The organism is Rhodococcus sp. NCIMB 12038 (assembly GCF_002165735.1).
Taxonomy (GTDB): domain Bacteria; phylum Actinomycetota; class Actinomycetes; order Mycobacteriales; family Mycobacteriaceae; genus Rhodococcus_F.
The window spans coordinates 396,394-454,064 of sequence record NZ_NHML01000003.1 but is presented as its reverse complement, the minus strand read 5'-3'; the positions used below and the strand labels follow the sequence as shown (position 1 = coordinate 454,064).

Here is a 57,671-nt window from a genome sequence, read left to right as displayed (position 1 = left end):
GTGTGGCCCTTCAACAATTCCCGGGTGCGCTCGGAGAGGATGGACCCGCCGCCGAGCGACACGATCCCCTCGTGGCTCTCGATGGCCTTCCGGACGATCTCTTCCTCGAGGGCCCGGAAGGCGGGTTCGCCCTCCTGGACGAAGATCTCGGCGATCGTCCGCCCCGCCTCTTCCTCGACGGCCACGTCGGTGTCGAACAACGACAGGTCGAGCGCCTGCGCGAGGCGCCGCCCGATCGTGGACTTACCTGCTCCCGGCGGACCGACGAGCACGGCTTTCGGTGCCATCACCCGTCACCGCCCCGGCGCGACGGCAGACGGGCTGGTCATCGCGCGAGCCGGGCTGCGACACCCGATGCGTAACGCTCGTAGTTGGCGGCCGTCTCGGCGACCGAGTCGCCACCGAACTTCTCGAGCGCGGCCTGGGCGACGACCAACGCCACCATCGCCTCGGCGACGACACCGGCAGCGGGCACCGCGCACACGTCGGACCGCTGGTGAATGGCCACGGCTTCCTCACCGGTCGACATGTCGACGGTGGCCAGGGCGCGCGGGACCGTGGAGATCGGCTTCATCGCCGCGCGCACGCGGAGCGCCTCGCCGTTGGTCATGCCGCCCTCGAGACCGCCGGCGCGGTTGGTCGAGCGCAGAATTCCGTCCGGGCCGGGCCGCATCTCGTCGTGCGCCTGGCTGCCGCGCCGGCGCGCGGTCTCGAAACCGTCGCCGACCTCGACGCCCTTGATGGCCTGGATTCCCATCAGGGCGGACGCCAGACGGGCGTCGAGGCGGTCCGCGCCGCTGATGAACGATCCGAGACCCACCGGGAGACCGTGGATGACGACTTCGACGACACCGCCGAGGGTGTCGCCGTCACGCTTGGCGGCCTCGATCTCGGCGATCATCGATTCCTCGGCGGCCTTGTCGAACGCGCGGACCGGGCTGGCGTCGATCGCCGCGAGGTCGGAGGCGGTGGGTTCGGGCCCGACGTACGGATCGGACGCGCCGATCGAGATCACGTGTGACAGCACCTCCACGCCGAACACCTGGCGCAGGAAACTCCGGGCGAACGTCGCGGCCGCGACCCGGGCCGCCGTCTCACGCGCACTCGCGCGTTCGAGAACGGGGCGGGCGTCGTCGAACCCGTACTTGAGCATGCCCGAGTAGTCGGCGTGACCGGGGCGCGGACGGGTGAGCGGCGCGTTCCGTGCCTGGTCGGCGAGCAGGTCGGCGTCCACCGGGTCCGCGGACATGATGGTTTCCCACTTGGGCCACTCCGTGTTGCCCACCTCGACGGCGATCGGGCCGCCGAGTGTCCGGCCGTGTCGGACACCACCGACGATGGTGACCTTGTCGGCCTCGAACTTCATCCGCGCACCGCGGCCGTAGCCGAGGCGGCGTCGCGCGAGTTGGGTCGAAATGTCCTCGGACGTCACTTCGACGCCCGCGACCATCCCCTCGAGCATCGCGACGAGGGCGGGACCATGGGATTCTCCGGCAGTTATCCAGCGCAGCACGCCAATATCTTTCCATGACGCCGCGTCCGGCAGTGACGGTGGTCCTCTCGGGGCGTGCGCAGGGTGCGGACTCGGTCAGGTGACGTGCCCGGCGAACAGCGCCACCAGCGTCGCGGCGCACATGGCGGGGCCGTGCGGGAGCGGCGGCGGCGAGCGCCGGACGGCGAGGACGACGCAGCCCGCGAGTGCGGTCAGTGCCGGTGCGAGCGCGGCAGCGAACACCCAGGCCTCTCCCCCGGCCAGCCCGGCGGCCGCGCCGACCCCGAGCGCGAGTTTCACGTCGCCCGCACCGATCGCTCCGGGTGCCCCGAGATACAGGGAGAGATAGGCCGCCGCCAGCAGGAGACCGCCGATCACGGCGGCGGACGCCGCGCCGGTCGCGACACCGAAGGCGACGATCACCAGGAACCCAGGCAGCGTCAGCAGGTTCGGCAGCCTCCGCGCACACAGGTCGGTCGCGGCGAGACTCGTACACCACCACCAGAACGCCAGCGCACCCGGCAGTATCCACACCGGGTTGCGGCCGGAGTCGGCCCAGACCGTGACGGCCACGCCGACTGCGCACACCGCCTCGCACCAGCCCGGCCACACCGGGCCCACATACCGGCCTGCGGTGACGCGCGCACACCGTCCCGCACCCGCACCGGCCACCACACTCGTCACGATCAGCCACCACATGCCGACCAGCGTGCGGGACCGGACACCCGGACCCCGCGCCGCGACCTGCGCGAACGATCGCCCTGTGGATGGCGGCCGGACCTGTGGACAACTAGCCCAGAGCGGCCGCCATCGCCTCGCGCGGCGCCGGGCGGCCGGTAAACTGCTCGACTTGCCCGAACGCCTGGTGCAGCAGCATCGACAGACCACCGACGACCGTTCCCCCGGCCGCCTCGACCGCGGCCGCCAGTGGGGTCGGCCACGGGTCGTAGATCGCGTCGAGCACGAACGGGGCCCGGCCGAGAATGTCCGCGTAGTCGGTGATCGCAGCGGACGGAACGGTGCTGACGAGTGCGGCGGCCGCGGCGCACCGGGCACCGAGTTCGGGGCTGTCGAAGCCCAGCAACCGGACGTCGAGCCCCACCGATTCCGCGCATCCCAGCGCACCCGCCGCGCGACCCGCGTCGCGGGCCACGACGGTCACGGATTTCACGCCCAGGTCGGCGAGGGCGACGAGCGCGGGCCTGGCCGTTCCCCCGGCGCCGACGACGACCGCCTCGGCGCCCGCGATGGCACCGATGCCGCCCGCGGTGAGCGCGCCGCTGACCCCGTCCACGTCGGTGCAGTCGGCACGCCACCCGCCCTCGATGCGGACCAGGGTGTTCGCGGAGCCGATCGCGACGGCCCGGTCGGTGCGCTCGGACGCGAATTCGAGCGCGGCGATCTTGCCCGGCATCGTGACGGACAGACCGACCCATTCCGGGCCGAGCCCGGACACCAGCCCGGGGAGTCGCTCCCCGTCGCACTCGATGCGGTCGTACGTCCACCCGGTGAGACCGAGCGCCCGGTACGCCGCGAGGTGCAGTTGCGGTGATCGCGAATGCGCGATCGGACTGCCCAGCACCGCGGCTTTCCGTGCAGTCACCAACTCATCGTCCACTGTTGAGAATCCCGTTGTTCAGAGCCTGGTCGATGTTGGCCAGGTGTTCGTCGTAGCTCTTCGTGAAGAGTGTGGTGCCCTTCGCATCGACCGTCACGAAGTAGATCCAGTCGCCGGGCGCCGGTTGTTCGACCGCCTGGAGCGCCCCGATGCTCGGCGACGAGATCGGCGTGGCAGGCAGGCCGGGGCTGGCGTACGTGTTCCAGGGTGTCACCTGCGCGCGGTCGGCGTCGGTGGTGGCCAGTTCGGTGGTGTCCAGCGCGTAGTTGACGGTGGAGTCGAACTGCAGCGCCTGGTTGACGGCGAGCCGGTTGAGGATGACGCGGGCGACCTTCGAGAAGTCGTCGGGCATCGCCTCACGTTCCACCAGCGACGCCGCGACCAGCATCTTGTACGGCGTGAGACCGACCTGGTTGCCCGCGGTGAGGATCCCGGTCTTCTCGTAGCTCGCGGAACTCTCGGACACCAGTCGCTGCAGAATGGCGGCCGGACCGGCGGTCGGATCGAAATCCCAACTGCCCGCAGCGATCAGGCCCTCGAGCTGGCGGTCCCGGTCCGGAACACCCGCGACCGAGTCCTTCGCCCAGTCGGGCACGCCGAGCGCGGTCAGGTCGCCCGCACCGGCGGCGTTGAGGTCGTCGTAGCTGATGCACTTCTGCTGACCGGCGTCACCCAGGCAGCTGGCCTCGGAGATCAGCGTGTAGATCCCCTTCTTCTTGGCGCCGGTCTGCACGTCGGTCGTGTCGTGGAGTTGCCTGCCCTCGGAGATGATCATCTGACCGACACGGGAGGCGGGGTCGACCAGTTCCTGCACGGCGTCGTCCGCCGGAATCTGGGTGGAAAGGCTGTAGAAACCGGGTTGCACCGAGTTCATGGCATTGCTCTGGACCGCGGCGTTGAAGAACGCCGATCCGCTGGCGACGACGTCGCGGTCCGCCAGGGTGGTGGCGATCTCCTCCGCGGTGTCGCCCGGATGGACCTGCACGACCACTTCGGGACCACCGGGTCCGGCGTAGTCCGCGGGAGCGTCGGACCCACCGAAGAACAACTTGCCGCCGACGAACACGACACCGACCAGCACGATCAGGACCGTCGCAGCGGCGAGGACGCCGAACACCTTGCCCCGGCGTGCGCGTCCCCTGGCCTGTTTGCGCCTGCGAGCCTGCGTGCGGGCAGCGGCGCGGGTGGGCGGGATCTCCTCGGGAATCGCCGAGGGCGGGATCTCCTCGGGAATCGCCGAGATGATCTGCGTCTCGGCCTCCGCGAACGCGACGTCCGCTTGCGGACGGTCGTAGCCGTCCTCGGGGTAGGCCTGGGCGTCGTCCGAATCGTCGACGTAGTCGTCCACATGCGGATGGTCGTCGGCCGCCGGCTCCCGGTACGCGCGGGCGTCGCCGTAGGAGCGGGGACCGTATCCGTCCTCGTACACGGACTCGGTGTCGTAGGGCTGCTCGTAGCGCGGTTCGTACCGCGGCTCCGCGTAATCGCGGTGCGGTTCGTGGCGCTGCGGTTCCTCGAGGTGCGGTTCCTCGTAGTGCGGTTCCTCGACGTGCCGTTCGTCGTAATCCCGCTCGTCGAAGTGCGGTTCGTCGTACACCACGGCGTGGCGGCCGGTGGTGACGAGGTCGTCGTCGGGGGTCGGCGTGTAGCCGACCTCGTCGTCGTCCTCTTCGAGGTAGCGGTGCCGTCGGGGTTCGCGGGGGATGTACTCGAAGTCGGGTCGCTCACCTGCGGGGCGGCGGCGGTGATTGCTCACTGGCCTGCCTCCGGTAGCTGCACGTCCCCACCTGAATCCCCTGCATTCACCGACCTGCTCCGCTCGTCCAACCATCCCTGCAAGATCGCCACCGCCGCAGCCTGGTCGATCACAGGACGCTGGCCCCTCGCACTGACACCGCTCTCGCGAAGCGCCCGTGCGGCAGTGACGGTCGTCAGACGTTCGTCCGCCATCCGCACCGGTATCGGGTCGACCTTCCTTCGCAATCGCTTCGCGAACACAGTAGCGATCGAGGCGGCTTTTCCCCGTTCACCCCGCAGGGTCTGCGGCAGACCGACGATAACCTCCACGGCCTCGTATTCCTCGACAATGTCGGCAATGCGCCGGATGTCCGGCGCGTCGGGCCCGCGTTCCTTGGACCGGGGCACCGTCTCCACGGGGGTGGCGAGGATCCCGTCGGGGTCGCTCGACGCGACACCGATGCGGACACTGCCGACATCGATGCCGATACGCCGACCACGCCCAGGGTCGTCGACTCCCGGTCGATCCGGACCCTGTTCCGCGTGATCCACCGCTACCGGCTCCCCACCTTGTCTGCGACTTGCGCCCGGACCGCGTCGAGGGCGGCCGCAATTCCGCTGGCGTCCGAGCCGGAACCCTGCGCCATGTCGGCCTTTCCGCCGCCGCGGCCGCCGATCTTCGGACCGAATTCCTTCACGAGGTCGCCGGCCGACAGGCCGAGTTCCTGGGCGGCCTTGCTCACGGCGACCACGAACGGCACCTTGCCGTCGACGTCACCGAGCAGTACGACCACGGCGGGCTGGGTGCCGAACCGGCCGCGGATGTCCGTGACGAGTCCGCGCAGGTCGTTTCCGCCGACACCGGCCGGGGCGGAATCCGCGACCAGCAGCACCGGCCCGACCCTCTGGGCCTTGTCGACGAAGGTGCCCGCCGACGCGAGAACCGCTTGCGCGCGGGACTGTTCGAGTTCCTTCTCCGCCACCCGAAGTCGCTCCACCAGCGCCTCGACGCGGGCGGGCACCTCTTCCGAGGGCACCTTCAGCGACGACGACAGCCCGGCGAGCAGCGCCCGTTCCTTGGCCAGGTAGCGGTACGAGTCGAGCCCGACGTAGGCCTCGACGCGGCGCACGCCGGAGCCGACGGACTGCTCACCGAGCAGGGTGACGTTGCCGATCTGCGAGGAGCTGCCCACGTGGGTTCCACCACACAGCTCCATCGAGAACGGTCCGCCGATCTCGACGACCCGCACCTCGTCGCCGTAGTTCTCGCCGAACAACGCCATCGCGCCCATCGACTTCGCCTTGTCGAGGTCGGTGACGAACGTGTTCACGGAGTAGTCGGCGGCCACCGCTTCGTTCGCGACGACCTCGATGTCCTCCTTCTGCGCTTCCGTCAGCGCGCCCTGCCAGGAGAAGTCGAAACGCAGGTAGCCCGGCTTGTTCAGCGAGCCCGCCTGAACGGCGTTGGGGCCGAGCACCTGTCGCAGCGCGGCGTGCACCATGTGCGTGCCGGAGTGCCCCTGGGTGGCGCCCTTGCGCCACGCGGCGTCGACCTGCGCGAGCACGACGTCGCCCTCGGTGATCTGCCCCTCCTGCACGGTGACCTTGTGGACCCACAGCTTCTTGGCGATCTTCTGGACGTCGTTGACCTTCACCCGCAGCCCCGGACCGGTGAGGGTGCCGAGGTCGGCGATCTGGCCACCCGCCTCCGCGTACAGGGGGCTGCGGTCGAGGATGACCTCGACATCCTGGCCCACCGTCGCGACGGGGACGCGCTGCCCCTGCGAGATCAGGGCGAGAACGTGTGCCTCGGAGACCAATTCGTGAAATCCGGTGAACTCGGTGGGTCCGCGGTCGAGGAGTTCCTTGTAGACGGTCAGGTCGGCGTGCGCGTGCTTGCGGGCCTGGGCGTCGTCCTTCGCGCGCTGCCGCTGTTCGGCCATCAGCGTGCGGAAGCCTTCCTCGTCGACGGTCAGACCGGCCTCGGCCGCCATCTCCAGGGTCAGGTCGATCGGGAAGCCGTACGTGTCGTGCAGCGCGAACGCCTGTTCGCCGCCGATCGTCGACTTCCCGGACGCCTTCACCGATTCGGCGGCGCCTTCGAACAGCTTGGAACCGGATGTGAGGGTCTTGAGGAACGCGGTCTCCTCCCCCACGGCGACCGTCTCGATGCGGCCGAAGTCGGTGGCGAGGACGGGGTAGGACGGCGCCATCGTGTCGCGGACGACGGTGATGAACTCCCGCATGCTGGGCTTGTCTGCGCCGAGCAGCTTCGCGGAGCGGACGATGCGCCGCAGCAGGCGGCGCAGAACGTAGCCGCGGCCGTCGTTGCCGGGGTTCACGCCGTCGGCGATGAGCATCGCGGCGGTGCGCGCGTGGTCGGCGATCACCCGGAACCGCACGTCGTCGTCGTGGTCGACGCCGTACTTGCGGCCCGACAGTTCCTCGGCCTTCGCGATGACCGGGCGCACGAGATCCGTCTCGTACACGTTGTCGACGCCCTGGAGCAGGAAGGCGACGCGCTCGACGCCCATGCCGGTGTCGATGTTCTGCTTCGGCAGCGGTCCGAGGATTTCGAAGTTGTCCTTGCTGACGCCGAGACCGCGCTCGTTCTGCATGAACACGAGATTCCAGATCTCGATGTAGCGGTCCTCGTCGGCCTCCGGGCCGCCTTCCCGACCGAATTCGGGGCCGCGGTCGAAGTAGATCTCCGAGCACGGGCCGCAGGGGCCGGGGATGCCCATGGACCAGTAGTTGTCGGCCATGCCGCGGCGCTGGATCCGCGTCTCGGGGACGCCGACCTCGTCGCGCCAGATGTCGCGCGCCTCGTCGTCGTCGAGGTAGACCGTCACCCAGATCCGCTCGGGATCGAACCCGTAGCCGCCGTCGTCGACACCGGAGGTCAGCAGCGACCACGCGTGCTTGATCGCGTCGCGCTTGAAGTAGTCGCCGAAGGAGAAGTTGCCGGCCATCTGGAAGAACGTGTTGTGCCGTGTGGTGATGCCCACATTCTCGATGTCGAGGGTGCGCACGCACTTCTGGACACTGGTCGCCCTCGGGTACGGCGGAGTCTGCTGGCCGAGGAAGAACGGCACGAACTGCACCATTCCGGCGTTGACGAACAGCAGGTTCGGATCGTCGAGAATCAGCGAGGCGCTGGGTACCTCGGTGTGGGCCGCCTTGACGAAATGGTCGAGGAAGCGCCGGCGAATCTCGTGGGTCTGCACGTCAGTGATCCTTATTGTCTGTCTCGAGGGCAACTACGGTCGCCGGGTGGCTGGGCACACCCGGCGGTTCGGCAACATTCAGCTTAACCGGCCACCCTGACGGTTCGTGCCGCGGACGATGGCGCGCAGTTTGTCCACTCGCCCCGCGATGTCACGCTCGCCGCCGTGGGTGGTGGGCTGGTAGTAGTCGACGCCGACGAGCTCGTCGGGCGGATACTGCTGCGCCAGTACCCCGTCCGGGTGGTCGTGGGGATATCGGTAGCCGACGGCGTTGCCGAGCTTCGCCGCCCCCGCGTAGTGGCCGTCGCGCAGGTGCGGGGGGACGAGCCCGGCGTTTCCCGCCGCGACGTCCGCCATCGCGGCGCCGAGCGCGGCGATGACGGCCCCCGACTTCGGGGCTGTCGCGAGGTGGATGGTGGCCTGGGCGAGGGCGAGGCGGGCCTCCGGCATCCCGATCAGCTGCACCGCCTGCGCGGCGGCCGTCGCGGTCTGCAGCGCGGTCGGGTCGGCCATCCCGATGTCCTCGCTGGCGTGGACGACCAGCCGCCGCGCGATGAAGCGGGGATCCTCGCCCGCGGTCAGCATCCGCGCCAGATAGTGCAGGGCGGCGTCGACGTCCGAACCGCGGATCGATTTGATGAAGGCACTGATCACGTCGTAGTGCTGGTCGCCGTCGCGGTCGTAGCGGACGGCGGCCTTGTCGACGCTCGCCTCCACCGTCGCGAGGTCCAGCAGCACGGGACGGTCCGCGTCACCGGCCTGGTCGAGCGCCGCGCCCGCCGCCGCCTCGAGCGCGGTGAGCGCGCGCCGGGCGTCGCCGGCCGCGAGGCGGACCAGGTGGTCCATCGCGTCGCCGGCGATCTCGATGTCCCCGCCGAGACCCCGTTCGTCGGTGCGCGCCCGCTCGAGGAGGTTCTCGATGTCGTCCGCCGTCAGCGACTGCAGTTGCAGGACCAGTGAGCGGGACAGCAGCGGGGACACCACGGAGAACGACGGATTCTCCGTGGTGGCGGCCACGAGCAGCACGATCCGGTTCTCCACCGCCGCCAGCAGTGCGTCCTGCTGGGTCTTGGAGAAGCGGTGCACCTCGTCGATGAACAGCACCGTCTGCTCGCCCGCGAGGAGTCGACGGCGGGCGAGTTCGATGACGCCACGCACTTCTTTCACGCCGGCGGACAGCGCGGACAGTGCCTCGAAGCGGCGGCCGGTGGCACCGGAGATCAGCGACGCCAGCGTGGTCTTGCCGGTGCCGGGCGGACCGTACAGCAGCACGGACGCCGCCCCCGACCCCTCCACGAGGCGCCGCAGCGGCGCACCGGGGCCGAGGAGATGCTGCTGCCCGACCACCTCGCCGAGTGTGCGGGGACGCATGCGCACGGCCAGCGGTGCGCGGTGGTCGACCGGCACCGGACCGGGAACCGGGCGCGGAGCCGCCGCCTCGTCGGGCTGCACCGCCTCGTCCGACTGCACCGTCTCGAACAGGCCCACCGACTCGTCCTCGCCGACATCCGAACCGAAAAGATCGCTCACAAGTTCGACGCTACTGGAACGCGCACCGTCCGACCCAGTCCGGCCGGACCACGGGTCAGCCGACGGACAGTCCCCGGATCTTGTCGGCGATGACGCGGGCGTCGTGGGCGACCACCGTGTTCCCCGCGTGATCCGCCGAACGGGCCAGCTTGTCCCAGCGCTGGGTCAGCGCCTCGGACCGCGGCACCGACAGGTGATGCTCGCGGACCGCGGCGATCCGCGTGTGGTTGTCGGGCAGGAACAGGTAGGTGCTGAGCCACACCCAGATCAGTTGCGCCTCGACCATGCGGGCGGCGAGCACGTTGTCGTCGGCGAGCGCGGGCCACATCCCCACGACCTCCGCACGCCAGGCCTCGATCATCGCCTGGGTGCGGTCCTCGGACAGTTCGATGCTGCACAGGCAGCCCGGGAACGAGACCAGCGCGTACGCGATGTCGAGCATCGCGTCGCGGAACCCGCCCCACTCGTAGTCGAGGAACCGGACGCCCTCGTCGTTGACGATGATGTTGTCCGGGCACAGGTCGGACGGGCTGAACGCCCGGAACCGGCCGCTCTCGAACAGCTTCGCGGCCCGCGCCACCTGCTCGGTCAGTTCCGGCGAGACGTCGACGCGGAGGATGTCGGACAGCAGGCCGGGCACGGCGGGCACCGCACGCTCCACCTGCTCGGCCACGGTGTCGTCGCAGTGCGCCACCTCGGCGCGGCGCAACAGTGCGGTGAAGTCTTCTTCGCGGCCCACGGTGGCCGCGTGCATGCGGCCGAGCGCCTGGGCCATGGCCATCAGGGTGTTGGTGACAGTGTCGGAGTCGGAGTGCTCGAGCAGCGCGCTGATCGGGGTGGCGTCCCCGAGGTCGCTGAGCACGAGGAGCCGGGCTTCGAGGTCGGATGCGAGGAGTTCGGCTCCGGGGCGGCTGTCCGTCGCCAGCGCCGTGGCGAACTGGTACGAGACGGCCTCGCGGAGGAAGGCGCTGCGGCTGTCGCCGGACAGGTCGTCGGGATCGACGGCCCGCGCGCCGGACACACCGGACTCCTCGCGGACCTGCTTGATCACCAACGTCCGGGGGAGGGAGAACGGATTCTCCGCCACCCGCACACGGAGCACGATGGTGCGGCCACTACCGCCGAGATCCACGGGATCCACCAGTGTCACGGGTGCCCCTGTGCGACGGGTGAGCAGCTTCTCGGCTGCGGCAACTACCTCTGAAACGGGGTCTGCCAGTATTGCAGTCATCGCGGACCAACTTACCTGCTAGTGACACGGATCATCGAGTCCTCCTCCGGAAGCCCCGATGAATTTCAGCATTTCGGCTGATCGGGTGCGAGTACTTCCATCGGCGCCACGTCAACCGACACCGCAATGGTGCTGTTTCGTGCCTCTGTGTATATGACACCGCGCAGCGGCGGCACGTCGGCGTAGTCCCGGCCCCACGCGACCACGGTGTATCGCTCGTCGACGAGCTGGTCGTTGGTGGGGTCGAAGGCCAGCCACCGGTCCCCCGGCATCCAGACCGCGGCCCAGGCGTGCGTCGCGTCGACGCCGATCATCCGTTCCTTGCCGGGCGGCGGCTGCGTCGCCAGGTACCCGGACACGTATCGGGCCGCGAGTCCGCGCGAGCGCAGGCAGGCGATGGCGAGCCGGGCGAAGTCCTGGCACACCCCCGACCGCTTCTCCAGCACCTCCGCGACCCGCGTCGACACCGACGTCGACCCCGACTTGTACTCGAAGTCGCGGTGGATGCGGGTCGTGAGATCGACCACCGCGTCCACGAGGGGCCGTTCCGGCGGAAAGCTCGGCGCCGCGTACTCGCGGACCGTGTCGCCGATCTCGGGGGGCTCGAGGTCGAGCACGAACTCCTGCGCCATCGCGCCCTCGGTGCCCACGGGCCGGGACAGCTCCCACGGCGCGTTCGCCGGTGCGGCGGCGAGCCTCGCCTTGTCCGGTCCGTAGACCTCGATCTCGGATTCGGCCGCCACCACCAGTTCCTCGTGCGGTGTGCTCACCTGGAAGTACAGGTCCCGGTTGCCGTATACGTCCGACCCGGTGGAGCGGTCTGCGGGCGGCGGCGTGATGTCGACGACGGAGCCGACGCAGCGCTGCTCGTCGGTATCGCGCGGCAGGAGGTAACCCCGGCCGTACGACGAGGTCACCGGCCCCGAGTAGGTGTACGTCGTGCGGTGGGTGATCCTGTATCGGCGCAGAACCCGCCGTTCCGCTGCCGGGCCTGCCTGGGGCGTCGCGTCCGTCATGCGGGAACTCCGCCCGGGGAGGTGCTCCACGAGGTGCCGCTGCCCCACAGCGGCTGGGTGCCGCCGGGCAGCGACAACTGACCCTTCAGCATCACGTCGGACAGTTCGCTCAGCAGTGCGCGCATCGTGGTCGTCAGCTCACCCAGCTCCTTCCGGGACCCGTTCGCATCGACCGATTCGAGTCGCACGGGGTCGACCCGCCGCACGGTGTTGACCATGTCCTCGGCGAGCCGCTCCGCGCGGGACGCACCCGAGGCGTCCGGCAGTGCGGCCAGATTCGTGCGCAACGCCTCCAGTTGGAACGCCAGCGACCGCGGGTTCTTCACGTCGAACAGCAACAACTCGGCCACGGCCGCCGGGCGGATACCGCGGTTGCGGCGGCGGTAGACCACGGAACTCTCGGTGGCGACGAGAAGCGATTCGATCACCGCCCGTTCGGTCGCGGCATCCGTCTTCCGCCCGAGGGTCGAGTCCACCAGTGCGATCAGGGTGGCTGCCCGTTCGATCCGTTTGCCGATGTCCATGACGTGCCAGCCGGTGTCGCGGACCAGCGACTCCGCGGCGACCCCGGACAGCGCGAGCATGCCGCCGAGCACCGCGGACTGCGCCTCGAACAGTGCGGACCCGTCGTCGACCGTGTCGGCGTTGACCTGTCCGAGCGCGCGTTCGACGGAGCTGAGCACGGCCCAGATGTCGTTCGACAGTTGCCCGCGCACGGCTCGCGCGGCCTGTTCGACGCCGCGCACCGCGTGGGCGAGCGAGCCGTCCCGGTCGGGGTCCGCCGTCAGCGAGCGGAACTCGGAACGCACCCGCCGCTGGTCGGTGACCGGATCGGAGTCCGAGTCGGCCCCGAGATCGAGCCCCTCCGGGTGGTGCCCGGCGTCGGCGACCCGCAGGACCGTGTTCAGCAGGATCGGGAGGCTTCCGCCGCCCGCCAGCCACGGTCGCAGCCGGTAGTCGCGGTACTTCTCCCCCACGGCGATCATCAGCCTGGCCGCACCCTCGGCGCGTTCGGCGAACCGGCCCATCCAGAACAGTTCGGTCAGTGCGCGCGGCGACGTCATCAGGTCGGACGTCGTCGCCGCATACGTGGGCAGGGTCTCCCCGTCCCGCTCGGCGCCGTCGCCCGGATCGGTGGACGCGGTGCGCTGCGCCAGCCGGATCCAGACGTCCTTCGCCCCGGCGTGGCGGCGGTCCCCGCGCTCGGCCCCGGGAACGAGGGACGTGCCGAGACCGCCGGCCATCGGGGTGAATCCCACCTGCTGCGCGACGCTGAACAACCGCATCCCGACCGGTGCGAGCACGACGTCCCCGGATCCGTCGGCGGCAGGCGCGTACGAGGGGTCCGGGACGATCTGCCCCACCCACCGCTCGGGTTCGGCCCGCACCCGGTCCAGCAGGGTGTCCCGGTCGGAGTCACCGAGGTCGGCGGGCACGATCGGCGAGCCTCCGTGCACCGCGCGCAGCACCATCGACGAGGCGTTCGCGAGGATGTGCGACAGCTCCGACCGGTCGCCGCCCCAGAAACTCGGAACCGACGGCAGCAGCAGCTCCTCGTCGAGCAGCCGTCGGCACAGGTCCGGAAGCAACCGGGTGAGGGCGGGGTTCTCGAGGATTCCGCTGCCGAGGGTGTTGACGACGGTCACCGCGCCCCGCCGCAGCACCTCGACGAGACCGACCACCCCGGATCGGGAGCCGGGGCGCAGGTCGAGGGGGTCGGCGAGGTCGGCGTCCACCCGCCGGACGATGACGTCGACGCGTTCCAGACTGCCGAGGGACCGCATCCACACATGGCCGTCGCGGACCACCAGGTCGGCACTCTCCACGAGCGGGAAGCCGAGGACCGTCGCGAGATACGCCTGATCGAATGCGGCCTCGGACCGGGTGCGGGGGCTGAGGACGACGACGAGCGGGTCCTCGGTGCCCGCGGGGGCGGCGTCGATCGCCGCGAGCCGCATCGACTGGGCGAACGAGGACAGCGGGCGCGGTCCGACCGTCTCGTAGATGCCGGGCATCGCCCGTGCGATGACGCGGCGGTCCGCCATCGCGTAGCCCGCGCCTGCCGGGGACTGCGTGTGGTCGCGCAGCGCGTGGAACGTGCCGTCCGCCCCGCGGCCGACGTCGAGTCCGTGCAGGAACAGCTGGTGGCGGCCCGGCACCGTGATGCCGTGCGCCGCACGGACGTAGCCCGGGTGCCCGAACACCGTGCGGGCGGGCACGGCGCCGCTCCGGACGAGCGTCATCGGCCCGTACAGGTCCGCGAGTACCGCGTCGAGGAGCCTGGAGCGCTGCACGAAGCCCGCCGCCAGCTGCTCCCATTCGTCGGCCGCGACGATCAGCGGGACCGCGTCGATCTCCCACCGCGGCGGTGCGGTCGGGGCGTCCGAACCGTCGAGGGGGTTGTAGGTGATCCCGTGGTTGTCGACGAGGAGCCGGATGCGGGACTGCAGGCGGCGGACGGAGTCGGGCCCGCCGTCCGTGAAGTCCTGGGCCAATTCCGCCCACGGTTCCCGGAGGCCGCCGTCGTCGCCGAACAGTTCGTCGTAGCCCGCGCCGTCGTGCGGCGAGACGCTCATCAGGCCCGCCGCCGCTGCGCCACGGAGCGGTCTCTCCGTGCCTGCTCGAGCAGCCGGCGGGGATCGCCGCCGCTGCGCAGTCGCAGTGCCAGGACGAGGACGCCGGCGACGACGATGCCCACCATGTTGACCCCGAGTTGCAGCGCCGCCAGGGCCGCGACGCGCCATTCGCCCACGGTGACGGCGACGACGGCGAATCCGGCAGCGGGAACGGTGGTGACCGAGATGAAGACGCCGACGAGTGCCGCCGACTTCGAGGACACGAGCGCGAGCATGCCCGCCGCGCCGGCGAGCAGCGCGACGATCAACGACAGCGGTCCGACGCGGTAGATGAAGTCGACCTGGTCGAGGGACTCGATGCTCTCGAACTCCATCCACCCGATTCGCTCCATCGCCAGCGTCGCGAGCAGTGTCGCCGCCATCGCGAACGGGAAACCGAACAGCAGGGCGGTCAGCGACCGCCGGGCCAGCCCGAGCTTGCGCCGCATCAGGGCGACGGCGAGCGCGGCGAGCGGGCCGAACTCCGGTCCCACCACCATGGCCCCGACGACGGTGATCGGCGAGTCGGTCACCACACCCACCGCGGCCAGCAGGCAGGCGATGGTGAGGAACGCGAGGAACGTGACGTTGAGCGTCGACTCCTCACGCGTCCGGCTGACCAATTCCTCCCACACGACGCTGTCCGCGGGATCGCCCGGGGCCGCCTTCTCCGCTTCGCGCGCGGACTTCGACAGCACCGTGTCGACGGGCTCCACCGTGATCGCGCCGGTGCGATCGATTCCCAGGGCCTCGAGCGCGTCGATCACGTCGTTGGCCGCCTCACGGGCGACGTCGGTCTGGATCGCGTCGCCGGCGGGGTCGATCGCCGCCTGGCGCAGCACCACCACGTGGGTGGCGCCGGGTTCCGCGGCGAGCACACCGAGGACGTCCTCGGTGCGCTCGGCCGGACAGATCACTCGCAGGTGCAACATCGTGTCCCCCGGCTGTTCCGCGTCGTCCGATCGTCCGAGCCCGCCAGCGACACGCGCCGGCGGACCCGCCTACTTCTCGGCGTGAGCGTCGGGCTTCGCCGCCACGGCGTCACCCTTCGGCTCCGGCTTGGCGTCGACACCCGATTCCTTGCGCTGCTGCGCGGTGATCGGCGCCGGCGCACTGGTCAGCGGATCGACACCGCCACCCGACTTCGGGAACGCGATGACCTCGCGGATCGAATCGACCCCGGCCAGCAGGGCGGTGATCCGGTCCCAGCCGAACGCGATGCCGCCGTGCGGCGGCGCCCCGAACGCGAACGCGTCGAGGAGGAACCCGAACTTCTCCTCGGCCTCCTCGTGGGAGATTCCCATCACCTTGAACACTCGCTCCTGAATGTCCTTGCGGTGGATACGAATACTGCCGCCGCCGATCTCGTTGCCGTTGCAGACGATGTCGTAGGCGTACGCGAGCGCGGAACCCGGGTCGGTGTCGAACGTGTCGATCGACTCCGGCTTCGGCGAGGTGAACGCGTGGTGCACCGCCGTCCAGGCGCTGTACCCGAGCGCCACGTCACCGCTCGCGGTGGCGTCCGCGGTCGGCTCGAACAGCGGTGCGTCGACGACCCACACGAACGCCCACGCGGCCGGGTCGATGAGGTTCTGCTTGCGGGCGATCTCACCGCGGGCGGCGCCGAGCAGCGCGCGGGAGGACTTGGTCGCACCGGCGGCGAAGAAGATGCAGTCGCCGGGCTTGGCGCCGACGTGCGCTGCCAGGCCCTCACGTTCGGCGTCGGTGAGGTTCTTGGCCACCGGTCCGCCGAGGCTGCCGTCCTCGCCGACGAGCACGTACGCCAGGCCCTTCGACCCGCGCTGCTTCGCCCACTCCTGCCAGGCGTCGAGTTGCTTCCGCGGCTGGCTCGCACCACCGGGCATGACCACCGCACCGACGTATTCCTGCTGGAAGACACGGAACGTGGTGTCCTTGAAGAACTCGGCGCACTCGACCAGTTCGACACCGAACCGCAGGTCCGGCTTGTCGGAACCGTAGCGGCGCATCGCCTCGGCGTACGTCATCCGCGCGATCGGCGTCTTGATCTCGTGCCCGACCAGCTTCCACAGCGACGTCAGCACCTCCTCCGCGAGGAGGATGACGTCGTCCTGGTTGACGAAGCTCATCTCGATGTCGAGCTGCGTGAACTCGGGCTGACGGTCCGCGCGGAAATCCTCGTCGCGGTAGCAGCGCGCGATCTGGTAGTAGCGTTCGATGCCACCGACCATGAGCAGCTGCTTGAACAGCTGCGGGCTCTGCGGCAGCGCGTAGAAGCTGCCCGGCTGCAGTCGTGCGGGAACCAGGAAGTCGCGGGCGCCCTCCGGCGTCGACCGCGTCAACGTGGGCGTCTCGACCTCGACGAACTCGTGGTGCGCGAGCACGGCGCGGGCCGCGGCGTTGACCTTGGACCGCAACCGGATGGCGTGACCGGGGCCCTCACGGCGCAGGTCCAGGTAGCGGTACTTCAGGCGCGCTTCCTCGCCGGCCTGGTCGTCGAGCTGGAACGGCAGCGGCGCGCTCTCGTTGAGGACCTCGAGCTCGGTGACGTTGACCTCGATCGCCCCGGTGGGGATCTCGAAGTTCTGGTTGCCCTCGGGACGGACCTCGACCACACCGGTGACCTTGACGCAGTACTCGGCGCGCAGACGGTGGGCCTGCTCGGCGGCGGCACCCTCACGGAACACCACCTGGGACACGCCCGACGCGTCACGTAGATCGATGAAGATCACCCCGCCGTGATCACGACGCCTGGCAACCCAACCGGTGAGGGTTACGGTCTGCTGGGCCTGCTCGGCTCGCAATGAACCGGCGAGATGTGTGCGCAGCACGGGATTCCTTTCGAAACATGGGGCAAGCTACTTCGTTGGCTGAGATCCTACGGAGACACCGTGCGTGAGCGGAAACGCATACCCGCTTCACGTGGGAGGCTCGATCGGCACGCACCGGAAAACTGAAGAGAAAGCGAAGACACATGACCTTCAACGAGGGCGCCCGAATGGACTCCGGCCGGGTGTCGACCGGAGGTGGGGGCGGCGGTGGCCTCGGCGGCAAGTTCGCGATGGGTGGCGGCGCGGGCGGTCTGATCGTGCTGGTTCTGGCGCTGCTCCTCGGCGGCGATCCCGGTTCGCTGCTCGGCGGTCTCAGCGGCACCACCGACTCCGGCCAGAATTCCGGCGCGGGCCTCGCGGGGTGCGAGACCGGTGCGGACGCCAACCGCGACGTGAACTGCCGGGTGGTGTTCACCGCGGGCAGTCTCGACTCCGTGTGGGGACAGGAACTCGCGCAACAGACCGGCACCGCGTACGTGCCGCCGGAGGTCGTGCTGTTCTCCGGGTCCGTCAGCACCGGCTGCGGCAACGCGACCAGCGAGGTCGGGCCGTTCTACTGCCCGGCCGACTCGACGGCGTACTTCGACACCAGCTTCTTCCAGCTCCTCGTCGACCGCTTCGGCTCCAGCGGCGGCCCGCTCGCGCAGGAGTACGTCGTGGCGCACGAGTTCGGTCACCACATCCAGAACCAGCTCGGCGACATCGGAAGGGCGCAGGCCGACCCGCGGGGCGCCGACTCGGCGGCGGTGCGGACCGAACTGCAGGCCGACTGCTATGCGGGCGTGTGGGCCCACTACGCCGACACCCTCCCCGGTCCCGACGGCGGGCCGCCGTTCCTGAACACCCTCACCGACACCGACATCGACGACGCCCTGTCCGCCGCCTCGTCGGTCGGCGACGACCGCATCCAGCAGTCGGCGGGCGCCCGGGTGAATCCGGAGGGCTGGACACACGGCTCCTCGCAGCAGCGCCAGAAATGGTTCGCCACCGGATACCGGACCGGCCAGGTGCAGGCCTGTGACACCTACTCGGCACGCGATCTGAACAACCCGCCCGCGCTCCGCTGACCAACATCCACCGACAGACTTTTTTGTCTTGACAGAATTTATTGTCGGTGCGAGAGTTGACGCATGTTGGACATAGCAGTGATCGATCAAGCGGCCGCCGCCGAGATCTCCCTGGACCCGGTCCGGGCGCGGTTGCTGGCAGCGCTCGCCGAACCCGGTTCGGCGAGTTCCGTCGCCGCGCAGGTGGGATTGACACGTCAGAAGGCCAACTACCACCTGCGGGCGCTCGAGGAACACGGCCTCGTCGAACTCGTCGAGGAACGCAGGAAGGGCAATGTCACCGAACGCCTGTTCCAGGCCACCGCGGCGTCGTACGTCATCTCCCCCGCCGCGTTCGCCGCCCTCGCGCCCGATCCCGACCGGGCACCGGACCAACTGTCGGCCCGCTGGCTGGTGTCACTGGCTGCGCGACTGGTCCGTGAGGTCGGCGAGTTGATCGCCGGCGCCACCGCGGCACGTCAGCCGTTGGCCACCTACGCGATCGACAGCGAGATCCGGTTCGCCTCGGCGACCGACCGCTCCGCGTTCGCCGACGAACTCGGCGAGACCGTCAAGAACCTGGTGTCCCGCTACCACGACGAGAACGCCCCGAACGGGCGCAGGCACCGCCTCGTCGTCGCACTCCATCCGAGCCTGAAAACACCTTCCGCGCAAGCGAAGTCATCCGACAACCGTCACGAGGAGAGCTAGCCATGTCGAAGAATTTCGAGATCCGCCGCGAAGTCGTCCTGAACGCCACCCCCGAGGACGTGTTCGCCGCCGTCACCACCGGCACCGGCGGCTGGATGTTCCCCACCGACCTCGATCCCGGGGTCGGCAGCGAGGGGCCGGCCGACCCCGCAGTCGTCGCGTGGGAGCCACCGCAGAAGTTCGCGGTCCGCCAGGAGGGTCCCGACGGCTGGTTCAACGCCCTCGAGTACCTCATCGAGGCGCGCGACGGCGGCACAGCGGCGCTGCGCTACGTGCACAGCGGCATCTTCACCGACGACTGGGATGCCCAGTACGACGGCGCCGACAAGCACACCACGTTCTACCTGCACAGTCTCGGCCAGTACGTCCGGTACTTCGCGGGCCGCGCGGCCACCTACATCGCGACCGGCGGCCCGGCGGCGTCCGCCGATCCCGGCGCCATGACCACGCTCCGCGGCGCGCTCGGCCTGTCCGACACGTCGACCGCCGGCGACACCGTCACCGTCGACGTCCCCGGATTCGGCACGGTGGACGGCGTCGTCGACTACCTGACGCCGCACTTCATCGGCATCCGGACCGGCGACGCGCTGTACCGGTTCTACGGCCGCAACGCATTCGGCGGAACGGTCGACGCGGCGCACCACCTGTTCGCCGCGGGCGCCGACCAGGAGAAGTCGCAGGACGCGTGGAAGTCCTGGCTCGACGACGTGTTCGCCTGACTCGCCGTGTGCCCCCGGTGTCGAAGTTGCACCGACGCAATGTCCCGTCGAACAGGAGAATTCCATGTCGTTCACGGACGAAGAAATCGCCTACCTGCGGTCGCAGCCGATCGCCCGGGTCGCCACCGTGGGCGCCGACGGACAACCCGACGTGGTTCCGCTGGCATTCGAGTTCGACGGAACGGACTTCTGGGTAGGCGGGACCGGACCGTCCGTCGCCGGTACCCGTAAGTTCCGGAACATCCGGTCAGGCAACAACAAGGTGTCGCTGGTCGTCGACGATCTGGTGTCGTTCGAACCGTTCGTCGCTCGATCCATCCGGGTCTACGGCACAGCCGATCAGCCGGTGGAACGGGATGGAATGGTCGGGCCCGGCATCTATGTGCGCATCGCTCCGGCCATTTCGTGGAGTTGGAACATGGCGGGAGAACCCGCAGGCGCCGAATGGTACGAACCGAGGCGGACCGTCCACCTCAGAAGAGGGTGAGTGCCGGTCCGGGCCGTCCGGCCCCGACCAGTTCACCGCGGTCCGGCTCGGTCTGCCCGGCGTCCCGATGTTTCGCACCGCCGCCGAGGCCGTACCGGTCGACGAGGGGGTCGACTCGCTCCTTCAGCCACGACTTGTATTCGGGCGGAACGTAGGCCGCCCGCCCGTACAACTGCCGGTACTGGCGGACGAGGGCGGGATGCTCCGTCGACAACCAGTTCATGAACCAGCCCTTGGTGCTGCCGCGCAGATGCATCGGAAAGACGGTCACGCCCGAGGCACCGGCATCGGCGATTGATTCGAGCAGGCCGTCGAGGTGCCGCACCGAATCGGTGAGGAACGGAATCACGGGAGCCACCATCACATTGCACGGCAGCCCGGCGTCGGTGATCGCCCGGATCAGATCGAGACGTGCCTTCGGGGTGGGTGTTCCCGGCTCGATCGACTTCTGGAGGTCGGGATCGTGGATCGCCAGCGAGACGCCGATGCTCACCGGCACCTGCCGGGCGGCCAGAGTCAGGAGCGGGAGGTCGCGCCGCAGCAGCGTCCCCTTGGTCAGAATCGAGAACGGGGTCGCGGATTCGGCGAGCGCGCGAATGATGCCGGGCATCAGGCGGTACCGGCCCTCGGCGCGCTGATACGGATCGGTGTTGGTGCCGAGCGCCACGTGTTCACGCTTCCACGACCTTCGCCCCAACTCCTTGCGCAGCACCGCCGCGACGTTGGTCTTCACCACGATCTGGCTGTCGAAGTCGCCGCCCGCATCGAGGTCGAGGTATTCGTGGGTGGGCCGGGCGAAACAGTAGCGGCACGCGTGCGAGCACCCGCGAAAGGCGTTGACGGTGAACCGGAATGGCAGTTGCGACTCCTCGGGCATCTTGTTCAGCGCGCTCTTGCAGAGCACTTCGTGGAAGGTGATGCCGTCGAACTCGGGTGTCTGCACGCTTCGCACGAGTCCGGCGCGTTCCAGCCCTGGCAATGCACCGTCGTCGGCGTCGACCGCTTGCCCATCCCACCTCATGAGTACATGCGAACATTTGTTCTAACCGGTGTCAAGGCTTCACGCCGGGTGGACGTGAGATCGTCGCCGTCGACCGCGCTGGTGAGCGCCGGATCGGGGATTGCGACAATGTCGCTCATGTCGAACAGAAACAACGTCTCGTCCGGTTCCGAGTGGGAAGGCAAGATCGGCTATTCCCGCGCCGTGCGCATCGGTCAGCTCGTGTCCGTGTCGGGTACCACCGCGTCGGGTCCCGACGGCCCCGTCGGCGGCGACGATCTCGCCGAGCAGACCCGCGAGGCGCTGCGCCGAATCGAGGCAGCGCTCGCGGAGGCCGGCGCGAGCACGACCGATGTGATCCGCACCCGCATGTACCTCACCGACATGAGCCGGTGGGAAGAAGCCGGCATCGCGCACGGCGAGGTCTTCGGCGAGATCCGCCCCGCCACGACGATCCTCGAGGTCAGCGCGCTGATCGCTCCCGGCCTGCTCATCGAGATCGAGGCCGACGCCGTCATCGGCGACTGACCGCCCCGGGGAGGCGGCACCGCACCGACGAGTGCCACGTCCGCCTCCCCACCTACCGGTAGTCCACCGGAAGTACCCACTCGGCGACGAGATTGGGTGAACAATTGTCGCAGTGAGCCCCCTGGGACGAATCGGTCGAGCGCTCCTCGCGTTCGCGCTGGTCGTTGTCATCGGCACGGCCGGATACATCGTCCTCGGCTTCGGACTCCTGGACGCGCTCTATCAGACGGTCACCACGATCACGACCGTCGGATTCCGCGAAGTACATCCCCTCAGCCGCGTCGGAGAAATATTCACGATCACCCTCATCCTCGCGGGGGTGGGCACCGCGCTGTACATGTTCGGCGTCCTCCTCGAGGCTCTCATCGAGGGCCACCTGCGCCACCACATGGAGAGACGGCGAATGGATCGACGCATCAGCCGGATGACCGGCCACATCATCATCTGCGGATGGGGCCGGGTGGGTACCGCGAGCGCGCAATACCTCACCTCGCTCGGCCGCGAGATCGTCGTCATCGACCGCGAACCGGACAGACTCCGAGACATCCAGCACCCCACCGTCATCGGAGACGTCACCGACGACCGGACCCTCGAAGCCGCCGGGATCGCGCATGCACACGCTTTGATCTCCGCGCTCGACACCGACGCCGACAACGTGTACGTCACGCTGTCGAGCCGGGCACTGCGCCCGGACCTCATCATCATCGCCCGCGCCCGGAACGAAGGGTCGATGTCCAAACTCGTGCGCGCCGGCGCCAACCGGGTGGTCAACCCGCAATTGATCGGCGGCCGCAGAATGGGTTCCTTTGCGCTGCAACCCCACGTGGCCGAATTCTTCGACGTGGTGATGCACGACGAGACCCTCGACTACCGCATGGAAGAGATCACCGTCGGTTCCACATCACCGTGGGTGGGATACACGCTCGAGCAGATGGGACTTCACGCAAGCGGCGCACTGCTGCTTGCGATTCGCACCGTCTCCGGTCAGTTCGTCGCCAATCCGGCGCCCACTATCCAACTCGAACCCGCAATGATCCTCATCGCTCTCGGAACGCCCGACGAACTCGATGCGGCACGCCAGCACGTCAACCCGTAACGGGTAGGCCCTGCCGGTGACGTCCTCCCCCTTGACAGTGCCCGCCCACGATCCCTATTCTCGAATTCGATTCGAGTTTCAGTATGGCCAGAGTTTTGCTGCAGCCCCCGTTCCACCCATCACCCACCGTCGATCACCCCATGACCGCCGGCCCCGGCTACGGCGGGTCACTCTTCGAGGAAAATATGTTCAGCAACGAGTTCACTCAGACGTTCGGAATCGAACACCCCATCGTGTGCGGCGGCATGACCGCCGTCGGCACCGCCGACCTCATCAGTGCGGTCGCCAACGCCGGCGCACTCGGATTCCTCACCGCCCTCACCCAACCCACGCCCGAGGCCCTGATCAAGGAGATCGCCCGCTGCCGCGATCTCACCGACAAACCGTTCGGCGTCAACCTCACCATTCTGCCCACCATCCAACCGGTCCCCTACGACGAATACCGCGACGCCATCGTCGACAGCGGCATCACCATCGTCGAAACCGCCGGCGGCAACCCGGCCCCGCACCTGCCCACGTTCAAGGCCGCCTGCGTGAAGGTGATCCACAAGGCGGTCTCGGTCCGGCACGCCGTCAAGGCCGAGCAACTCGGCGTCGACGCGATCAGCATCGACGGCTTCGAATGCGCCGGACACCCCGGCGAAGACGACGTGCCCGGCCTCGTGCTGATCCCCGCGGCAGCCCGCGCCCTGACGATCCCGATCATCGCCAGCGGCGGAATCGCTAGCGGCGCCGGACTCGTCGCCGCCCTCGCCCTCGGCGCCTCCGCCGTCAACATGGGCACCCGGTTCATGGCCACCACCGAGGCGCCGATCCACGACAACGTCAAGCAACAGATCGTGCAGAACACCGAACGCGACACGCGAATCGTGTTCCGCGAGTTCCACAACTCCGCACGCGTCGCCCGCAACTCGGTCTCCGAAGAGATCGTCGACCTGTCCCGGCGCCCGGGTGCCAGCTTCGACGACATCGCCCACCTCGCCAGCGGTGCTCGCGGTCGCGATCGGGTATACGGCGCCGGCGACGTCGAGGACGGACTGTGGTGGGCCGGCCAGGCCCAGGGGCTGATCCACGAGGTCGCCGGTTGCGCCGACATCGTCGACACCATCCTCGGCGAGGCACGACACATCATCAGCGCGCGGTTGCCTGCACAGCTCGCTCAGACCACAGCGTGACCCGGCGCCGTCGGCTGCTACGGTCACGAATCGTGTCCGACTTCATGCACGCACTGGAAAGCTGACGACCATGGACAGCGCGCCGCGAGTGACCCAGCAGGCTCCGTCGTCACCCGGTCGGTCGCAACGCCGCGGAGTGGAGCGCAGGCGGGCCATTCTCGACGCAGCCGAGGCGATCCTGTGCGAGCAGGGCTACGCGGCGGCAACCCTCAAAGCTATGGGTGAGCGAGCGGGGATTCCGACGGCGTCGATGTACCACTACTTTCCCGACCGTCACGAGGTCGAGATCGAACTGCTGACGAACCACCTGCGTGAGTTCGACAAGCAGGTGAGTGCGGCACTGGAGACCGCCCGGATCCGAGCGCTCCCCGAGGCCGTGGACGCGATCATCGACCCCGAGCTGACGTATTTCAGGCAGCATCCCGCCTGCGCCGAGTTGTGGTTCGCCGGTCGGAACGAATCCGTGACCGAGCTGGTGCACGCGTTCGACGACGAGAGAGCGCAAGCACTCTGGCGCCTATTGATAGACCGGGGACTCCTGCGCCCCGACACTCCTCTGCTCGTCCTGCAGCTGGCGTTCGAAGCCGGCAACCGGCTCTTCGACGTGGCGTTCCGGCGTGCACCGGGCGGAGACGACGACACGATCACCGAAGCGCGAAGGCTCGTCACCGCCTACCTCGAGACCTACGCTTCCGAGGCGTGACGGCATCAGTCGCCGAAGTAGCCGGTCTCAGGGTTGATCTGCTCGAGAAAGTCGCGGATCGACTCGCGACGCTGTCGGCCGACTGTCACCTGCAGGCTCGTCGTGATCCCCGGTACGCATGAACGCATCTTCACATGCGTCGGCCCTGCGGGATCGGAGCCTTCCGATGCCCGACATCGCTCGCGACCGGCGTCTCACCACCCACGGCCGGCCGGAGAAAGCTAGCGCGCCACCCGACGCAAGGGAGGTCACGACAGTTCGGGCTGAGCCGTTGTACCCACAGCCCAATAGAAACAACGAATCTGTGGGCTGGTGGTCCATTGGAATGCTGGTGGCAGACCAATAACGTCCAGTGTGACCGGGATTACATTTAGTAGAGGAGTCCAAGTGGAACAGATTGCCCACTTCACCACCTTGGCCCGACGAATCGCAGAACTGCTGCCCGAACCACCATCACCGGATGATCCCTTCGGTTATCTCGCATGGGAAGAACTCGTGCTCACGGCGGCGGGGCGCCTCGGCCTACAGGCCCGCCTCCACCTTCGCACCCTCTCCTGTCAGCGAGCCGGCACACCGGACTCCCACCGCGTCACTTGGCAGGATCTGATCCGCCTCGCCTCGCTGGTCGAGTTCGGAGCAACACCGGCCGCGGCTCAGCAACTACTCGACGACATCGTGCACCGCATCACTGCATCAGAACCGATGGGTGTTGCCGTTCGCGCCGACCACGGTTATATGAGATCGGCAGGGCTCTCACTCCGTACCCATTGCCACCCACGTGTGACGGATTCGGGCACGGCGACGCGGCCGCACTGTCGCGAAGATCTTCGTTCCGCTCCGGCGGTACGCTCGTGGAGCTAGCTCTAGGGGTGAGAACTCGGAGAATGACAAGACTCGACAACGACGGCGCCTCGTCCGACACCGATCAGCGGTCCGCAGTTCGAACACTCGTGGCCACCGTCTACGCCGCAACGAACGCCCGCAGCGTCGACATCGCAGAAGAAATGATCACGCGCACGATCTCCGAGATCGACGAAGTCACCACCGACCTCCACCTCGTACAACTTCTCACCGCGTGCGCGGAGGCCGCAACGTCACTGAGCCTGGCGATGCTCGAACCCGACCGCGACACCGAGCCGATGCCGATCGCAATGTCCGAGTACGCCCGCGTACTCGCTCAACGTGGCCTTCCCATCACCGTTCTCGACCGCGGCTACCGACTGACACACAACACGATTTTGCGCTGGTGCCTGGAACAACTCGAGACACTCGGCACCGATCCGGCCGTCGTCGCGCAGGCTGCGGTGGAGATCATGACGCGACTGTCCACTCAGATCGACGGCCTCTACGAACAGATGCTCGACACCTACGAACTCGAATACGAGACGTGGCTCCGCCACCGCAGTACCGCCCGTTCCGCTCGGATCGGCGACCTCCTCGACGGCCGCCCCGTCGACTTGACGGCAGCCGAGTCCACCCTCGGATATCAACTCGACCAATTCCACCTGGGCCTCATCGCGTGGATCGAACCCGGCGGCACTGCCCACGACCTCCCCGCCTTCGAGCGTGCGGTCACCGCACTCGCCGAGCACCTCGGCTGCCGCGAACGGCCGTTGTTCGAACCCCGTGACGAACGCACCGTCTGGGCATGGCTCCCGCTCGGCAGTAACGCACACGTCGACGTTGCGGGATGGACCACGGCGGTCGAGAAATGGGACCAACCGATCACGGTCGCTCTGGGCGCCCCGCAGCACGGGGTGGCCGGGTTCGTCCGCACCCACCGTCAAGCCGCCCAGGCCACGGTTGTGGCACGCGCCTCGAATGTGTCCGGTCCCCGGGTGGTTCCCATCGGGTTGGTCGGTGCCGTGGCGCTGATGTGTGAGGATCTCGACTCCGCTCGCAGGTGGGTACGCGATGTGCTCGGCCCGCTTGCGGTCGACGACTCCACCGCAGCGCTGCACCGTCAGACGCTGCGAACCTTCTTCTCGACCGGGGGAAGCTATACCGCTGCCGCCGCCGCATTGACCATGCACAAGAACACGGTCATCTACCGGATACACAAGATCGAGGAGTTGCTCGGGAAGAACGTCCGGGAGGGCCGCCTGGAACTCGAGAACGCGCTGGCACTCTGTTACTGGCTCGGGACCGCAGTGCTCGATTCCGGGACAACCACCACCGAATAACGCTCAGCGACAGGGCGCTTCGCGCCCGTGCGTGGTTAACGAGTCTCTGCCCTCGTCAACCACTCACGGGCGGCGGAGCCGCCTGAAAAGGACGTTGGGGCCCAGCGGGCACAACCGGTGGACATTCTGCGGAGTGTGCACGCGAGACGACTGAGACACGTTGCCTGGCATGTACTTTTCGCGCTTACATCGACGTTCCGTAGCAATTGCCTTGCCGGCACGCGGCGTCGCTGACGGCTCGCGTGAAGTACCTGCGGGCCGCGCACTCCCGTGCGCCCGGGTCCGCCGTGGAGTTCGATCGCGGCGCCGTCACCGTCGAATAGGTCTCGGCGGCAACGGCCTTGGCGAGCGGTCCTTCCAGCAAGTTCTACTAATATTGTTCAAATAATGTTAGTTTTATGGTTGTTACTCGGTCGGATCATTCCGGGCGTAGTAGCCAGTTGATGGAACCCTCATCCAGCCCGAACAGGTGGTAGGTCATGTCAGATGCAATGGTCAGCGAATCGAGGGAGGCCTCAGCGGGTTCGGATCTCGAGCAGTCGAGAACTTTGACGTTGACGCGCCGGGAGATTCTGGCCTCCGATGTCGTGCAGCTCGAGCTGTCCTCCCCGGACGGTTCCCCGCTGCCGCCGTGGGAGCCGGGCGCACACATCGACCTCCTTCTTCCCGGCGACTCGGTGCGGCAGTACTCGTTGTGCAGCAATCCCCGCAACCGCACATCGTGGCAGGTCGCGATCCTGCGCGAAGCCGAGGGTCGGGGCGGCTCGATCTATGTCCACGACCAGCTCGAGGTAGGCGCCACCGTCGAGGTGCGGGGACCGCGGAACAACTTTCCCCTCGAACCGGCAGGCAACTACGTCTTCGTCGCGGGCGGTATCGGTGTGACCCCGATGATTCCGATGATCCTGGCCGCCGAAGAACGCGGCATTCCGTGGGAACTGCTGTACGGCGGGCGTTCACGGTCGAGCATGTCGTACGTCGACCATCTCGAATCCACTTACGGGGACAAGGTGTCCGTCCGCCCGCAGGACGAGTTCGGTCTACTCGATCTCGACGGCCTCCTCGGAACGGTACGGGTGGGCACGACCATCTACTGCTGCGGCCCCGAACCCCTGCTCCAGGCGATCGAAACAGCAACAGGGAACTGGCCGTCCGGTTCCCTCCATATCGAACGATTCAGCCCCAAGCTGCTCGGGGCGCCGGCCCTGCCCGGGTCGTTCGAGGTCGAGCTGTCGATCTCCGACCAGGTCGTGACGGTTCCGCCGGACAAGTCGATCCTCGAGGTCCTCGAGGAGCAGGGCGTGCCGGTAGTCGCATCGTGCCAGGAGGGCATGTGCGGGTCCTGCGAGACCGTCGTGCTGGACGGCACACCCGAACACCGCGACTCGATTCTCAGCCCGGCCGAGCAGGAGGCCAACGAGACGATGATGGTGTGCGTCTCGCGATCGCGCGGCCCGCGCCTCGTTCTCGAGATCTGAACACTCCCATCGCATTTCACGCGTGAGCGCCCCTCACTACAGGGGGCGTGCACGAGGTCGTTCACGGCCGTCAGCACTTTCGCGTTTTGCATACTTCGGTCGCAGCGCGTCTAGCCAACTCTATCGTGTTTCGTTACTATGTAATGCAAGCCACAACAACGGTTACAACACCAGTGTCGTATTCCCTCACCCTTCCTGGAGTCCTCCATGACCACAGAACTGACGCTCGACGACCTGCGCCGGCAGTATCGCCGCGACTACGACCCGTACAACCCGGTTCCCATCACCGAACATCTCGCGGAGATGGCCGACAGGCGAGAGAAGCTGCCGATCAGCTACTCGATGCGAGGCAACGGATGCTGGGTCCTCACGCGCTACGACGACATCTCTAGTGTGTTGCGGCGCAGCAACCGTGGCTTCGTCAGCTTCCCCAACGACCCCGACGGCATCAACACGCAGGGTTCCGAGGAGGGCATGGTCCCGATCGAGATCGACGGTCCCCGCCACAAACAGTTCCGTGCACTCCTCGACCCGCACTTCGCACCCAAGAAGGTCGGGCTACTGGAAGACGGCCTGCGCGACTGGGCCAACCGACTCATCGACGACTGGATCGAGGACGGCACGTGCGACTTCGTCGACGGCTTCGCCCTCCCCTTCCCCGGCGTGACCGTCCTGACCATCATGGGCTGGCCGTTGGAAGACCTGCACACCATGAACGCCTGGGTGTCGACTCTGCTGCACGGCGTCGTCGGAGGCACCCAGGACGAGACGAATGCCGCACGCGGCAAGGCCCACGGTGAGATTCGCCAGTACATGCTCGACATGATCGCCGCACGCCGTACCGCGCCTCACCGGGACGACGTCACCTCCGCCGCTCTGGACGCCGAGATCGACGGCGAGAAACTCACCGACCTGGAACTGTTCGACATGTTCCTGCTCATGATGCTGGCGGGGCTCGACACCGTCCAGAGCGTGCTCGCGCAGTCGATGGTCTACCTCGCTCAGCACCCGGAACAATGGGACGCGATGTTCGAGACGCCGGAAAGTCTCGAGCCCGCGATCGAGGAACTGCTCCGCTGGGCGGCGCCTGCCGTGCCGACACGCACCGTCGTCCACGATTCGGTCGACGTCGCAGGCATCACGCTCACCAAGGGTGAGCGCGTGCACTTCCCGCTCGCCGTGGCAAACCGTGATCCGCAGTACTACCCGCAGCCCGACGAGGTGAAGTTCGACCGCGAGGCCAAGCCGCACCTGGCGTTCGGGCTCGGCCCGCACCGCTGCGTCGGCCTGCACCTGGCCCGTCTCGAGCTGAAGATCGCGTTCACCGAATTGCGTCGCAGGATGCCCAAATTCGAACTCGTTACCGGCGTCGAACCGCACGAACATCTCGGCCTCGCGTGGGGAGTCGAGAACGTCCACCTCACCTTTCCCGCGGGAACGCGAGAAACGGACGGATCCGGACGGTGACCCTCGACGACCTACGCGAGCAGCACCGCCGCCACTGAAACTTGTACCGCATCTCGAGTGTCCTCCTCCGAAACAACCTCGGCTTCATCAGGTTTCCCAACGATCCGGACTCGCCGAACTCGGTCGCGGCCGCGGAGTGACAGATTCCGATCGAGGTCGACGGCTTCCGCCCCGCCCTTCCCCGGCGTCACCGTCCTGACCGTCCGGGTCGGCCGGAGGAGGACACATGCGATGGATGCGTGGGGTGAGGCATCGCCCATGAGAGGCCGCTCGGCCGGTTGGTCACCCGTCACGTAGTGGCGGATGCGTGTCATTCGCGCCCCAACCGCGCCGAGGGGCCCGATAATCGGGCGAGCACCGGTTGCGTCGTTGCCGGTGCATCGTCGCAGGAGGTGCCGAATTGCAATCCAGGACCGTTCTCAAACTCACCGGCGCCACGGTGGCCGCGGGAGTGCTGCTGGCCGGGGTGATGTTCCCGATCGCCGCCGGGCTCGGGTACGCATCGAACCGGGCCGCCGACAGCGTCGGTAACTCCTCGGCCGAACTGGCCGACGGGGTGGTGCCTGCGGTGACGACGATGACCGACGTCACCGGGACTCCGATCGCCTGGTTGTACGACCAGCGCCGATTCGAGGTCCCCAGCGACCAGATCTCGAACGAGATGAAACTGGCGATTCTCTCCATCGAGGACAGACGGTTCGGCGAACACCAGGGGGTGGACTGGCAGGGCACGATGCGGGCGTTCTTCACCAACACCACCAGCGGTCAGATCGAACAGGGTGCCTCGACCATCAATCAGCAGTACGTGAAGAACTATCTGCTGCACGTGGTCGCCAAGACCGACGGCGAACGCCGAGCCGCGATCGAGACCACGCCGGTCCGCAAGATCCGGGAGATCCGGATGGCGATGACCCTCGACCAGGAACTCTCGAAAGAGGAGATTCTCACCCGGTATCTGAACCTGGTGCCGTTCGGCAACGGTTCCTTCGGGGTGCAGGACGCAGCCCGCACGTATTTCGGCATCGACGCGAAAGACCTGAACCTGGCGCAGTCGGCGATGCTCGCGGGCATGGTGCAGTCCAGCTCTGCACTCAACCCCTACACCAACCCGGAGGGGGTGTTCGAGCGCCGCAACGTCGTCCTGGACACCCTGGTCGTGAATGTCCCGGACCGGGCCGCCGAGATCCGCGCCCTGAAGGAAACGCCGCTCGGGGTGCTCCCGAAACCGAACAACCTGCCCCGCGGATGCATCGCCGCCGGCGACCGCGGGTTCTTCTGCGACTACGCGTTGCAGTACCTCCAGAACGCCGGGCTGTCCCGGGAGCAACTCGAACGGGGCGGCTACCTGATCCGCACCACCCTCGATCCGGCCGTACAGGGATCGGTGAAGTCGGCGGTCACCAAATATGCCGACCCGAAACTCCCGGACATCGCGAGCGTGATGAACGTCGTGCAGCCCGGACAGGACCAGCACCGGGTGCTGGCCATGGCGGGCAGCCGCAACTACGGTCTGGACGCAGCCGCCGCCGAGACGGTGCAGGAGCTGCCCTATTCACTGTCCGGGCACGGCGCCGGATCGGTGTTCAAGATCTTCACCACCGCCGCGGCCATGGAGAAGGGGCTGCGCCTGAACGCGATCCTCGACGTACCGGGCCGGTTCGATGCCTACGGGATGGGTGACGGCGGTGCCCCCGGGTGCCCCGGGGGCGCCTACTGCGTGCAGAACGCCGCCCCGTATCCGCGGGCGCTGTCGGTCACCGACGCCCTCGCCCAGTCACCGAACACCGCGTTCGTGAAACTTCTCCAGGCCACCGGGGTCGATGCGACGGTGGACATGGCGGTGCGCCTCGGCATGCGGTCGTACAACGAACCGGGCACTTCCGGGTTCGGGGACCAGAGCCTGGCCGACATGCAGAAGGACCAGAATCTGGGGTCGTTCACCCTCGGTCCGGTGTGGATCAACCCGCTGGAGCTGTCGAATGTCGCCGCGACCCTGGCCTCACACGGCAAGTGGTGCCCACCGAGCCCGATCGACTCCATCGTCGACCGGCAGGGCCGGCCGGTCCCGCTCACCCAGCAGGCGTGCGAGCAGGTCATCGATCCCGGCCTGGCCGACACCCTGTCCAACGCGCTCAGCAAGGACGATCTGCCCGGTGGCACGGCGTCGGCCGCGGCCGCCGCCGCAGGGTGGAAACTGCCGATGTCCGGCAAGACCGGGACCACCGAATCGCACATGTCGTCGGCTTTCGTCGGCTACACGAACAACCTGGCCGGCAGCGTCTACGTGTTCGGGGACACGCCGTCCCCCGGCCAGATCTGCACCAGCCCGCTGCGCGCGTGCGGCGACGGAAACCTGTTCGGCGGCACCGAGCCCGCCCGCACCTGGTTCACGGCGATGATGCCGATCGCGAACAACTTCGGCCCCACCGCCCTGCCTCCGATCGACCCGCGCTACGCCCGTTGACCGGGTGATGTGGAGGCCCGCGACGAACTGAGCGGGCCTCCGACCCCGTGCGGTTCAGCGCCACCCAGGTTCGGAACGCCAACCCTATGTGTGCGCCCGCAAGAGTTCGTCACGGGTGCCGGGCATGCCGCTGCTGCCCCGTTCGGTGCTCTTGACTGCCAGAATCTGGTTGATCCCGAGCCGGTTCGCCGAGAACGCCAACGCCGCCCCGGCCATGTACAGCCGCCATACCCGTGCCCGCCCGGCGCTGCTGGAGGCCACCGCCTCGTCCCAGTTCGCCTCCAGATTCGCCACCCAGGCCTGCAGGGTCAGCGCGTAGTGCTCGCGCAGCGACTCGACGTCGCGCACCTCGAAGCCTGCCCCTTCGAGCGCGTCGATCATCGGTGCCATCGGTTCGATTTCACCGTCGGGGAACACGTAGCGATCGATGAACGACGTCGTGGAGAACGTGTCCGCGGTTTCGCGTGGTCGCCGCGAGATCGCGTGGTTGAGCAACCGGCCCTCCGGGCGTAGCAGTGCAAACAGGTCCGCGGCGTACGTCGACAGCATCGCGTCGCCGACGTGTTCGGCCATGCCGATGCTCGAGATCGCGTCGTAGGGTCCGTCCGCGACGTCGCGGTAGTCCTGGACCCGTATCTGCACCAAGTCCCCCACCCCGGCGTCGACCATCCGTTTGGCGGCGTAGTCCGCCTGCTCGTGGGACAGGGTGACGCCGACGACGTGCGCGCCGTACTGACGTGCCGCGTGCAGCGCGAAAGTCCCCCACCCGCAGCCGACGTCGAGTACCCGCATCCCCGCGGTCAGGCCGAGCTTGCGGGCCACCAGATCGCATTTGGCGTACTGGGCCGCGTCCAGATCCCCGCCCGGTTCCGCCCAGTACGCACACGAGTACGTCATCGACTCACCGAGCACGAGTCGATAGAAATCGTTGCCGACGTCGTAGTGGTGGCTGATCGCGGCGGCGTCCCGGGCCTTGTCGTGCCGGCGCCCGCGCGCCAATTTCATCTCCTCCGCCGGCGGCTTCGGTGGCAGCCCGACGATTCCCAGGCGCAGCGCCGCCGTCACCAGTGCCTTTTTCGTCTGCCCGTCGATGCGCACACCGGGGCCCCGGCTCGGGTCCGCCACCTCCTCCAGCGCGTCCAGTCCGGCGAGCAGGTCACCCTCGATGTCGATGTCGCCGGACACGTAGGCCCGCGCGAAACCGAGATCGTTGGGTGCCCACAGCAACCGCCGCAGACCACGCCGATTGACGAGGTGCACCTGCCAGGGCGCGTCCGCAGGCCCGCTGCGACTGCCGTCCCAGCACCTGATCCCCACCGGGACCTGTGTACCGAGCACCGCGCGAACCAGCGGAGCCACCGTGTCAGCGACCGTCATACCCACCTCCGTCGAAGTGTGGGTCCGGCGTGCGCACTTATGCCGCTCGCCGTGACCCACAGGCCTGTCAACCCACAAACGTCCCGTAATCCACCGTCGACCATATCGATGGAACGTCCATCGCCGCAGACCATCACACCAACTACTGCTACCAATTCGGGCGTCGCCGGTTCGCGAATCCCGTCGCACCACACGCCTGGGAACGACTAGGCGGATGTCGGTGTTCTCTGCTCGTCTCGCCGACGACTCTGAAGTGGTCGTCCGGTTCGCCTGGACCGCCGACACAGCGAAAGGACTCTCCGTGCCCACTGACACCCCCGCTGTAGCCGGCCGGAACCTTTCCTGGCAGGCGCGTGCCGCGTGCCGTGGTAACGATCTGGCAGTGTTCTTCGCCCCTGACGCCGAACGCGGCAACGCCCGTGCCCGGCGCGAAGCACAGGCCCGGCAGATTTGCCTGCCCTGCCCCGTGCTCGAACAATGCCGCGATCACGCGCTCACGATGGGTGAACCCTATGGCGTGTGGGGTGGTATGACGGAGACGGACCGACGAAGGCACACCAAACGACTCCGCGGCGGTGAACGCCGTCCAGTCGGTTCGCAGACTCTGCATCGACCTCGCGATTTGAGGCAAACGCCCCATGCGACGACGGAACCGGTGGACCGATGATCAGGGCATGACAAAGCGAGTTCAGGAATCACGGAAATCACCGGTCACGACCGAATCGGCGGTCGAACCACCGACCCTCGGGCGGTCCGGTACGTGCGTGTCGGATCGCGCACCTGACGCGGCGGCCGGCGCGCGGGTCGATGCGGTCGACGTGAGCAGGTATGTCGGGGGGCGGCGGATCCTCCAGGAGATGTCGATGTCGGTCGAACCGGGCGAGGTGGTCGCCATTGCCGGCGGCAGCGGAGCAGGAAAGAGCACGTTGCTGGAAATCCTCGCCGGACTGCAACCACCGTCGGCCGGGGAGGTTCGGCACGACGGCGTCGTCCGCGGGGCCCGTTTCGGCGCCGATTCCCGGATCGGCTACGTACCCCAGGACGACATCATCCACCTCGAGATGCCCCTGCGCCGCACGCTGCGCTACGCGGCGCGGCTCCGGCTGCCCGCGGGTACGTCGGCGGCCGAAGCGGACCGGATCGTCGACGAGACCATGCAGGACCTCGACCTGGCCGATCGGGCCGAGGTGCCGGTCCGGGCGCTGTCCGGCGGCCAACGCAAGCGGGCCGGTATCGCCGTGGAGCTCCTCACCCGGCCGCGCCTCTTCTTCCTCGACGAACCCACCTCCGGGCTCGATCCGTCGACCGCGGCCGACGTGATGCGCCTGCTGCACCGACTCAGCCGGCGCGGGGTCACAGTCGTCCTCACGACACACGAGCCCGCGGGCATCGACCGGTGTGACCGGGTGGTGTTCCTCGCTCGGAACGGCCACCTCGCCTTCACCGGCAGCCCGGCCGAGGCTCGACGCTACTTCGGTGTGGAGGATCTCGCCGAGGTGTACGACCGACTGGCCCGCGAGCACACCCCTCAGATCTGGGCGCAGCGATTCGCGGCCATCGGGGAAAATGCGGACACCCGGCCCGAATCGGCTCCGCCGCCCCTCCCGGCCACCCGTTCGGACGTCGAACGCCCAGGCGTGGTGCAGCAATGGTGGCTACTCACACGACGCAATGTCGATGTTCTCCTTCGTAACCGGCTGACCCTGGCGGTCCTGCTCGGCTCACCGGTGCTGGTCACGGCGATGATGGCGACGCTGTTCCAGCGTGGCGCGTTCGATCCGCGCAGGGCCGACCTCGGCCCCGCCCAGATCGTGTTCTGGATCGCCTTCGCGGGATTCTTCTTCGGCCTCACGTACGGCCTGCTCCAGATCGTCGGGGAGATGGCCGTCTTCCGGCAGGAGCGCCTCGGCGGGCTCAGCGTGGGCGCCTACGTGGCATCCAAGGTGACAGCGCTGCTTCCGGTACTGGCCGGAGTGAGCGCGCTGCTTCTCGGTGTTCTGCGGGCGCTCGGTCGGCTCCCCGCCGCCGGATGGCACGTGTACGCCTTCCTGTTCGTGACGATCGTGATCGAAGCGACGTCCGCACTGGTCCTCGGTTTGCTCGCGTCGGCCGCGGTCTCCAACGCCGCGCAGGCCGCCCTCGCCCTGCCGATGCTCTGCTTTCCCCAGGTTCTGTTCGGTGGCGCCATCGTCCCCGTCGACGAGATGGCCGTCCCGGGACGGCTGATGAGCCTCGGCCTGTCCAACCGCCACGCCTTCGAAGCATTGGGTCGCGACCTGGATCTCGACCGGTACAGCGCCACGGTGCCGGCCATGTCCGCCTACGGCGACACCTTCCGGGGTGGTACCGGCGGCAGTCTCATCGCGCTAGCCTCGTTCACCGTGGTCCTCATACTCGCCACGGTGTGGGTACTGGACCGGCGGTCCCGGCCCGGCGCATCCCGGCGATGACGGCCCGGCACGGTCGGTCCCGCCGGGCGGTGGATGCGTCACTTCTCCGCGACCGCCGTGGCCGGGAAGCCCACCAGACCCCGGTCGATCGCGGCGAGACTGGCCTGCGTGCGGTTGTTCACACCGAGCTTGGCGTAGACACGTTCGACGTGGTTGCGTGCGGTCTTTTCGGCGATGAACAGGTCGGCGGCGATCTCCCGGTTCGATCGGCCCTGTGCGACGAGTCGCAGGATCTCCACCTCGCGGTCGGTCAATCCGGCCGGCCAGGGCGTCCGCCGGGACACCCGCTGACCGGCCGCCGCCAGCACGGCGGCCACCGACTCGGCGTCGAGGCGTCCGGCACGCGCCTCCTCCCGCAACCGATCGGCGGCGCCGCGAGCATCGAGCGCCGACCGGTGCGGACGCGGCTCGAGCAGACTCTGGTACGCCTCCGCCGCGGCGAGCAGCCGGTCCTTCGCGGTCAGTTCGGCGCCGCCGATCCCCCGGGGAAAGCCGGACCCGTCGATCCTTTCCCGGTGCTTCATCGCGACGGACACCACCGACTCCAAGCCGTTGACTCGGCTCAGTATCCGGCCGGTCAGATCCGGATACATCCGTACCCGTTCCCATTCGGCCGTGGTCAGCGGACCCGTCTTCTCCCAGATCTGGTTGGACACTCCCATTTTGCCGAGGCTGTGCACGAGGCCGGCGCGGTAGAGATGCGTGATGTCCGGTGGTGACATGCCCAGGTGCCGGGCCGCACCGGCCGCCAGGCTCGCGACGCCACGCGAATGCCCCAGTGTGAACGGAGATTTGAGATCGACGAAATCAGCCATGGCCCGGAGCAACTCGTCGCTCTCCTCGACCGTCAGGGTTCGGTCGCGATCCGGAGCCTGGGTCAACGCCGCAATCCAGACGTCCATGTCGAACAACCCGTCCACGATTGCCGCCGCGTCACGTTCGAACACGTCCGCCACGGCCGGGCTGAACTGACTGCCGCGCCGGGAACGGAGAACGTCCTTCGCGTGCTCGAGCCCACCCGTCCGCAGGTGCACCTCGACGACGTCTGCCACATGGGCGATGTGGATCTCGACCGGGATGCCCTCTCCGCGACACCCGTTGGGCAGCCCTCGACCGTCCCAGCGCTCGAAGACGTAGGCCAGCGCCCTTCCGACCTGCCCGTCCAAACCCATCCGATCGGACAGAACCCCGGCGGAACTGCAATGCGAATTGATCAGTGTGGCGACCTGGCTGCGAGCCGCGACCAGAAACACGGCGGCGCTGATACCGCGCTCCCAGCCGGGCAATCCGCGCCCCACGTGACTCGTCATCAGCCGAAGAAACGGCAGACCGGTCATGTCCACCGCGTAGGTGTCGGCCCGGAAGGCGATGTCGTCGCCGACGAGTGCCGAGAGTTCGTGGGAGTCGGCGTGACAACCGATCCATCCGACCAGATTGGCGTAGTACACGGTCGCTTGCTGCTGGGAGTCGAGTCCCATCCGCTCGGCGATCCGTATCGCGATCAGGGACGATCGAAGCATGTGCTCCATCGGTTGCCCCAGACCGAGGTCGATCGCCAGCGATACCGCGGCCAGCAGTTCGGCTCTGCTCAGTCCCTTTTCCGAGCCGGGGAGCGTCCCGTTCGGGTGCATCTACCCATTCTCTACCTGAACACGGCCGTAGGCGCTGCCGCGGACGTTTCGCCGAACGGGACGGGTGTTGCCCGATTCGGACCATGACCGTCTCGCGAACTGGGTAGGGTCCGATTACATGGCTGACCAGGGGAAGATCCGGACCGTGGTGTGGGGAACCGGGAATGTGGGGCGGGCCGCGATCCGTGCCGTCGACGCCCACCCCGGACTGGAGCTGTCGGCGGTGATCGTGGCGAACCCGGAGAAGGTCGGTCGCGATGCCGGGGACCTCGCGCGCCTCGGCCGCTCGCTCGGGGTGGCGGCCACCGACGATGCCGGCGCCGTGCTCGCGAATTCCCCCGGCGCCGTCGTTTACGCCGCGTCGGGTGACATTCGCCCGGACGATGCGGCGGCCGACATCACCCGCGCCCTCGCGGCCGGGGCGGTCGTCGTGACGCCGTCGATCTACGCGCTGTACGACCAGCGCAACGCGCCGGCGGAGTTGCGCGACCCGATCGTAGCGGCGGCGAAGTCGGGCGGCGGCGCGCTGTTCGTGTCGGGCGTGGATCCGGGATGGGGCAACGACGTCCTGCCGATCCTGATGACGGGCCTGGCGGGCACGATCGACCGGATCCGGTGCCAGGAGATCTTCGACTACACCACGTACGACCAACACGATTCGGTGCGGTACCTCGTCGGCATGGGCCAGCCGATGGACTACGAACCGCCGATGGTCGCGGCGACGGTGCCGACGATGGTGTGGGGCGGCCAGATCCGGCTCATCGCCCGTGCCCTCGGAGTGGAACTCGAGGAGATCCGGGAGACCTTGCTCCGCCTGCCGCTCGAGCAGACGATCACCACCGAACTCATGGGCGAGTTCGAGGCGGGCACCCAGGGGGCGCTGCGTTTCGAAGTCCAGGGCATCGTGGGCGGCGAACCCCGCATCGTCATCGAGCACGTCACGCGGATCCACCCGTCGTGCGCCCCGGACTGGCCCGTGCCACCGGACGGCGGGGACGGCGCCCACAGGGTGATCATCGAGGGCCGTCCACGGATCGAGGTCACTGTGGAGGCCAACGACGAGGGCGGCAATCGAGCGGCCGGCGGCAATGCCACCGCGGTGGGGCGCCTGGTCAACGCGATTCCGTGGCTGCGGACGGCCGCGCCGGGGCTCTACGACGCCCTGGACGTCCCGCTCGTCGCCGGTCGCGGCAAGCTCGGCTGACCCACCCCAACAGTTATCCCTTGCGCTAACCATCGTTGCGGTGAATACTTTGCCTTGTGGCTCAGTATCCGCAGAAGCTGAACGGCATCTTCCAGGCACTCGCCGACCCCACCCGGCGGGCGGTGCTCGGTCGTCTGAGCCGCGGCCCGGCCACGGTCAGCGAACTCGCGAAACCGTTCGACATGGCCCTGCCCTCCTTCATGAAGCACATCCACTTCCTCGAGGACAGCGGGTGGATCCGGACACGCAAGGAAGGCCGGGTACGGACGTGCGAGATCGAGAAGGCGCCGTTCACGGCGGTCGAACTGTGGCTCGCGGAGCAACAGGAACTCTGGGAGGGCCGCACCGACAGGCTCGAACACTTCGTCACCGAACACACCGTCACCACTCACGCGAAGGACACACCACAATGACCGACACTGCGAGACCCGATCTCGACCTCACGATTTCGCGCATCATCCGGGCGCCCCGGGCTGTCGTGTGGCGCGCCTGGACCGACCCCGCCAGCTTCGAACAGTGGTGGGTCCCCGCACCCTCCCGGTGCCGGGTCGTCGCCATGGAACTACGCCCGGGCGGCGCGCTCACCACCCAGATCAGTGAGGACGGCGGCGAATTCGTGCCCCACCTGAGCGGCTGCTTCCTCGCCGTCGACGAACTCGAACGCATCGTGTTCACCAACTCCCTGGTCGATGGCTGGCGGCCCGCCGAGCAGCCGTTCATGACCGCGATCATCACGTTGACCGACCACCCGACGGGCACCGAATACGTCGCCCACGTGATGCACAAGAACAGCGCCGACCGCGACACCCACGAAGAAATGGGCTTCTACGACGGGTGGGGCACCGTCACGGAGCAACTCGCCGAACTCGCCGAGCGACAGGCGTAATCGAGGAGACCGGACAAGCGCCAGTTCAGCCCACCGTCGCGAACTCCCCTGCCGCGGACCATCGTTGCCGCTCGGCGGCGAATGCGACGGCCTGCTCCGCGCGGAATCCGCCGATCGATTCGGTGTTCGCCGCGAGGAACTGCTGGTGCTCGGCAAGAGAGAACGTGCCCTCCGTGATCTCGATGCCGCCGCCGCGGCCCGCGGCGACGTCGGATCGCAGGTCCGTCAACTCGTCCGGTTCCACGGGGTACCAGGAGATCCGGTCGAAGAAGCGGAGCAGCCACGGGGTGCCGTCCTCGAACGGTCCGGACTTCTCGGGATGCCGATGGTTCCACACCTGGGTGGTGCGGCCGACGAACTGGTAGCCGCCGGGGCCCTCCATTCCGTAGATGCACAGGTACGCCCCACCGATGCCGACCGCGTTCTCCGGCGTCCACGTGCGGGCGGGGTTGTACTTCGTGGTGACCAGCCGGTGCCGCGGGTCGAGGGGTGTCGCGACGGGAGCGCCGAGGTACACGTCGCCGAGTCCGAGCACCATGTACTCCGCACCGAAGACGGTGTCGAAGACGTCGTCGACACTGCCGAGGCCGTTCATGCGGCGGATGAACTCGATGTTCCACGGGCACCACGGCGCGTCGGCGCGGACACCGTGCATGTACCGCTGGATCGCCTCCCGCGTCGAGGGATCGTCCCACGACAGCGGCATCCGCACGGACCGGCTCGGCACCACGAGTTCGTTCGCCGCGGGCAGTGCGTCCTCCGCCTCGGCCAGCAGCCCCATCAGCTTCGGGATCGGCAGCACGTCGGGGTCGACCCGGACCTGCAGCGACCGGATGCCCGGTGTCAGGTCGAGCAGCCCGGCCGGTTTCTCGACTTCGAGCCGCTGGTGCAGCGCGTGCGCGCGGGCCCGCAAGGCGAGGTCGAGGCTCATGTCACCGTATTCGACGAGCACGTTGTCGTCGCCGGAGCGCCGGTACGTCACGGCGGTCTCGCCGTCGCGCCGGGCGATCACGCCGTCGTCCCGGTCGCCGGTGGTGGAGAAGACCGTCGAGAACCCCGCCCGCCGGGCCGGCCCCAGTGCACGCGTGGACGCGGCCCGGTCGGCCCGGATCGGCACGAAGCGCACCGTGTCGCCGGGGGCCAGTTGTCCGAGCTTCCAGCGTTCCGCGGAGACGACCGTGACCGGGCACACGAACCCGCCGAGGCTCGGACCGTCCGGGCCCAGGAGGATCGGGGTGTCTCCCGTGAAGTCCAGTGCGCCGACCGAATACGCGTTGTCGTGGATGTTGGACGGGTGCAGTCCCGCCTCGCCGCCGTCCGTGCGCGCCCAGTCGGGTTTGGGTCCGATCAGCCGCACCCCGGTGCGGTCCGAGTTGAAATGCACCTCGTAGTCGGTCCGGTACAGCGTGTCGATGTCGGCGCGGGTGAAGAATTCGGGTGCGCCGTGCGGGCCCTCGGTGACCGCGATCTCCCAGCGACTGCACAGGGCGGGGACGTGTTCGGCGGGGACGGCGGCCGCGCGGGTGCCGTCGTGCTCACCGACCGCGAGCACGTCGCCCTGCCGCAGCGTGCGGCCCTGATGCCCGCCGAACTTGCCGAGCGTGAATGTCGAGGCGCTGCCGAGGAAGTCGTCGACGTCGAGCCCGCCCTGGACGAGGAGGTAGATGCGCAGGCCGGGCCCGGCGACCGCGCCGACGTCCAGGGTCCCGCCCGCCGGTACCCGCACCGGACGCCACTGCGCGTGCAGCACACCGTCGACGGTGACCGCGGCGGGTGCGCCGGTCACGCAGACCACCGTCTCCTCGTCGAACTGCAACGCAGGGCCCGACATGGCGCATTCGATTCCGGCGGCGCCCTCGTCGTTGCCGAGCGCGGTGTTCCCGAGCCGGAACGACAGGTCGTCCATCGGACCTGACGGCGGCACCCCGACGTGCCAGTACCCGGTCCGGCCCGGGAAGTCCTGGACCGTGGTGAGCATGCCGGGCCGCTGCACGGTGATCTTGGCGCTCATGCGGGTGCTCCCGCCGGCCGGGTCACGATCATCCGCACCGGGGTCGGATCGAAACCGTTGCAGGGGTTGTTGATCTGCGGGCAATTGGACACCAGCACCAGAACGTCGCGGTCCGCGCGGAGCGCGAGGCGGCGGCCGGGTGCGGACAGGCCGTCGACGATGCCGAGTGTGCCGTCGGCGTCGACGGGGACGTTCATGAAGAAATTGATGTTCGACACCAGATCCCGCTTGCCGATCCCCCACCGCGACCCTTCCGCGAGAAAGTTCTCGACGCAGGCGTGCTGATGCTTGGTGTGGTGGCCGTACCGCAGGGTGTTCGACTCCTGGGAGCAGGCGCCGCCCACCGTGTCGTGCGAGCCGACCTCGTCGGCGACGAGTGTCATCAGCGCGTCGTGATCGTCGGTGCGGAGCACACTTCCCGTGGTCAGGAACAGATTTCGCTGCGCCGACACCGTCGCGGCGGCCGAGTAGCGCTGCCGGTGGTCGTCGGCCGCGTAGATCAGGGTGTCGACGGCCTGGTTGCCGTACAGATCCACGACGGTCAGGACGTCGCCGGCCGCGACGACGGCGGACCAGGGTCCGCGGGCGCCGACCTCCTCGTCCAGGATCACCGTTCCCGGTACCAGCGGCGCGGTCTCGATGGTGGTGGTCATGCCTGCTCCCGTCCCTGGCACTGCGCGGCAGCCCAGACGTCTTCGGTGTTGAGGAACGCGCGCCGGTACTCCGGATCGGCGTCGACGGGCCCGGCCACGTCGGCGCCGGTCCAGGCGAGCACTTCGAGCGCGGTCGTGTCGTACGTCGGCGACGGATCCAGCGGATGCGCCGTGTTGGCGATCAGGACGATCACCGGGAGGTGGATCACGAGTTCGACGGCGGTGTCCGCGCCCGCGGATCCGATACTGCTCAGCGATCCGTCCGCACCCACCCGCACCCCGTGGAAGAACGACAGCGACAGCGGGAGGTCGCGGCGCTCGAGCCCGTGCTTCGCGGCGGCCACGGTGAAGAGTTCACGGCCGGCGGGAGACGCCGAATGCAGGCTGCCGTCACCGTATTTCGCGGTGTTCGTGGCGAGCGACGTGGTGCCGCAGAGGGCGTCGTGCCGCCCGGACCCGTCCGACACGACGGTCGCGAGGACGCGCCCCTGATCGGAGAGCAGCGGATGCCCGGTCCCCGTGTACGCCTGCCACGGCACCTTCACGGTGTCGGCGACGTTGAGCCGTTCCCACGGCGCGTCCGCCCGGTACAGCAGCAGGTGGGCGCAGGCCCGGCCGTCGAGGTCCCGCAGTCGCAACCGGGTGCCGCGGCCCAGCACCTTCGTGGTGTACCAGCCGCCGGGAACGGTCTCCGCCCACGTGAGCAGCGCCGGATCCACACCGGCCGGCGGGGCGGGCCAGGACGACGCCGGGACCACCGGCATCGAGTCGGTGACCACGCCCGACTGGGCACGCGCGTGTTCCTTCGCGGCGCTGGTGGTCGAGGTGTCCACTGAGGTCATGTCAGGCTCCGATCGTGACGGGGTTGGGGGTCGTGCGGCCGCGCGGGAAGCATGCGATCCCGAGCGCGACCACGGCGGCGACGGTGACCGGGGCGGCCCACCGCAGGAGGGGGTAGTCGCCGCTGGGGTCGAAGATCTCGGCGCGCGGCCAGGACAGGTTGACGACCATCAGGGCGCCGTAGCCGACCGCCAGGATGTTCACAGGCAGTCCGAACCGCCCGAGGGAGAACAGCGTCCGACCGTCCGCGTCGACCTGCGGTCCCCCGTGCGGCCAGCCCTTCAGCCTGCGCAGCAGCAGTGGCACCGTGACCATGAGATAGGCGAGGTAGATGAGGATGATGCAGACGCTCGACAGGGTCGCGAAGATCGCGGAGTTCCCGACGTTGACGGCGAGGATGCCGATGCACACGAGGCCGATCAGGACGGACGGCGCAATGGGGGTGCCGGTGCGGGGGTTCACCGTCGACAGAATCCGCGAGGCCGGCAGCCGGCCGTCCCTGGCCATAGAGAACACCAGCCGCGACGCCGCCGTCTGGATGGCGAGCGTGCAGACGAACACGGCGATCGCGACGTCGACGAGGAGCAGGGTTCCCCACGGGGAGCCGAGGATCGACGAGAGCACATACGGCAGGCCCTCGGCGGCGAGACGACCGTCCGTCAGGCTCGGCGCAGCCATCAGCGCGCCGATGATCATCAGCCCGCCGCCGAGCGCCGACACAGACAGCGCGAGGCGGATCGTGCGCGGTGCGACCCGGCGCGGGTTCCTCGTCTCCTCGGCGAGTTCGCCCGCCGAACCGAACCCGACCATCACGTACGCCGCCATCAGACCCGAGACGATCCAGGCCCACCCGTACCCGGGCGACGCGCCCGCCGTGCCGGTGTCGAACACGACGTCCGGCCCGCGGCGGGCGTGGGTGAGGAACATGCCGATCACCGCGATGACCCCGACGATCTCGCAGGTGACACCGATGTTGTTGATCCGGGACATCCAGTTGACGCCGATGCAGTTGATGAACGTGGTCAGCACGAGCAGGACGGAGCCGAGGAGCACCGCGTTGGCGGCACCGCTCGCGGACGTCAGGGTGCTGTCCTCCCCGATGATCTGGAATCCGCTCCACACGTTGGGGAGAACGACCTGCAGGGCGATGGCCGCGGCGGACGCCGTCACCATCTGCGCGAGGATCATGAACCATCCGGCGAACCAGCCGACCACCTCGCCGCCCATCCGGCGGGACCACTGGTAGATCGCCCCCGAGATGGGGTACCGGGCGGCGAGTTCGGCGAAGTTGAGCGCCACCATGAACTGGCCGGCGAACACCACCGGCCACGTCCAGAAGAAGGCGGGCCCGGCGAACCCGAATCCGAGCCCGAAGAGCTGGAAGATGGTGGTGAGGATGGAGACGAACGAGAAGCCGGCGGCGAACGACGCGAACTTGCCCAGGGAACGGTGGAGTTGCTGCTCGTAACCGAATTCGCCGAGGTCACCCGTGTCGTCGACGCCGGACGGGCGGGAAGGTGCGGGAGCCGGCGCGGTCGGAACCTGCGCAGTCCTTGTGGGTGTGCTCAAGGGCGTACTCCTTCGGCGAGAGCAATATCTGTCGCTCGATAGTTTTCTCGTCGGGAGGCCTCGATGGGTGACGCCCGCGTATCCAGATCGCGGTCGGCCGTAACAGCATCGTTGCCTACGTTTCGGTCGCGTGACGAAACCCTCACGGAGGGTGGTCGGGGCCGGGTCCGGACACGACCTGACATCATGGAGCGGTGACCACAGGGCCGGGACGACCCCGACTGACCAGTCAGCGCAGACCAGGGCAGACCACACCCGAGGAGATCCTCGACGCCGCCGGAGAGTTGTTCACCACCAAGGGTTTCGCCGCCACCTCGACCCGGCTGATCGCCGAGATGGTCGGCATCCGGCAGGCGTCGCTTTACCACCACTTCCCCAACAAGGAGGAGATCCTGGCGGCACTGCTCGAGGAGACGGTCTCCCCCGCGCTCGCCGCCGCCGGACGGCTCACCGACGCCGCCGCCCTCGCCACGGTGCGCCTGCATGCACTGGCCACCTTCGACGTCACCCAACTCACGACCACCAGATGGAATCTCGGTGCGCTGTACCTTCTCCCGGAACTGCTGACCGATCGATTCGAGCCGTTCCGCACCCAACGCACCCTGCTGCGCGGGCACTACCGGCAACTGGCGGACCGGGCCCTCACGGAAATCAACCGCGATTCCGGCAGCACCTCCCCGGCCCTGGCCGACCTGCCGTTCCGAATCGTCGAGAGCGCCATCGCAACCCGCGCCGACATCGAACGCGGACTGCTGCCCGGGCCCGAGAACGAGGGCGCTGCCGGACTCCTCGCCGACGCCTGCCTCCGCACCCTCGGATGGACGGAGTCGCTCGACGAAATCCGGGCGAAGTCGCGTGCACTGCTCGCCGAGACCGAGGGCGGAACACCCCTTCACCGCTAGCCGTGCCTGTCGTTCCCGTGCGATAAAATCTGGCGAACGCTTAATCACTGGGGGGTTATCTTGAGCGAAGTCTTCGTCGTCACGGACGGCATCAGGAACTACGGCGCCACCGCCGCGCAGGCCGCCGAACAGATCAGCAGCGCCGCCGCACTCGATCTCGGGGCGAACCTCGCGGCGCTCGCGCCCGTGTTCGGCCCGATCGGAGCCGACTTTCTCGCGTCCTTCGCTGCCGCGCAGGCAAACCACGCCGCATCGGTCGCCGAACTCGCCGCGCACTACGCGCAGACCGCCATCGCGGCCGACGCCACCGCCCGGTCCTACGACTCCGTCGACGGCGCCAACGGCGCCGCGCTCGGTGCTGTCGGCGACGGACTCGGTGCTGTCGGCGACGGACTCGGGGGCCTCGCATGACCGCCCCCGAATCCGCCGGACAGCCCGCCGAGCGCGGATCGATTCTCGACCTGATCCAGGGCTCACCCGTCGGCGACGCCCTCGCCACACCACTGCCGAGCACCCCGCTCGAGGCCCTGCAGAATTCCCCGCTCGGCCCGTTGCTGGATGCGCCGCTCGGTGAGCTGCCACCGTTGCCGGCGCTGCCACCGTTACCGGCCCTGCCGTCGTTGCCGCCCCTGCCGCCGAACCCGGTCGAGGCACTGCTGCAGGGGCACGCCCTGCCCGCGCTGCCGGGTGTGGACGAATTGTTCAAGCCGCTCACCGATCTCGCCGGGAGCTTCGGCACCGGCACGTTCGGCGCGTTCGATCCGACGTCGGTCCTCGACATGTCCTCGGGCATGATCGACCAGGCCCTGTCGATGAGCCTGTCGGGTCTGAAGGTCCTCGACCAGATCTGGCAGAGCCAGGCGGCGCAGGCGGCGCAGTCCCAGGGTGTGCAGGCCCAGGCGAGCGGCACCGAACTGAGCGAACGTGGCACGGAGATCTCGGCCACCACCCAGACCGCCGCCGCATCCGTGGCGCGGGGCAACGCGAACCTGATGACGATCTCGGAGTCGTTCGCGGCCACCGCGGTCGCCGCCGCGCCGATGGTGATGACTCCGCCCGGGCAGGCAATGTTGCTCGCGTCCGCGGCCGAGCACATCAAGGCGGCCATCGGAGTGGTGACGCAGACCCGCACCGAACTGAACGAACAGACCCTCACGATGAACGGTCTCGCCGCGCCGGTCCCGGTGCCGCCGCCCCCGGCACCCGGAGCCGTGGCGGGGGCGGCGCCGACGTCGCCGTTCGCCGTCGCGTCCACCGTCATCGAGGGCGTGGGCAAGCCGATGATCTCCACCGTCACCGACGGTGTCGGCGACCTGGTGTCGGCGAGTACCCAGGCGGCCGGTGTCTCCTCGTCCGACCTGCCCGCCGACACCGTCGCGGCGAAATCCGCCGTCACCCCGGCACACGGGGCCGCCGGCGGCGTTCCCGGCGCGGTGGGCACGGCCGGCGGCGCGGGAATCGGCATGTACGGCGGCGGCGCGGGCGGAAGCGTGTCCGCGGGTGGCGGTTCGGTACCCCGCGGAACGGTTTCCGGGGCGGTCGTGCCCCCGGCGACTGCGACCCCGGCGACACCGGGCACCGCTCCGGCACCCGGCGCCACTCCGGCCGCCTCGTCCCCCCTCGCACCGGGCGGGGCAATGGGCGGGATGGGCGGCGCCGGCATGGCAGGCGCCGGGCGCGGTGGCGACGAACAGCTGAGCGGCCGTTCCACACCGAGCTACCTCGTCAACGCCGGCGAGAACAACGCGTTCGTCGGCGACCTGCCGATGGTCGCACCTGCCGTGATCGGCGGCGAGGACCTCGACGACACGTCGTTCGGCGATCGGGGCTGATCGCCTCAGTCGAGCAGTGCCGCCACCTCGTGATCGGTGAGCGTGGTGGTGGGCACGCGGCCCTCCGAACGCACCAGTTCCACCGCCCGGAACAGCGGGCGTTCGGGTAGGGCCGCTCCGCGCGCTTCCGCACGGAGTTGCTCGATGAGGACCGACGCGATCGCGGCCGCCGGTACCAGTTCGCTCGTCGTCAGGGCGTCGGCGAGCCTGCGGAGCCCGAGGATCTCGAGTTCCCGGCCGCCGTCGGTCGTGTAGAGGGCGAGCGGAACCGCGAGGCTCCCGTCGGGATCGGTGATCCGGACGCTCACCTCGCTGACCCTGGCCGAACGGACCACCAGTTCCGCGGCGACCGCGCGGGTGACGTCGACGCGTCTGCTGCGCAGTCCCCCCGTCGACCGGATCCGCCCGGCCTGCAGGGTGATGCGACGCCGCAACGTGAGGAGCGCGGACGCGGCGGTCGGGACCGCGATCACGGCCCCGACCGTCACGCCGACCCACACGGGACCGAAGAACCCGACGACGACGCCGACCACGACACCGATCAGCACGGCGATCGCCGCGACCTTCTTGAGCCGCGGTGCGATCAACTCGATAGGGACGAGGTCGAGCGACACCGGCGCGGTGTCGTCAGGCGCCAAGGATGGCTCCGACGCGCGCGAGAACATCTGCCGCCGACACCGATTCCTGATCGCCGGTGGCGAGAGTCTTGATTCCCACCGTGCCCTCGGCGATGTCGCGGTCGCCGAGCACCAGTGCCAGCGCGGCGCCGGACCGGTCGGCGGCCTTCATCGCGCCCTTCACGCCGCGGTTGCCGTACGCGAGATCGACTCGAATTCCCTGGGCGCGCAACTGTTGCGCGATCACCACCAGCTTCGCCTTCGCCTCCTCACCCAGCGGGACGCCGAAGACCTCGCAGCGGGCCGTCGAGCCCGCGGTCTTGCCCTCGGCGGCGAGCGCCAGGACGGTGCGGTCGACACCGAGCCCGAAACCGATGCCGGACAACGGCTGACCACCCAGCTGCTCCATCAGACCGTCGTAGCGTCCGCCGCCGCCGATACCCGACTGCGCGCCGAGACCGTCGTGGACGAACTCGAACGTCGTCTTCGTGTAGTAGTCGAGGCCGCGGACCATCCGCGGGTTGACCACGTACGGCACCCCCAGCGCGTCGAGGTGCGCGAGCACCTCGTCGAAGTGCGCCTTCGCGGTGTCCGAGAGGTGGTCGAGCATGAGCGGGGCGTCCGCCGTCATCTCGCGCACCTCCTTGCGCTTGTCGTCGAGCACCCGCAGCGGGTTGATCTCCGCCCGCCGGCGCGTCTCCTCGTCGAGGGGAAGGGCGAACAGGAACTCCTGCAACCGTTCCCGGTACTGCGGACGGCACGTGTCGTCGCCGAGGGACGTGATCTCCAACCGGAAACCCTCGAGACCGAGGCCGCGGAAACCGGCGTCGGCGACGGCGATGACCTCGGCGTCGAGTGCCGGGTCGTCGACGCCGATGGCCTCCACCCCGACCTGCTGCAGCTGGCGGTACCGGCCGGCCTGCGGTCGCTCGTAGCGGAAGAACGGGCCGGCGTAGCTCAGCTTGACCGGCAACTGCCCGCGGTCCAGGCCGTGCTCGATCACGGCCCGCATGACACCCGCGGTGCCCTCGGGCCGCAGGGTCACCGAACGGTCACCGCGGTCGGCGAACGTGTACATCTCCTTGCTGACGACGTCGGTGGACTCGCCGACACCGCGGGCGAACAGCCCGGTGTCCTCGAAGATGGGAAGTTCGATGTGGCCGTATCCGGCCAGACGCGCGGCGCGCGTGAGTCCGTCACGGACCGCGACGAACTCGGACGACTGCGGCGGGACGTAATCGGGGACGCCCTTGGGGGCGGAGAAGGTGCTGGCTTTGCTCACTGTCGTTACTTTTCCTTATTTCGATCCCGGGAGTCCAACGAGAAACGGGTTCGACCCACGTTCGGCGCCGACGGTGCTCGACCCGCCGTGCCCGGGGAGGACCGCCGTGTCGTCGGCGAGGATCAGAAGCTTGTCGGCAATGGACTGCAGCAACTGTTCGTGGTTGCCGCCGGGCAGGTCGCTGCGGCCGATCGATCCCTGGAACAGCGTGTCACCGGTGAGGGCGATCTCGACGGGGCCGTTCTCGGTGACGACCCGGGTGCGGAACACCACCGACCCCTGCGTGTGCCCGGGCGTGTGGTCGACGGCGAACGACATCCCGGCCTGCTCGATCACGTCGCCGTCGGCGAGTTCGATCACCTCGCCGGGCTCGACGAACGTCATGCCCTCGATGAACGGCTTCATCGTCGGGCCGATGCCGCGGCCGGGGTCCGACAGCATGTAACGGTCCTCGGGATGGATGTACGCGGGGATCCCGAACTTCTCGCAGACGTCGTAGACGTTCCAGACGTGGTCGAGGTGACCGTGGGTCAGCAGCACCGCCGTCGGGGTGAGATTCGACTGGTCCAGGAACTCGAACAGCGGTTCGGCGGCGTCCTGCCCTGGGTCGACGACGACGCACTCCGGGGCGTCGTCCTGCGCGAGGATGTAGCAGTTGGTCTGAAACATCCCGGCCGGGAATCCTGTGACGAGCACGCGCGACGCTCCTGTTCGAGTGGTCATTGCAGTCGCTACAGCCTAAGCCTCCGCCCCGCCAGGATGTTCTCAGGTTCGGATGGCAGACTCTGGAGGTCGTGTGCCGGGGGCAGTTCGCACCGGCCAACTGCCATATCGACGTCCAGCCAGACCGACACGGGAGGACCACCGCAGTGCCGAGCAACGAGCAGCGCCGGGAAGCAGCGAAACGAAAGCTCGAGCGTCAGCTCGAACGCCGCGCCGACAGAGCACGCAAGCGTAAGCAGCTGACCATCGCCGGTTCGGTGCTCGGTGTCGTACTGGTGGTGGCCGCCGGCGCCTTCGTCTTCTCCCTCACCCGCGGCGACGACGAGGCGACGGAGGCATCGGCGGCATCGGCGGCGGAGTCGGCGTCACCGCAGTCGCCCGGTGTGATGCCCGCAGGCCGGTCCGAGCCGCTGCCCGAGAAGGTGTCCTGCACGTACACCCCCGACAGTCAGCCGCCGGCGAAGCAGGTGAACCCGCCGCGCACCGACGAGATCGACACCACGCTCCAGGAAGTCAGCGTCAGCATGCAGACGACGCAGGGCAACATCGGTCTGGTCCTGGACAACGCCGACTCCCCGTGCACGGTCAACAACTTCCTGAGCCTGGCGAGCCAGAACTACTTCGACAACACCCCCTGCCACCGGCTGGTCACGTCCGAGGGGCTGAAGGTCCTGCAGTGCGGTGATCCGACCGGTGCCGGCACCGGCGGACCGGGCTACGGGTTCGCCAACGAATTCCCCACCGACCAGTACGAAGCGTCCGACCCGTCGCTGCAGGTTCCGGTCACCTATCCGCGCGGCACCATCGCGATGGCCAACAGCGGGCAGCCCGACAGCAACGGCAGCCAGTTCTTCCTCGTCTACGCCGATTCGCAGCTGCCGCCGCAGTACACCGCGTTCGGGAAGGTCGACGAGACGGGTCTCGCGACGATCGAGAAGGTGGCGGCGGCCGGTGACGACGGATCGATGCAGGCCGGCGGCGGCAAGCCGAACCTGCCGATCGACATCACGTCCGTCCGGATGGACTGACGTCTCGTGTGAGGATGGACCGATGAAACGCACCTCGATTCTCGTCGCAGGCGTGAGCCTCGCGGTCCTCCTCGCCGGCTGTTCGAATTCGTCCGACTCCGGCGGCTCGTCGGCCGGCACCTCGTCGAAGGCGGCCGCCACGAGCGCGGCGGAGCAGTCGCTCGATCTGTCCAAGTTCGGCACGCTCCCCGCGGTTCCGCCTCCCGCCGGCGCCACCGTGGACTGCACGTACCCGGCGGGGCGGCCCGCCGTCAAGGACGTCACCCCGCCGCCCATGTCCGGTGTGTCCACCGTGGGCACGGTTCCGGTCGATCTCCAGACCAGCGCCGGACCGATCGGCCTGGTCCTGGACCGCGCCGAGGCCCCGTGCACGGTCAACAGCTTCACGAGCCTGGCCCAGCAGGGGTACTTCGACGACACCCCCTGCCACCGGCTGACGACCGAAGTGGGTCTGCAGGTGCTGCAGTGCGGCGACCCGAGCGGGGCGGGCACCGGCGGCCCGGGGTACGGATTCGACACCGAGTACCCGGAGACCGCGTTCGCGCCGAACGATCCGGCACTCGCGAATCCGGTGGTCTACCCACGCGGCACCGTCGCGATGGCCAACAGCGGACAGCCCGGCAGCAACGGCAGCCAGTTCTTCCTCGTCTACGCCGACTCGGTGCTCCCGCCCAACTACACCGTCTTCGGTTCGATCTCCGAGGAGGGCCTCGCGACCATCGAGAAGATCGCGGCGGACGGCGACGACGGTTCCATGGCCGCAGGCGGCGGCAAGCCCAACACCCCGGTGCAGATCGAGACCGCGAAGGTCGGCTGACCCCGCACCCCGCTGGGCACCCCCCGAGCTGGACGAACGGGACGGTCGTTGGATCTGATCGAACGACCGTCCCGTTCGTCGCCGGGGATGACCGCTAGGCGGCGGACGTCACCCGGTACACGTCGTACACGCCCTCGACGTTGCGGACCACGCTCAGCACGTGCCCGAGGTGCTTCGGGTCGCCCATCTCGAACGTGAACTTGCTGATCGCCACCCGGTCGCCGGACGTCGTCACCGACGCCGACAGGATGTTGACCTTCTCGTCCGCGAGCGCCTTCGTCACGTCCGACAGCAACCGGTGCCGGTCGAGCGCCTCGATCTGGATGGCCACCAGGAACACCGACGACGGCGACGGCGCCCACTTGACCTCGATGATGCGCTCGGACTGCTCCTGCAGGGAACCGGCGTTGGTGCAGTCGGTGCGGTGCACGCTGACCGCGCCGCCCCGGGTCACGAAGCCCATGATCTCGTCGCCGGGAACGGGTGTGCAGCACTTGGCGAGCTTGGCGACCGTACCCTCCGCGCCGGGAACCAGCACACCCGCGTCGCCGGTGCTCCGCGGACGCATCGGCATGGTCGACGGGGTGGACCGCTCGGCCAGCTCCTCCTCGACGTCGCCGACCCCGCCCAGATGCGCCACCAGACGCTGGACGACGTGCTGCGCCGACACGTGACTCTCGCCGACCGCCGTGTACAGCATCGACACGTCGGTGTAGTGCAGTTCGTGCGCGATGGACGCCATCGACTCGGCGTTCATCAGGCGCTGCAGCGGCAACCCGACCCGCCGAACCTCCTTCGCGATGGCGTCCTTGCCCGCCTCGAGTGCCTCTTCGCGGCGTTCCTTGGCGAACCACTGCCGGATCTTCGTCTTGGCGCGCGGCGACACGGCGAACGTCTGCCAGTCGCGGCTGGGACCGGCGTTGACGGCCTTGGAGGTGAAGACCTCCACCACCTCACCGTTCTCGAGCTTGCGTTCGAGCGCCACGAGCCTGCCGTTGACCCGGGCGCCGATACAGCGGTGCCCGACCTCCGTGTGCACGGCGTACGCGAAGTCGACGGGCGTCGACCCGGCGGGCAGCGTGACCACGTCACCCTTGGGGGTGAAGACGAAGATCTCCTTGACCGCGAGGTCGTAGCGCAGCGACTCGAGAAACTCCCCCGGGTCGGCGGCCTCACGCTGCCAGTCGAGGAGCTGACGCATCCACGCCATGTCGTCGACCTCGGCGACGTCACCGGAGTGCCTGCCCTTGGTCTCCTTGTACCGCCAGTGCGCGGCGATGCCGAACTCCGCGGTGCGGTGCATGTCGTGGGTGCGGATCTGCACCTCGAGGGGTTTGCCCTCCGGTCCGACCACCGTGGTGTGCAGCGACTGGTACACGCCGTACCGCGGCTGCGCGATGTAGTCCTTGAACCGGCCCGCCATCGGCTGCCACAGCGAGTGGACGACACCGACGGCCGCGTAACAGTCCCGGACCTCGTCGCACAGGATCCGCACCCCGACCAGGTCGTGGATGTCGTCGAAGTCGCGGCCCTTGACGATCATCTTCTGGTAGATCGACCAGTAGTGCTTGGGCCTGCCCTCGACGACCGCGTTGATGCGCGACGCCGTCAGGGTCGCGTTGATCTCCGCCCGCACCTTCGCCAGGTAGGTGTCGCGGGACGGCGCCCGGTCGGCGACGAGCCGCACGATCTCGTCGTACTTCTTGGGATGCAGGATCGCGAAGGACAGGTCCTCGAGTTCCCATTTCACGGTCGCCATGCCGAGCCGGTGGGCCAGCGGCGCGATCACCTCGAGCGTTTCGCGGGCCTTGCGGGCCTGCTTCTCGGGTGGCAGGAACCGCATGGTGCGCATGTTGTGGAGCCGGTCGGCCACCTTGATCACCAGCACGCGCGGATCGCGGGCCATCGCGATGATCATCTTGCGGATGGTCTCGCCCTCGGCGGCGTTGCCGAGCACCACCTTGTCGAGTTTGGTGACGCCGTCGACGAGGTGCGCGACCTCTTCGCCGAACTCGTCGGTCAGCTGCTCGAGGGAGTAGCCGGTGTCTTCGACGGTGTCGTGGAGCAGGGCCGCGACCAGGGTGGTGGTGTCCATCCCCAGTTCGGCGAGGATGCTGGCCACGGCGAGCGGATGCGTGATGTACGGGTCGCCCGACTTGCGGCGCTGGCTGGCGTGCCGCTCCTCGGCCACGTCGTAGGCGCGCTGCAGGAGCGCCAGGTCCGCCTTGGGGTAGAGCTCGCGGTGCAGACTGACGAGGGGTTCGAGAACCGGCCGGATGGTCGTGTTCCGCTGACCCGTGATGCGCCTGGCGAGTCGCGCTCGTACCCGGCGCGATGCGGACGCCGGAACGGCGAATCCCTGTGCTCCACGGTTGTTACCGGAAGCCGGGTTCGCTGCAGGTGACTCGGCATCGGATTGCGCAGACGTGGGTGTTCCCGTGTTCTGCGACCGATCAAGATTCGAAGTCATGCCGTCACCTCCTACCACTGAAATGGCTCGGGCTCTGGGGCCCTGGTTGGTCTCGGGCATGCGCCCCGGTGGCCGTGACGACCACCAGGCCCAACTTTAGTACTCAGACCGTGACGAGGGACGTGAGCGGGTACTTTCCGAGGCGCTGCCGGCCACCCAGCGCGGCGATCTCCAGGACCACGGCGATACCGATCACGCGGGCACCTGCGGATTCCACCAGCCGCGCCGTCGCGTCGAGCGTGCCGCCGGTGGCGAGGACGTCGTCGACGACGAGAACGGAGCGCCCGTCCAGGCCGATCGGCCCGGCCGGGATCTCCAGCGTGGCCGTCCCGTACTCGAGGGTGTACGACTGCGACAGCACGGGCGGCGGCAGTTTGCCCGACTTCCGCACGGCCACCACACCGGATCCCAGCTCCCGGGCTACGCCGCCGCCGAGGAGGAACCCCCGCGCGTCGACGGCGGCGATCACGTCCGTCTCCGGGGCACAGGCGGCGAGCGCGTCGACGACGACACGGAATCCGTCGGCGTCGGAGAAGACCGGCGTCAGATCGGCGAACCGCACGCCGGGTTGCGGGAAGTCGTCGGCCCACCGGGTGAGCCGGGTGACGGCCTCACGGGCCGCGGAATGATCGGTCATCGGCGCAGCACCCACCTGTCCATGTTCCACCCGGCGCCCGACACTGTCGGGTTGACCGCTCCCGCCTCCAGACCCGACGCGAACGCGACGGTCCGCGGCTGGTCGAACAGCGGCACCGTCGGCACATCGGACCACAGGATGTTCTCCGCCTCCGTCGACAGCGACAGCTGGGCGGCGGTCGAGTCGTCGACGGCGAGTTGATCGACGATCTGGTCGACGCGACCGTTGCTGTAATCGCCGAAGTTGGAACCGTTTCCGCTGCGGAGGGCGTACATCGCGGTGGTGGCCGCGGCGGTGCCTGCCGCACCGGGAGCGGACGCCGTGCCCGCGAGCACCACGTCCACCTGCCCGCCGCGCAGCATCGACGGCGTGAAGTCGGGCGAGGCGACGTCCTGGACGGTGATCCCGACCGGGGCGCATGCCGCCGCGACCGCGGACACGATCTCGGCGCGCCGCGGGTTCGGGCCGAGATATCCGATCCGGACGGTCGCCGTGGTGTTGTCGGTGTCGGCCAGCGCGGCGGTGGCCGCTGCCGTGTCCGCCGTCTCGTAGCGGCCGCCGACGGCGCCCGCCACAGACTGGTGGACGAGGCTGTCGGGTGCTGTGACCCGCGTGTCGACCGGACCGCCGGAGCCTGCGCCGTCCGTGTCCGGTTCCGCGGCGAGCCCGAACTTCGACGCCAGCTCGTCGCGGGGCAGGCAGGCCGCGAACGCCCGCCGTCCGGCCGCGTTCTCGAACAGACCCGAGGTGGACAGGACGAACTGCTCGACGCTGCGGGAGGCCACCTCGGTCACGTCGAATCCGCCCAGGTCCAGGTCCGGCACCGAACCCGCGGCGACGTCGACGACCTCGACCGCACCGTCACCGATCCGCGCGCCGACGTCGGAGGACTTGGGCCACACCACGATCCGGGACGTGGCGGGGCGGTTGCCCCACCAGCGGTCGTTGGCCACCAGCACCAGACCCTCGTCCGCGGAGAACGATTCGACCTTGTAGGGGCCGGACGCGGGGAACAGCGCGAGGTCGAGGTCGCCCGGTGTCATCGTCCATCCGGAGTTCCAGAAGTCCGCGACCCGCGTCAGCGCCGCGGTGTCCGAATTCTGCACGGCGGCCACGATGTCGGGGACGCCGGTAGCAGTCGCGACGACGTGCGCCGGCATCATCGACGTCGCACCGAACAGCGACTTCCAGTCGGTGACGTTCCGTCCCGCCTTGAACGTGACGACGGCATCCTTCGCACCGGTCTGGCAGTCGATCCGGTCGATGTCCGTGTAGCCGGCGGTACTGGCCGCATCGAACATCGGGACGGTCGCGCCCTGGTCGTTCCGGCGGGCGAACCGGCCGCTGTTCGCCGCCCAGGTGAGCACCAGGTCGTCGCAGGACATCGGGACGCCGTCGGAGTAGACGGAGTTGGGGTTCAGCTTGTACTGGATCGTGAGGGCGTCCCCGGGCATCGCGTTGGCGGTGCCGATGTCCGTGTCGGCCACCGGTCCGCCCTCGGGGCCCGTGTAGTTGAACCCGGGCAGCACCCGCGCGAACACCTGACGTGCCCCCGACACCGCACCCGCGACGCTGTTCGCGTTGTAGGTGGTGACGGTGTTGTCGACGGCGTAGCCGATCGACGGGATCTGCTCGCCCTCCTCGGCACATCCGACGAGGGTGCCTGCGAGGAGCACGGTCGCGAGGAGACCGGCACCCGACACGGCCGCCGTCCGGCCGTGTCGGGTGGGCGCACCGCGCCGGGTGCTGTGCGATGCGGGCATGTCAGTGCCTCTTCTTGTTGCGCTTTCCGGTGGGACGTGAGCCCGGAGCAGGTGCGGTCGACGCGGTTCGGGAACGCGGCACGGCCGCTTCCGTCGTGGATACGGTCGCCGGGGCGCCGGCCTTCTGCGCTCCGCCTTCGGCCAGGGTCGCCCGTCGGGCGAGGACCTTCCGCGTGTGCGCGGCCACCGGACCCCACCGCTCCTTCAGGGTGACCAGCAACGGTGTCGCGAAGAAGATCGACGAGTACGCACCGACGATGATGCCGACGAGCTGCACCAGCGCCAGGTCCTTCAGCGTTCCGACACCGAGCATCCACACCGCGACCACCATCAGCGCGAGCACCGGCAGCACGCTGATCAGGGTGGTGTTGATGGAACGCATCAACGTCTGGTTGACCGCCAGGTTCGCCTGCTCGGCGTACGTGCGACGGGTCAGGTGCAGAATCCCCCGGGTGTTCTCCTCGACCTTGTCGAACACCACCACCGAGTCGTAGAGCGAGAACCCGAGAATCGTCAGCAGACCGATGACGGTCGCGGGGGTGACCTCGAAGCCGACGAGCGAATACACACCGGCGGTGACGGCGATGTCGAAGAACAGTGCGACGATCGCGGCGACCGCCATGTCGCGCTCGAACCGGACAGCGAT

The 57,671-nt window shown here is 68.7% G+C and carries 49 protein-coding genes (2 of these 49 only partly in view); 22 read left to right on the top strand and 27 right to left on the bottom strand.

Annotation, left to right across the window (positions count from 1 at the left end; translation table 11 throughout):
- From CA951_RS05890 to aspS, 13 genes are all read right to left on the bottom strand, one after another.
- A protein-coding gene (locus tag CA951_RS05890) for a shikimate kinase (protein ID WP_087555935.1) crosses the window boundary here: on the bottom strand, positions 1-287 show its 5' portion. Its footprint begins 220 nt before the window's first position; 287 of the gene's 507 nt are visible here — the first part of the coding sequence; it begins with the start codon at positions 285-287; its stop codon lies off the left edge, out of view.
- Positions 288-325: 38 nt separating this feature from the next.
- On the bottom strand, positions 326-1,513 hold the full coding sequence (aroC, locus tag CA951_RS05885) for a chorismate synthase (RefSeq protein WP_087555934.1): 1,188 nt from the start codon (positions 1,511-1,513) through the stop codon (positions 326-328).
- Between the two features lie 75 nt (positions 1,514-1,588).
- Complete coding sequence (locus tag CA951_RS05880) at positions 1,589-2,191, bottom strand: A24 family peptidase (protein WP_087555933.1); 603 nt, start codon at positions 2,189-2,191, stop codon at positions 1,589-1,591.
- A gap of 91 nt (positions 2,192-2,282) precedes the next feature.
- Entirely contained in the window at positions 2,283-3,110 is an 828-nt protein-coding gene (locus CA951_RS05875) for a shikimate dehydrogenase (RefSeq protein WP_087555932.1), read from the bottom strand.
- Positions 3,100-4,866, bottom strand: coding sequence for an endolytic transglycosylase MltG (mltG, locus tag CA951_RS05870; protein ID WP_087555931.1), 1,767 nt, complete (start codon positions 4,864-4,866; stop codon positions 3,100-3,102). Before mltG ends, CA951_RS05875 begins: the two co-directional genes overlap by 11 nt.
- Positions 4,863-5,399 carry a Holliday junction resolvase RuvX gene (ruvX, locus tag CA951_RS05865; RefSeq protein ID WP_072942164.1) on the bottom strand — a complete coding sequence of 179 codons (537 nt, stop codon included), beginning with the start codon at positions 5,397-5,399 and terminating at the stop codon, positions 4,863-4,865. The genes mltG and ruvX overlap by 4 nt, the downstream gene beginning before the upstream one ends.
- 2 nt (positions 5,400-5,401) lie before the next feature.
- Positions 5,402-8,074 (bottom strand): alanine--tRNA ligase, encoded by a 2,673-nt coding sequence (alaS, locus tag CA951_RS05860; protein WP_087555930.1) that lies wholly within the window; start codon positions 8,072-8,074, stop codon positions 5,402-5,404.
- A gap of 78 nt (positions 8,075-8,152) precedes the next feature.
- Complete coding sequence (locus tag CA951_RS05855; protein ID WP_087555929.1) at positions 8,153-9,604, bottom strand: replication-associated recombination protein A; 1,452 nt, start codon at positions 9,602-9,604, stop codon at positions 8,153-8,155.
- Between the two features lie 55 nt (positions 9,605-9,659).
- Positions 9,660-10,835, bottom strand: a complete 1,176-nt coding sequence (locus CA951_RS05850) for a phosphotransferase family protein (RefSeq protein WP_072942170.1) — start codon at positions 10,833-10,835, stop codon at positions 9,660-9,662.
- Between the two features lie 65 nt (positions 10,836-10,900).
- Positions 10,901-11,851, bottom strand: coding sequence for a transglutaminase family protein (locus CA951_RS05845; RefSeq protein ID WP_087555928.1), 951 nt, complete (start codon positions 11,849-11,851; stop codon positions 10,901-10,903).
- Positions 11,848-14,427, bottom strand: a complete 2,580-nt coding sequence (locus CA951_RS05840; protein WP_087555927.1) for a circularly permuted type 2 ATP-grasp protein — start codon at positions 14,425-14,427, stop codon at positions 11,848-11,850. Before CA951_RS05840 ends, CA951_RS05845 begins: the two co-directional genes overlap by 4 nt.
- Positions 14,427-15,398 (bottom strand): DUF389 domain-containing protein, encoded by a 972-nt coding sequence (locus CA951_RS05835; protein ID WP_087555926.1) that lies wholly within the window; start codon positions 15,396-15,398, stop codon positions 14,427-14,429. The genes CA951_RS05840 and CA951_RS05835 overlap by 1 nt, the downstream gene beginning before the upstream one ends.
- A 69-nt stretch (positions 15,399-15,467) precedes the next feature.
- Entirely contained in the window at positions 15,468-17,276 is a 1,809-nt protein-coding gene (gene aspS, locus CA951_RS05830) for an aspartate--tRNA ligase (RefSeq protein ID WP_087555925.1), read from the bottom strand.
- Between the two features lie 143 nt (positions 17,277-17,419).
- Here aspS and CA951_RS05825 point away from each other — a divergent pair, with 143 nt between their 5' ends.
- From CA951_RS05825 to CA951_RS05810, 4 genes are all read left to right on the top strand, one after another.
- Positions 17,420-18,343, top strand: coding sequence for a neutral zinc metallopeptidase (locus CA951_RS05825; protein ID WP_087555924.1), 924 nt, complete (start codon positions 17,420-17,422; stop codon positions 18,341-18,343).
- A 63-nt stretch (positions 18,344-18,406) separates the two neighbouring features.
- Positions 18,407-19,033, top strand: a complete 627-nt coding sequence (locus CA951_RS05820) for a helix-turn-helix domain-containing protein (protein WP_087555923.1) — start codon at positions 18,407-18,409, stop codon at positions 19,031-19,033.
- 2 nt (positions 19,034-19,035) lie between these two features.
- Positions 19,036-19,752, top strand: a complete 717-nt coding sequence (locus tag CA951_RS05815) for an SRPBCC domain-containing protein (RefSeq protein ID WP_087555922.1) — start codon at positions 19,036-19,038, stop codon at positions 19,750-19,752.
- A gap of 64 nt (positions 19,753-19,816) precedes the next feature.
- Positions 19,817-20,239, top strand: coding sequence for a PPOX class F420-dependent oxidoreductase (locus CA951_RS05810; protein ID WP_087555921.1), 423 nt, complete (start codon positions 19,817-19,819; stop codon positions 20,237-20,239).
- Here CA951_RS05810 and CA951_RS05805 read toward each other — a convergent pair.
- Positions 20,226-21,260 carry an Rv2578c family radical SAM protein gene (locus CA951_RS05805; protein WP_087555920.1) on the bottom strand — a complete coding sequence of 345 codons (1,035 nt, stop codon included), beginning with the start codon at positions 21,258-21,260 and terminating at the stop codon, positions 20,226-20,228. The genes CA951_RS05810 and CA951_RS05805 overlap by 14 nt on opposite strands.
- 108 nt (positions 21,261-21,368) lie before the next feature.
- Here CA951_RS05805 and CA951_RS05800 point away from each other — a divergent pair, with 108 nt between their 5' ends.
- The 8 genes from CA951_RS05800 to CA951_RS05765 all read left to right on the top strand — a co-directional run bounded on the left by CA951_RS05800 (position 21,369) and on the right by CA951_RS05765 (position 32,333).
- A complete protein-coding gene (locus tag CA951_RS05800) occupies positions 21,369-21,767 on the top strand; it encodes a RidA family protein (protein ID WP_072942187.1) in 399 nt (132 codons plus the stop codon).
- Between the two features lie 112 nt (positions 21,768-21,879).
- Positions 21,880-22,863: a TrkA family potassium uptake protein gene (locus CA951_RS05795; protein ID WP_179220122.1), complete on the top strand. Its 984-nt coding sequence runs from the start codon at positions 21,880-21,882 to the stop codon at positions 22,861-22,863.
- Between the two features lie 185 nt (positions 22,864-23,048).
- A complete protein-coding gene (locus CA951_RS05790) occupies positions 23,049-24,038 on the top strand; it encodes a nitronate monooxygenase family protein (protein ID WP_087556004.1) in 990 nt (329 codons plus the stop codon).
- Between the two features lie 70 nt (positions 24,039-24,108).
- Positions 24,109-24,741, top strand: a complete 633-nt coding sequence (locus tag CA951_RS05785) for a TetR/AcrR family transcriptional regulator (protein WP_087555918.1) — start codon at positions 24,109-24,111, stop codon at positions 24,739-24,741.
- Between the two features lie 884 nt (positions 24,742-25,625).
- Complete coding sequence (locus CA951_RS05780; RefSeq protein WP_179220121.1) at positions 25,626-26,924, top strand: CdaR family transcriptional regulator; 1,299 nt, start codon at positions 25,626-25,628, stop codon at positions 26,922-26,924.
- A gap of 491 nt (positions 26,925-27,415) precedes the next feature.
- The gene (locus CA951_RS05775) at positions 27,416-28,402 is read left to right on the top strand and encodes a PDR/VanB family oxidoreductase (protein ID WP_087555916.1); all 987 of its coding nucleotides are present in this window, start codon (positions 27,416-27,418) and stop codon (positions 28,400-28,402) included.
- Between the two features lie 207 nt (positions 28,403-28,609).
- A complete protein-coding gene (locus tag CA951_RS05770) occupies positions 28,610-29,869 on the top strand; it encodes a cytochrome P450 (protein WP_087555915.1) in 1,260 nt (419 codons plus the stop codon).
- A 400-nt stretch (positions 29,870-30,269) separates the two neighbouring features.
- Positions 30,270-32,333 carry a transglycosylase domain-containing protein gene (locus CA951_RS05765; protein WP_087555914.1) on the top strand — a complete coding sequence of 688 codons (2,064 nt, stop codon included), beginning with the start codon at positions 30,270-30,272 and terminating at the stop codon, positions 32,331-32,333.
- An 84-nt stretch (positions 32,334-32,417) separates the two neighbouring features.
- Here the strand turns inward: CA951_RS05765 and CA951_RS05760 are convergent, their stop codons facing one another.
- Entirely contained in the window at positions 32,418-33,710 is a 1,293-nt protein-coding gene (locus CA951_RS05760; protein WP_087555913.1) for a cyclopropane-fatty-acyl-phospholipid synthase family protein, read from the bottom strand.
- Positions 33,711-34,011: 301 nt separating this feature from the next.
- On the opposite strand from CA951_RS05760, the gene CA951_RS05755 reads away from it, so the two are divergent.
- Positions 34,012-34,377, top strand: a complete 366-nt coding sequence (locus CA951_RS05755; protein WP_256973349.1) for a WhiB family transcriptional regulator — start codon at positions 34,012-34,014, stop codon at positions 34,375-34,377.
- A 7-nt stretch (positions 34,378-34,384) separates the two neighbouring features.
- Positions 34,385-36,160 carry an ATP-binding cassette domain-containing protein gene (locus CA951_RS05750; protein WP_256973348.1) on the top strand — a complete coding sequence of 592 codons (1,776 nt, stop codon included), beginning with the start codon at positions 34,385-34,387 and terminating at the stop codon, positions 36,158-36,160.
- 38 nt (positions 36,161-36,198) lie between these two features.
- Here CA951_RS05750 and CA951_RS05745 read toward each other — a convergent pair whose 3' ends face one another.
- Positions 36,199-37,791, bottom strand: coding sequence for an HD domain-containing phosphohydrolase (locus CA951_RS05745; RefSeq protein WP_087555911.1), 1,593 nt, complete (start codon positions 37,789-37,791; stop codon positions 36,199-36,201).
- A gap of 118 nt (positions 37,792-37,909) precedes the next feature.
- Between CA951_RS05745 and CA951_RS05740 the strand changes: the two genes are divergently transcribed.
- Genes CA951_RS05740 through CA951_RS05730 form a run of 3 tightly spaced genes read left to right on the top strand, consistent with a single transcriptional unit; the run spans position 37,910 to position 39,881 of the window.
- Positions 37,910-38,995: a dihydrodipicolinate reductase gene (locus CA951_RS05740; RefSeq protein WP_087555910.1), complete on the top strand. Its 1,086-nt coding sequence runs from the start codon at positions 37,910-37,912 to the stop codon at positions 38,993-38,995.
- 56 nt (positions 38,996-39,051) lie between these two features.
- Positions 39,052-39,408 (top strand): helix-turn-helix transcriptional regulator, encoded by a 357-nt coding sequence (locus CA951_RS05735; RefSeq protein WP_087555909.1) that lies wholly within the window; start codon positions 39,052-39,054, stop codon positions 39,406-39,408.
- The gene (locus CA951_RS05730; RefSeq protein ID WP_087555908.1) at positions 39,405-39,881 is read left to right on the top strand and encodes an SRPBCC family protein; all 477 of its coding nucleotides are present in this window, start codon (positions 39,405-39,407) and stop codon (positions 39,879-39,881) included. Before CA951_RS05735 ends, CA951_RS05730 begins: the two co-directional genes overlap by 4 nt.
- Positions 39,882-39,906: 25 nt before the next feature.
- Here CA951_RS05730 and CA951_RS05725 read toward each other — a convergent pair whose 3' ends face one another.
- The 4 genes from CA951_RS05725 to CA951_RS05710 are packed head-to-tail and all read right to left on the bottom strand — an operon-like array spanning position 39,907 to position 44,954.
- Positions 39,907-41,892, bottom strand: a complete 1,986-nt coding sequence (locus CA951_RS05725; protein WP_087555907.1) for a 5-oxoprolinase/urea amidolyase family protein — start codon at positions 41,890-41,892, stop codon at positions 39,907-39,909.
- Positions 41,889-42,545 (bottom strand): urea amidolyase associated protein UAAP2, encoded by a 657-nt coding sequence (locus tag CA951_RS05720; RefSeq protein WP_087555906.1) that lies wholly within the window; start codon positions 42,543-42,545, stop codon positions 41,889-41,891. The genes CA951_RS05725 and CA951_RS05720 overlap by 4 nt, the downstream gene beginning before the upstream one ends.
- Complete coding sequence (locus CA951_RS05715; RefSeq protein ID WP_087555905.1) at positions 42,542-43,387, bottom strand: urea amidolyase associated protein UAAP1; 846 nt, start codon at positions 43,385-43,387, stop codon at positions 42,542-42,544. Before CA951_RS05715 ends, CA951_RS05720 begins: the two co-directional genes overlap by 4 nt.
- A 1-nt stretch (position 43,388) precedes the next feature.
- Complete coding sequence (locus CA951_RS05710; RefSeq protein WP_087555904.1) at positions 43,389-44,954, bottom strand: amino acid permease; 1,566 nt, start codon at positions 44,952-44,954, stop codon at positions 43,389-43,391.
- A 194-nt stretch (positions 44,955-45,148) separates the two neighbouring features.
- On the opposite strand from CA951_RS05710, the gene CA951_RS05705 reads away from it, so the two are divergent.
- From CA951_RS05705 to CA951_RS05695, 3 genes are read left to right on the top strand one after another with little or no spacing between them, the layout of a single operon-like run.
- Complete coding sequence (locus tag CA951_RS05705) at positions 45,149-45,856, top strand: TetR/AcrR family transcriptional regulator (protein WP_087555903.1); 708 nt, start codon at positions 45,149-45,151, stop codon at positions 45,854-45,856.
- A 60-nt stretch (positions 45,857-45,916) separates the two neighbouring features.
- Entirely contained in the window at positions 45,917-46,267 is a 351-nt protein-coding gene (locus tag CA951_RS05700) for a type VII secretion target (protein ID WP_087555902.1), read from the top strand.
- Complete coding sequence (locus CA951_RS05695) at positions 46,264-47,688, top strand: hypothetical protein (protein WP_087555901.1); 1,425 nt, start codon at positions 46,264-46,266, stop codon at positions 47,686-47,688. The genes CA951_RS05700 and CA951_RS05695 overlap by 4 nt, the downstream gene beginning before the upstream one ends.
- A 5-nt stretch (positions 47,689-47,693) precedes the next feature.
- On the opposite strand, the gene CA951_RS05690 is transcribed toward CA951_RS05695, so the two are convergent.
- The 3 genes from CA951_RS05690 to CA951_RS05680 are packed head-to-tail and all read right to left on the bottom strand — an operon-like array spanning position 47,694 to position 50,283.
- Positions 47,694-48,353 carry a hypothetical protein gene (locus CA951_RS05690; protein ID WP_179220120.1) on the bottom strand — a complete coding sequence of 220 codons (660 nt, stop codon included), beginning with the start codon at positions 48,351-48,353 and terminating at the stop codon, positions 47,694-47,696.
- Positions 48,316-49,587: a histidine--tRNA ligase gene (hisS, locus tag CA951_RS05685; RefSeq protein ID WP_087555900.1), complete on the bottom strand. Its 1,272-nt coding sequence runs from the start codon at positions 49,585-49,587 to the stop codon at positions 48,316-48,318. The genes CA951_RS05690 and hisS overlap by 38 nt, the downstream gene beginning before the upstream one ends.
- A 15-nt stretch (positions 49,588-49,602) precedes the next feature.
- Entirely contained in the window at positions 49,603-50,283 is a 681-nt protein-coding gene (locus CA951_RS05680) for an MBL fold metallo-hydrolase (RefSeq protein ID WP_179220119.1), read from the bottom strand.
- 173 nt (positions 50,284-50,456) lie between these two features.
- Here CA951_RS05680 and CA951_RS05675 point away from each other — a divergent pair, with 173 nt between their 5' ends.
- Together CA951_RS05675 and CA951_RS05670 are read left to right on the top strand one after the other, a co-directional pair.
- The gene (locus tag CA951_RS05675; RefSeq protein WP_087555898.1) at positions 50,457-51,338 is read left to right on the top strand and encodes a peptidylprolyl isomerase; all 882 of its coding nucleotides are present in this window, start codon (positions 50,457-50,459) and stop codon (positions 51,336-51,338) included.
- Positions 51,339-51,360: 22 nt separating this feature from the next.
- Positions 51,361-52,155: a peptidylprolyl isomerase gene (locus CA951_RS05670; protein ID WP_087555897.1), complete on the top strand. Its 795-nt coding sequence runs from the start codon at positions 51,361-51,363 to the stop codon at positions 52,153-52,155.
- 94 nt (positions 52,156-52,249) lie between these two features.
- Here the strand turns inward: CA951_RS05670 and CA951_RS05665 are convergent, their stop codons facing one another.
- The 4 genes from CA951_RS05665 to secF all read right to left on the bottom strand — a co-directional run.
- Positions 52,250-54,625: a bifunctional (p)ppGpp synthetase/guanosine-3',5'-bis(diphosphate) 3'-pyrophosphohydrolase gene (locus CA951_RS05665; protein ID WP_087555896.1), complete on the bottom strand. Its 2,376-nt coding sequence runs from the start codon at positions 54,623-54,625 to the stop codon at positions 52,250-52,252.
- Positions 54,626-54,728: 103 nt separating this feature from the next.
- Positions 54,729-55,262: an adenine phosphoribosyltransferase gene (locus tag CA951_RS05660; RefSeq protein WP_087556002.1), complete on the bottom strand. Its 534-nt coding sequence runs from the start codon at positions 55,260-55,262 to the stop codon at positions 54,729-54,731.
- Positions 55,259-57,025 carry an ABC transporter substrate-binding protein gene (locus tag CA951_RS05655; RefSeq protein WP_087555895.1) on the bottom strand — a complete coding sequence of 589 codons (1,767 nt, stop codon included), beginning with the start codon at positions 57,023-57,025 and terminating at the stop codon, positions 55,259-55,261. Before CA951_RS05655 ends, CA951_RS05660 begins: the two co-directional genes overlap by 4 nt.
- A 1-nt stretch (position 57,026) precedes the next feature.
- Positions 57,027-57,671, bottom strand: partial view of a protein translocase subunit SecF gene (secF, locus tag CA951_RS05650; protein WP_087555894.1) — the 3' portion only. Its footprint extends 582 nt past the window's final position; the window shows 645 of its 1,227 coding nt (coding positions 583-1,227); its start codon lies off the right edge, out of view; its stop codon occupies positions 57,027-57,029.

Excerpts from the sequence above, each read along its gene's own strand:
- CA951_RS05725 (WP_087555907.1), bottom strand. The coding sequence starts at position 41,892 with ATGAGCGCCAAGATCACCGTGCAGCGGCCCGGCATGCTCACCACGGTC.
- CA951_RS05665 (WP_087555896.1), bottom strand. The coding sequence starts at position 54,625 with ATGACTTCGAATCTTGATCGGTCGCAGAACACGGGAACACCCACGTCT.
- CA951_RS05790 (WP_087556004.1), top strand. The coding sequence starts at position 23,049 with ATGTTCAGCAACGAGTTCACTCAGACGTTCGGAATCGAACACCCCATC.
- CA951_RS05785 (WP_087555918.1), top strand. The coding sequence starts at position 24,109 with ATGGACAGCGCGCCGCGAGTGACCCAGCAGGCTCCGTCGTCACCCGGT.
- CA951_RS05800 (WP_072942187.1), top strand. The coding sequence starts at position 21,369 with ATGTCGCTCATGTCGAACAGAAACAACGTCTCGTCCGGTTCCGAGTGG.
- CA951_RS05775 (WP_087555916.1), top strand. The coding sequence starts at position 27,416 with ATGGTCAGCGAATCGAGGGAGGCCTCAGCGGGTTCGGATCTCGAGCAG.
- CA951_RS05815 (WP_087555922.1), top strand. The coding sequence starts at position 19,036 with ATGTCGAAGAATTTCGAGATCCGCCGCGAAGTCGTCCTGAACGCCACC.
- CA951_RS05810 (WP_087555921.1), top strand. The coding sequence starts at position 19,817 with ATGTCGTTCACGGACGAAGAAATCGCCTACCTGCGGTCGCAGCCGATC.
- CA951_RS05840 (WP_087555927.1), bottom strand. The coding sequence starts at position 14,427 with ATGAGCGTCTCGCCGCACGACGGCGCGGGCTACGACGAACTGTTCGGC.
- CA951_RS05670 (WP_087555897.1), top strand. The coding sequence starts at position 51,361 with ATGAAACGCACCTCGATTCTCGTCGCAGGCGTGAGCCTCGCGGTCCTC.
- CA951_RS05720 (WP_087555906.1), bottom strand. The coding sequence starts at position 42,545 with ATGACCACCACCATCGAGACCGCGCCGCTGGTACCGGGAACGGTGATC.
- CA951_RS05820 (WP_087555923.1), top strand. The coding sequence starts at position 18,407 with ATGTTGGACATAGCAGTGATCGATCAAGCGGCCGCCGCCGAGATCTCC.
- CA951_RS05835 (WP_087555926.1), bottom strand. The coding sequence starts at position 15,398 with ATGTTGCACCTGCGAGTGATCTGTCCGGCCGAGCGCACCGAGGACGTC.
- CA951_RS05660 (WP_087556002.1), bottom strand. The coding sequence starts at position 55,262 with ATGACCGATCATTCCGCGGCCCGTGAGGCCGTCACCCGGCTCACCCGG.
- CA951_RS05845 (WP_087555928.1), bottom strand. The coding sequence starts at position 11,851 with ATGACGGACGCGACGCCCCAGGCAGGCCCGGCAGCGGAACGGCGGGTT.
- CA951_RS05760 (WP_087555913.1), bottom strand. The coding sequence starts at position 33,710 with ATGACGGTCGCTGACACGGTGGCTCCGCTGGTTCGCGCGGTGCTCGGT.
- CA951_RS05730 (WP_087555908.1), top strand. The coding sequence starts at position 39,405 with ATGACCGACACTGCGAGACCCGATCTCGACCTCACGATTTCGCGCATC.
- CA951_RS05655 (WP_087555895.1), bottom strand. The coding sequence starts at position 57,025 with ATGCCCGCATCGCACAGCACCCGGCGCGGTGCGCCCACCCGACACGGC.
- CA951_RS05750 (WP_256973348.1), top strand. The coding sequence starts at position 34,385 with ATGACAAAGCGAGTTCAGGAATCACGGAAATCACCGGTCACGACCGAA.
- CA951_RS05825 (WP_087555924.1), top strand. The coding sequence starts at position 17,420 with ATGACCTTCAACGAGGGCGCCCGAATGGACTCCGGCCGGGTGTCGACC.
- CA951_RS05745 (WP_087555911.1), bottom strand. The coding sequence starts at position 37,791 with ATGCACCCGAACGGGACGCTCCCCGGCTCGGAAAAGGGACTGAGCAGA.
- CA951_RS05740 (WP_087555910.1), top strand. The coding sequence starts at position 37,910 with ATGGCTGACCAGGGGAAGATCCGGACCGTGGTGTGGGGAACCGGGAAT.
- CA951_RS05780 (WP_179220121.1), top strand. The coding sequence starts at position 25,626 with ATGACAAGACTCGACAACGACGGCGCCTCGTCCGACACCGATCAGCGG.
- CA951_RS05715 (WP_087555905.1), bottom strand. The coding sequence starts at position 43,387 with ATGACCTCAGTGGACACCTCGACCACCAGCGCCGCGAAGGAACACGCG.
- CA951_RS05805 (WP_087555920.1), bottom strand. The coding sequence starts at position 21,260 with ATGAGGTGGGATGGGCAAGCGGTCGACGCCGACGACGGTGCATTGCCA.
- CA951_RS05880 (WP_087555933.1), bottom strand. The coding sequence starts at position 2,191 with ATGTGGTGGCTGATCGTGACGAGTGTGGTGGCCGGTGCGGGTGCGGGA.
- CA951_RS05690 (WP_179220120.1), bottom strand. The coding sequence starts at position 48,353 with ATGTTCTCGCGCGCGTCGGAGCCATCCTTGGCGCCTGACGACACCGCG.
- CA951_RS05850 (WP_072942170.1), bottom strand. The coding sequence starts at position 10,835 with ATGACTGCAATACTGGCAGACCCCGTTTCAGAGGTAGTTGCCGCAGCC.
- CA951_RS05770 (WP_087555915.1), top strand. The coding sequence starts at position 28,610 with ATGACCACAGAACTGACGCTCGACGACCTGCGCCGGCAGTATCGCCGC.
- CA951_RS05695 (WP_087555901.1), top strand. The coding sequence starts at position 46,264 with ATGACCGCCCCCGAATCCGCCGGACAGCCCGCCGAGCGCGGATCGATT.